Annotated in this window: 49 protein-coding genes (1 of these 49 running past the window's edge); 9 read left to right on the forward strand and 40 right to left on the reverse strand. The window is 39.5% G+C overall.

The genetic code is table 11. The annotated features are described in order from the left end of the window. Window positions 1-167 precede the first annotated feature (167 nt). From V7121_RS01620 to V7121_RS01655, 8 genes are all read right to left on the reverse strand, one after another. Window positions 168-401, reverse strand: a complete 234-nt coding sequence (locus tag V7121_RS01620) for a hypothetical protein (protein WP_335545483.1) — start codon at window positions 399-401, stop codon at window positions 168-170. Window positions 402-438: 37 nt separating this feature from the next. Next, complete coding sequence (locus tag V7121_RS01625) at window positions 439-654, reverse strand: hypothetical protein (RefSeq protein ID WP_335500742.1); 216 nt, start codon at window positions 652-654, stop codon at window positions 439-441. A gap of 43 nt (window positions 655-697) precedes the next feature. Further along, a complete protein-coding gene (locus V7121_RS01630; RefSeq protein ID WP_335500740.1) occupies window positions 698-2,170 on the reverse strand; it encodes an NCS1 family transporter in 1,473 nt (490 codons plus the stop codon). A gap of 175 nt (window positions 2,171-2,345) precedes the next feature. Further along, complete coding sequence (gene hydA, locus V7121_RS01635; RefSeq protein WP_335500737.1) at window positions 2,346-3,764, reverse strand: dihydropyrimidinase; 1,419 nt, start codon at window positions 3,762-3,764, stop codon at window positions 2,346-2,348. A gap of 16 nt (window positions 3,765-3,780) precedes the next feature. Further along, window positions 3,781-5,067, reverse strand: coding sequence for an NAD-dependent dihydropyrimidine dehydrogenase subunit PreA (preA, locus tag V7121_RS01640; RefSeq protein WP_335500735.1), 1,287 nt, complete (start codon window positions 5,065-5,067; stop codon window positions 3,781-3,783). 33 nt (window positions 5,068-5,100) lie between these two features. After that, entirely contained in the window at window positions 5,101-6,456 is a 1,356-nt protein-coding gene (locus tag V7121_RS01645; RefSeq protein ID WP_335500802.1) for an NAD(P)-dependent oxidoreductase, read from the reverse strand. A 641-nt stretch (window positions 6,457-7,097) separates the two neighbouring features. Further along, window positions 7,098-7,904 (reverse strand): uroporphyrinogen-III synthase, encoded by an 807-nt coding sequence (locus V7121_RS01650; protein WP_335500733.1) that lies wholly within the window; start codon window positions 7,902-7,904, stop codon window positions 7,098-7,100. Between the two features lie 15 nt (window positions 7,905-7,919). Continuing rightward, window positions 7,920-8,597 (reverse strand): oxidoreductase, encoded by a 678-nt coding sequence (locus tag V7121_RS01655; protein WP_335500731.1) that lies wholly within the window; start codon window positions 8,595-8,597, stop codon window positions 7,920-7,922. A gap of 180 nt (window positions 8,598-8,777) precedes the next feature. Between V7121_RS01655 and V7121_RS01660 the strand changes: the two genes are divergently transcribed. Next, window positions 8,778-9,344, forward strand: coding sequence for a CBO0543 family protein (locus V7121_RS01660; protein WP_335500729.1), 567 nt, complete (start codon window positions 8,778-8,780; stop codon window positions 9,342-9,344). Between the two features lie 108 nt (window positions 9,345-9,452). Next, window positions 9,453-9,752: a hypothetical protein gene (locus tag V7121_RS01665; RefSeq protein ID WP_335500727.1), complete on the forward strand. Its 300-nt coding sequence runs from the start codon at window positions 9,453-9,455 to the stop codon at window positions 9,750-9,752. Between the two features lie 86 nt (window positions 9,753-9,838). Here the strand turns inward: V7121_RS01665 and V7121_RS01670 are convergent, their stop codons facing one another. Beyond that, a complete protein-coding gene (locus tag V7121_RS01670; RefSeq protein ID WP_335545485.1) occupies window positions 9,839-10,441 on the reverse strand; it encodes a branched-chain amino acid aminotransferase in 603 nt (200 codons plus the stop codon). Between the two features lie 131 nt (window positions 10,442-10,572). Then, complete coding sequence (locus tag V7121_RS01675) at window positions 10,573-12,114, reverse strand: DHA2 family efflux MFS transporter permease subunit (protein WP_335500723.1); 1,542 nt, start codon at window positions 12,112-12,114, stop codon at window positions 10,573-10,575. A gap of 184 nt (window positions 12,115-12,298) precedes the next feature. Between V7121_RS01675 and V7121_RS01680 the strand changes: the two genes are divergently transcribed. After that, the gene (locus V7121_RS01680; RefSeq protein WP_335500721.1) at window positions 12,299-13,210 is read left to right on the forward strand and encodes a TetR/AcrR family transcriptional regulator; all 912 of its coding nucleotides are present in this window, start codon (window positions 12,299-12,301) and stop codon (window positions 13,208-13,210) included. Between the two features lie 83 nt (window positions 13,211-13,293). Here the strand turns inward: V7121_RS01680 and V7121_RS01685 are convergent, their stop codons facing one another. Continuing rightward, complete coding sequence (locus V7121_RS01685; protein ID WP_335500719.1) at window positions 13,294-13,677, reverse strand: hypothetical protein; 384 nt, start codon at window positions 13,675-13,677, stop codon at window positions 13,294-13,296. 140 nt (window positions 13,678-13,817) lie between these two features. Next, window positions 13,818-14,300, reverse strand: coding sequence for a PaaI family thioesterase (locus tag V7121_RS01690; protein WP_335500718.1), 483 nt, complete (start codon window positions 14,298-14,300; stop codon window positions 13,818-13,820). A 199-nt stretch (window positions 14,301-14,499) separates the two neighbouring features. Here V7121_RS01690 and V7121_RS01695 point away from each other — a divergent pair, with 199 nt between their 5' ends. Further along, window positions 14,500-16,188 (forward strand): hypothetical protein, encoded by a 1,689-nt coding sequence (locus V7121_RS01695; RefSeq protein ID WP_335500716.1) that lies wholly within the window; start codon window positions 14,500-14,502, stop codon window positions 16,186-16,188. A gap of 48 nt (window positions 16,189-16,236) precedes the next feature. Here the strand turns inward: V7121_RS01695 and V7121_RS01700 are convergent, their stop codons facing one another. The 4 genes from V7121_RS01700 to V7121_RS01715 all read right to left on the reverse strand — a co-directional run bounded on the left by V7121_RS01700 (window position 16,237) and on the right by V7121_RS01715 (window position 22,746). Continuing rightward, complete coding sequence (locus V7121_RS01700) at window positions 16,237-17,994, reverse strand: bifunctional metallophosphatase/5'-nucleotidase (RefSeq protein ID WP_335500714.1); 1,758 nt, start codon at window positions 17,992-17,994, stop codon at window positions 16,237-16,239. 164 nt (window positions 17,995-18,158) lie between these two features. Next, a complete protein-coding gene (locus tag V7121_RS01705; RefSeq protein WP_335500712.1) occupies window positions 18,159-19,196 on the reverse strand; it encodes an alpha/beta hydrolase in 1,038 nt (345 codons plus the stop codon). 178 nt (window positions 19,197-19,374) lie between these two features. Next, a complete protein-coding gene (locus tag V7121_RS01710; RefSeq protein ID WP_335500710.1) occupies window positions 19,375-20,199 on the reverse strand; it encodes a formate/nitrite transporter family protein in 825 nt (274 codons plus the stop codon). A 348-nt stretch (window positions 20,200-20,547) separates the two neighbouring features. Next, window positions 20,548-22,746 (reverse strand): SpoIID/LytB domain-containing protein, encoded by a 2,199-nt coding sequence (locus V7121_RS01715; RefSeq protein ID WP_335501199.1) that lies wholly within the window; start codon window positions 22,744-22,746, stop codon window positions 20,548-20,550. A gap of 383 nt (window positions 22,747-23,129) precedes the next feature. Here V7121_RS01715 and V7121_RS01720 point away from each other — a divergent pair, with 383 nt between their 5' ends. Then, window positions 23,130-23,555 carry a hypothetical protein gene (locus tag V7121_RS01720; RefSeq protein WP_335501201.1) on the forward strand — a complete coding sequence of 142 codons (426 nt, stop codon included), beginning with the start codon at window positions 23,130-23,132 and terminating at the stop codon, window positions 23,553-23,555. A 106-nt stretch (window positions 23,556-23,661) separates the two neighbouring features. Here the strand turns inward: V7121_RS01720 and V7121_RS01725 are convergent, their stop codons facing one another. The 6 genes from V7121_RS01725 to V7121_RS01750 form a co-directional block, all read right to left on the reverse strand. After that, entirely contained in the window at window positions 23,662-24,849 is a 1,188-nt protein-coding gene (locus V7121_RS01725) for an NAD(P)/FAD-dependent oxidoreductase (protein ID WP_335501203.1), read from the reverse strand. A gap of 204 nt (window positions 24,850-25,053) precedes the next feature. Continuing rightward, entirely contained in the window at window positions 25,054-26,040 is a 987-nt protein-coding gene (locus tag V7121_RS01730; protein WP_335501205.1) for a proline dehydrogenase family protein, read from the reverse strand. Window positions 26,041-26,206: 166 nt separating this feature from the next. Next, a complete protein-coding gene (locus V7121_RS01735) occupies window positions 26,207-27,334 on the reverse strand; it encodes a glycerate kinase family protein (RefSeq protein WP_335501207.1) in 1,128 nt (375 codons plus the stop codon). Between the two features lie 85 nt (window positions 27,335-27,419). Continuing rightward, window positions 27,420-28,772: a glucarate dehydratase gene (gene gudD / locus V7121_RS01740; protein ID WP_335501209.1), complete on the reverse strand. Its 1,353-nt coding sequence runs from the start codon at window positions 28,770-28,772 to the stop codon at window positions 27,420-27,422. Between the two features lie 90 nt (window positions 28,773-28,862). Further along, complete coding sequence (gene garR, locus V7121_RS01745) at window positions 28,863-29,747, reverse strand: 2-hydroxy-3-oxopropionate reductase (RefSeq protein WP_335501211.1); 885 nt, start codon at window positions 29,745-29,747, stop codon at window positions 28,863-28,865. A gap of 78 nt (window positions 29,748-29,825) precedes the next feature. After that, window positions 29,826-31,151, reverse strand: coding sequence for a gluconate:H+ symporter (locus tag V7121_RS01750; RefSeq protein WP_335501213.1), 1,326 nt, complete (start codon window positions 31,149-31,151; stop codon window positions 29,826-29,828). Between the two features lie 664 nt (window positions 31,152-31,815). On the opposite strand from V7121_RS01750, the gene V7121_RS01755 reads away from it, so the two are divergent. After that, window positions 31,816-32,865 carry a CdaR family transcriptional regulator gene (locus V7121_RS01755; protein WP_335501215.1) on the forward strand — a complete coding sequence of 350 codons (1,050 nt, stop codon included), beginning with the start codon at window positions 31,816-31,818 and terminating at the stop codon, window positions 32,863-32,865. A gap of 91 nt (window positions 32,866-32,956) precedes the next feature. On the opposite strand, the gene V7121_RS01760 is transcribed toward V7121_RS01755, so the two are convergent. Next, window positions 32,957-34,288, reverse strand: coding sequence for a hypothetical protein (locus tag V7121_RS01760; protein ID WP_335501217.1), 1,332 nt, complete (start codon window positions 34,286-34,288; stop codon window positions 32,957-32,959). Between the two features lie 482 nt (window positions 34,289-34,770). Between V7121_RS01760 and V7121_RS01765 the strand changes: the two genes are divergently transcribed. After that, window positions 34,771-34,980: a hypothetical protein gene (locus V7121_RS01765; protein WP_335501219.1), complete on the forward strand. Its 210-nt coding sequence runs from the start codon at window positions 34,771-34,773 to the stop codon at window positions 34,978-34,980. Window positions 34,981-35,180: 200 nt separating this feature from the next. On the opposite strand, the gene narI is transcribed toward V7121_RS01765, so the two are convergent. From narI to V7121_RS01800, 7 genes are all read right to left on the reverse strand, one after another. Continuing rightward, window positions 35,181-35,870 (reverse strand): respiratory nitrate reductase subunit gamma, encoded by a 690-nt coding sequence (gene narI / locus V7121_RS01770; RefSeq protein ID WP_335501221.1) that lies wholly within the window; start codon window positions 35,868-35,870, stop codon window positions 35,181-35,183. 87 nt (window positions 35,871-35,957) lie between these two features. After that, window positions 35,958-36,563: a nitrate reductase molybdenum cofactor assembly chaperone gene (gene narJ / locus V7121_RS01775; protein ID WP_335501223.1), complete on the reverse strand. Its 606-nt coding sequence runs from the start codon at window positions 36,561-36,563 to the stop codon at window positions 35,958-35,960. After that, window positions 36,560-38,062, reverse strand: a complete 1,503-nt coding sequence (gene narH, locus V7121_RS01780; RefSeq protein WP_335501224.1) for a nitrate reductase subunit beta — start codon at window positions 38,060-38,062, stop codon at window positions 36,560-36,562. Before narH ends, narJ begins: the two co-directional genes overlap by 4 nt. After that, the gene (locus tag V7121_RS01785; protein WP_335501225.1) at window positions 38,052-41,732 is read right to left on the reverse strand and encodes a nitrate reductase subunit alpha; all 3,681 of its coding nucleotides are present in this window, start codon (window positions 41,730-41,732) and stop codon (window positions 38,052-38,054) included. The genes narH and V7121_RS01785 overlap by 11 nt, the downstream gene beginning before the upstream one ends. Further along, window positions 41,722-42,009, reverse strand: coding sequence for a hypothetical protein (locus tag V7121_RS01790; protein WP_335501227.1), 288 nt, complete (start codon window positions 42,007-42,009; stop codon window positions 41,722-41,724). The genes V7121_RS01785 and V7121_RS01790 overlap by 11 nt, the downstream gene beginning before the upstream one ends. An 18-nt stretch (window positions 42,010-42,027) precedes the next feature. Next, on the reverse strand, window positions 42,028-42,339 hold the full coding sequence (locus V7121_RS01795) for a hypothetical protein (protein WP_335501229.1): 312 nt from the start codon (window positions 42,337-42,339) through the stop codon (window positions 42,028-42,030). 20 nt (window positions 42,340-42,359) lie between these two features. Then, a complete protein-coding gene (locus V7121_RS01800) occupies window positions 42,360-42,803 on the reverse strand; it encodes a hemerythrin domain-containing protein (protein ID WP_335501231.1) in 444 nt (147 codons plus the stop codon). Window positions 42,804-43,050: 247 nt separating this feature from the next. Here V7121_RS01800 and V7121_RS01805 point away from each other — a divergent pair, with 247 nt between their 5' ends. Continuing rightward, complete coding sequence (locus tag V7121_RS01805) at window positions 43,051-43,500, forward strand: S1 domain-containing RNA-binding protein (protein WP_335501233.1); 450 nt, start codon at window positions 43,051-43,053, stop codon at window positions 43,498-43,500. 146 nt (window positions 43,501-43,646) lie between these two features. Here V7121_RS01805 and cysI read toward each other — a convergent pair whose 3' ends face one another. The 10 genes from cysI to V7121_RS01855 all read right to left on the reverse strand — a co-directional run bounded on the left by cysI (window position 43,647) and on the right by V7121_RS01855 (window position 57,014). Beyond that, on the reverse strand, window positions 43,647-45,365 hold the full coding sequence (gene cysI / locus V7121_RS01810; RefSeq protein ID WP_335501235.1) for an assimilatory sulfite reductase (NADPH) hemoprotein subunit: 1,719 nt from the start codon (window positions 45,363-45,365) through the stop codon (window positions 43,647-43,649). Between the two features lie 24 nt (window positions 45,366-45,389). Then, complete coding sequence (locus V7121_RS01815) at window positions 45,390-47,210, reverse strand: assimilatory sulfite reductase (NADPH) flavoprotein subunit (protein WP_335501237.1); 1,821 nt, start codon at window positions 47,208-47,210, stop codon at window positions 45,390-45,392. 293 nt (window positions 47,211-47,503) lie between these two features. Then, entirely contained in the window at window positions 47,504-48,652 is a 1,149-nt protein-coding gene (gene ftsZ, locus V7121_RS01820; protein ID WP_335501240.1) for a cell division protein FtsZ, read from the reverse strand. A 416-nt stretch (window positions 48,653-49,068) separates the two neighbouring features. Then, window positions 49,069-49,515: a hypothetical protein gene (locus V7121_RS01825; RefSeq protein ID WP_335545487.1), complete on the reverse strand. Its 447-nt coding sequence runs from the start codon at window positions 49,513-49,515 to the stop codon at window positions 49,069-49,071. A 173-nt stretch (window positions 49,516-49,688) separates the two neighbouring features. Continuing rightward, complete coding sequence (locus V7121_RS01830; protein WP_335501244.1) at window positions 49,689-50,192, reverse strand: DinB family protein; 504 nt, start codon at window positions 50,190-50,192, stop codon at window positions 49,689-49,691. 98 nt (window positions 50,193-50,290) lie between these two features. Then, complete coding sequence (gene hpt, locus V7121_RS01835) at window positions 50,291-50,818, reverse strand: hypoxanthine phosphoribosyltransferase (protein WP_335501246.1); 528 nt, start codon at window positions 50,816-50,818, stop codon at window positions 50,291-50,293. A gap of 89 nt (window positions 50,819-50,907) precedes the next feature. Next, window positions 50,908-53,511: a bifunctional acetaldehyde-CoA/alcohol dehydrogenase gene (gene adhE, locus V7121_RS01840; protein WP_335545489.1), complete on the reverse strand. Its 2,604-nt coding sequence runs from the start codon at window positions 53,509-53,511 to the stop codon at window positions 50,908-50,910. A gap of 156 nt (window positions 53,512-53,667) precedes the next feature. Further along, window positions 53,668-53,895: a hypothetical protein gene (locus V7121_RS01845; protein WP_335545491.1), complete on the reverse strand. Its 228-nt coding sequence runs from the start codon at window positions 53,893-53,895 to the stop codon at window positions 53,668-53,670. Between the two features lie 359 nt (window positions 53,896-54,254). After that, entirely contained in the window at window positions 54,255-55,802 is a 1,548-nt protein-coding gene (locus V7121_RS01850) for an NAD(P)H-hydrate dehydratase (RefSeq protein WP_335545493.1), read from the reverse strand. Window positions 55,803-55,823: 21 nt separating this feature from the next. Beyond that, a complete protein-coding gene (locus tag V7121_RS01855) occupies window positions 55,824-57,014 on the reverse strand; it encodes a MalY/PatB family protein (RefSeq protein WP_335501694.1) in 1,191 nt (396 codons plus the stop codon). 202 nt (window positions 57,015-57,216) lie between these two features. Between V7121_RS01855 and V7121_RS01860 the strand changes: the two genes are divergently transcribed. Then, window positions 57,217-57,671: the start of a 2-hydroxyacid dehydrogenase gene (locus tag V7121_RS01860; protein WP_335501696.1), read on the forward strand. The gene runs 520 nt beyond the window's last position; only the first 455 of its 975 coding nucleotides appear in the window; it begins with the start codon at window positions 57,217-57,219; the stop codon falls past the right edge of the window.

The raw sequence follows: 57,671 nt of genomic DNA on the forward strand, positions 1-57,671 counted from the left end.
AAGGAAACACGAAGAGCCGGAGGCGATTCGATGTTGACTTATCGTAGGGCGGAGAGCGAAGGACACTAGCCGCTAGGGCGCTGGAGCTAGACAGTAAACTAAGTTTAAAAACTTATACTTATCTTTTAAAAAAGGATTGGCCCTGCAACCAATCCTTTCATTTATCTCTAGTGAATAATTGGGAAGTAAACTTTAATTTCACGAATCATGGACTCAAATTCCTCACGATCGAGAAAATCAGCAGAGTGCCAATTTTCCATAATCCAAGCCACCAATTCTTTCGCAGAATTAAAGTATTCCCCACTGGAATCAGATTTTCTTATCGTATAACGGCCATTATCCTCATCAATTGTGACTTCACAAGGATAGGTATTATCTTTTGACCTTAAATAAAATTCCATACCGTCCACCCTTTTTGCCCTTTTTTTCAACCATGTTCTAACTATTGTGGTTTTGCTTTAATAGAAGACTCGCAAAATATTTACGGGCATTCGCCGTTCCAATCTTTAGGATTTCAGTTACATTCCCTTTTGGATGTGCAAATTCAACCGTTGCTCCATTTAGATGTTCATTCACACCCGTAATCCGGTATCCTTTTTGAATGAGAAAATCAATTTTGTCTCTTTCATCTAAAAATTGCTGATAATCTGACATCCAATTCCCCCCTATATAATTACTCTTTTAGAAACCTAAGGTATTAATATAAATCTACATTATCCGGGATTTCCTCCAGGACTGTTTCATAGACCCTTTCTTCGATTACCCAATCACGTCCTACAGAAATACCTAAATATTTTTCATCACTAGGATCTTCAATTTCTGCCTGTGGATATTTTTTAAACCACCAGTGTTTGGCAAGAACATAGTACACCCCAGCACCAATAATAAATCCTACTAAAAACCCATAATTTGGCACAAAATAGGAGGCAGTTGCCCCAATAATCCAGGCAATAAAACCAGCTAGATTTACTCCGCCCATATATTTATATTGGCCATGATTTTCATATAATTCTGTGACATTGACACGTCTTTTACGCAATAAATAATAATCCGCAAATAAGATGCCGACGATAGCAGCCAAAATGCCCCCAACAAATAAGAGAACTTGGATAATAATATCAAACAACTGCCACGGTTGTACGATGGTACCGACAATGCCTGCTGTGATCACTCCACCCCAAAACGGAAACTTCGGACCACCGACATTTGAGAAAATAGTTGCTGCAGGAACAACATTAGCAGCCGTATTGGTGGACCATTGGGCTAAAACGATCATTAACAATAAAATGGCTAGGATAAACCCAGTGGCTGCTTTTTGCAGAGCGACGACAGGGTCAGCATTTAAAACAGCAATATAGGAGACTGCACCGATAATAATCATGAAGGTTTGTGTGAGCGGCATAGCAATCAAGTTCCCAATCAGAGATGCTTTATTTCGCTTAAACCAATTCTTTTCATTCTTAGGTGCCTTCATAAAACGTGAGATGGAAGGAATGTCTGCGCTTAACGTCGCCCAAAAACCCATATTGCTAAAAATAACCACTAAAAAGGCTGAAAATGCCGCTCCACCTGTAACCGGTGATTCTACCCAACTCCAAACATCTCTCCCAGCAGTGGCTGCCTGATCAGATAACGATACATACATCCAAAGTGAAATAAGAAGAATGATTGGTGCGGCTAAATCCGCAAAACGCTCGATTGATTTGATACCAAGTGCCGTATTTATTAGTTGAACAGCCGCGAAGATTAGAAAACAAACAAACCAATTATCAAAGCCAAATAAAATATTTAAGATACCATTCATAGCCGTCGAGCCGAAGTAAGTATTCACCCCAAACCACATCGATGCGGTTATTCCACGGGTAATAGAAGGAATATGAGTTCCTATCGTTCCGAACGGGGCCCTCATATAAACAGGAAAGGACAATCCGTGTTCTATTCCGATGTCTGCGATTAGTGATATGAAAAAGCCAATCGCCAGACTTCCAATAATTGTTGCGAGAATGACCCAAGGTAAGGACAGACTAACGACTCCAGCTCCACCAATCGCAAAGGTGGCGAGGACGACTACCATACCAACCCACATAAACGAATAGCCTAATTTCGTAATTTTCCTGTCTTTATGGTGAATCGGTAATAAATCAGGCGATTTTAAATGGTTTGTTTTCATGTGAACACTCCTTGTTATTGGTTTGTTTTTTTAGAATTCGAGACTCAAAATCTAAACAACCAGTCAACATCATTTTTAAGGGCCATTGCTCAGCCAAGCCGAGCAATGACAGGAGTAGTTCGAATCCAGATTCAGAAGTGCCAGCCGGCACTGTAGCAGGATATTTTTCTAATGACTAGATTGACAAGGTTTCATTTTGATTGACGAGGGCATTCTTATTATATTTTGCCCGCTTCAAATACTGGCCAGATCCTGGTTTTCCTACAAATTGCTTGTCACGAACCACAAATTCCCCACGAGATAACACGGAAACAGGTTCCCCAGTTATCTTCATTCCTTCAAACGCATTGTAATCGACTGCCATATGGTGCGTTTCTGCAGAAATCACCCGTTCAATATTTGGATCAAAGATCACAAGGTCAGCATCTGCACCAATCGCGATTGTCCCTTTTTTCGGGAATAAACCAAACAGCTTCGCGCTCCGTGTTGAAGTAATATCAACAAATTGATTAAGACTAATCCGTCCTTTCTTCACCCCCTCAGAGAATAAAACCGACAAACGATCCTCAATCATTGGGCCGCCGTTCGGTATTTTGGTAAAATCATCCCTGCCTAAATCCTTCTGCCCTTTAAAATCAAAGGAGCATTGATCGGATCCGATTGTTTGCAGTTGACCACTCTTCAAAGCATTCCAGAGAACCTCTTGATTCCACTTTTCTCGTAATGGCGGGGACCAAACGTATTTTGCTCCTTCAAAATTAGGTTTTTCTAAATAGGTTTTGTCGAGGACTAAATATTGCGGACAGGTTTCACCCCAAACATCAAAGCCCTTACTGCGTGCTTTAGCAATTTGTTCCACAGCATCCGCACAAGAAACATGGACCACATATAGTTGCGAATTGGCAAGACCAGTGAAATTCGCCGCCCGTCCTGTCGCTTCACCCTCTAATTCCTGCGGCCTAGTTAGGGCATGGTAAATGGGGTCTGTATTACCTTCGGCGAGGGCTTTCTTTGTTAAGAAATCAATTACATCGCCATTTTCGGCATGAACCATCACCAAGGCTCCGTGTTCTTTTGCGGAGATCAATGTTTTAAACAAGGTTTCGTCGTCCGCCTGGAACACATTTTTATAGGCCATAAATACCTTAAAGGAGGTAATCCCTTCCTCTGAAATAACCTGAGGAAGCTCGCCCAGGACATCTTCATTGATTTCTGAGATCATTAAGTGGAAACTATAATCGATGACTGCTTTTTCTCTTGATTTATCATGCCAAGTTTGTATGGAATTCTTCAGAGGCTCACCCTTGTTGGTTAAGCAAAAATCAATCACCGTTGTTGTTCCGCCAAAGGCAGCAGCGATGGTTCCTGATTCAAAATCATCCTTCGTTACTGTCCCGCCAAAAGGCATATCAAGGTGGGTGTGTGGATCAATTCCTCCCGGAAAAACAAAACAACCTTTGGCGTCGATGACTTCCGCACCGATTGTTGAAAGATTCGTACCAATTTGTGTAATCTTCCCATCCTCAATTAAAATTTCCCCTTGATACGTATCTGCAGCAGTAACGATCGTGCCATTTTTAATAATTTTTTTCATCCATATTCCCCTCCATTTACTTCGTTACATCAGCTTTACATTCGACAATTCCACTTAAGGCAGCCTGGCGCTCATTCCAAGTCATTGGCGCCAATTCACTTGTGACTTCTACCATGTCAATAGCCCCGTCGACCGGACAAACTATTGAACATAAGTTACAGCCGACACAATCCTCTTCCCTTACTTTCAGGATGCTCTTTCCATTTACGTCTTTTAACATATCAATACATTGGTGCGAGGTATCTTCACAAGCGATGTGACACTTATTACAATTTATACAGACTTCCGGATTGATTTTAGCAACGATATTGTAGTTCAAATCCAAATTGCCCCAATCCGAATATTTTGGGACCGATTTCCCGATGATTTCAGAAACCGAGGCAATCCCCTTACTATCAAGATAATTACTTAGTCCTTCAATCATGTCCTCGACTATTCGGAACCCATGGTGCATGGCAGCCGTGCATACTTGAACGCCGGTAGCACCCATCAACATAAATTCAACAGCATCCTTCCAGTTGGAGATTCCTCCAATTCCCGATATAGGCACGTTAATATGGGAATGTCTAGCACATTCCGCGACCATATTTAACGCAATCGGCTTTACGGCAGGTCCGCAATAACCACCGTGGGCTCCTTTTCCGGCAACATGGGGTATTGTATTCCATGAATCAAGGTCGACACCCATGAGGCTGTTTATCGTATTTATCATACTAATCGCATCCGCTCCGCCATTGCAGGCCGCTTCGGCCGTGGCGGTAATATCAGTTATATTTGGTGTTAATTTTACAATGACAGGAGTCTTGGCCACTTCCTTTACCCAATAGGTCTGGCGTTCAACTAGTGCAGGGACCTGTCCTGAGGCTGAGCCCATGCCACGCTCGGCCATTCCATGCGGGCAGCCGAAATTGAGTTCCAATCCATCCACCCCGACAGACTCGACGCGTTTTACAATCTCATGCCATGCCTCCTGCTTTGGTTCCACCATCAGTGAAGCAATGATGGCATGATTAGGAAACCGTTTTTTCGTTTCATAAATTTCCTTTAAATTAACATCTAAGGGCCGGTCGGTAATGAGTTCGATATTATTAAATCCTGCCACTCTTTGACCGTTAAAACTGACAGCGGCAAATCGTGAGGACACATTCAAAATTGGATCACCCAGCGTTTTCCAAACTGCTCCACCCCAGCCTGCTTCAAATGCTCTTTGCACTTGATAGCCAGAGTTGGTAGGTGGTGCAGACGCGAGCCAGAACGGATTAGGAGATTTGATCCCTGCAAGATTGATACGTAAATCAGCCATCTATTTTTCTCCCCTTTATATCAAAATTAGAAGTTAGTTTACCGTTCCAACAACGGAAAACTGCTTATGAATCGCATGTGCAACCTCTTTTCCCTGTTGTGCTGCCGTTACGACCATTGCATCCCCATTCCCCTTACCAAACACGACATCACCACAGGCAAACACTTTTGGATTAGAGGTTTGGAACGTGTCCAGGTCTACCTTGACAACGCCGCCATTATGTTCTAGTCCGAACTCTTCAATCAATTGTAAGTGTCTGGTCTGCCCTATTGCTTTTACCACCGCATCAACTGGCAGCACGTACTCGGAGCCTTCAATCGCGACAGGTCGACGCCGTCCATCTTTTTCAGGTTCCCCTAGCTGCATTTTGATACATTCAATTCCACTTACCCTTCCAGTTTCATCACCTATAATTCGTTTAGGGGCCGTTAACCACCGAAACTCGACACCATCCTGTTTGGCAAACTCATATTCAAAGTCATAGGCGGTCATTTCTTCTTCTGTTCTTCGATATAAGATTTTGACATTTTCTGCACCTAAGCGGACAGAACAGGTTGCACCATCAATTGCGGTATTCCCAGCACCAATGACCACAACCCGCTTTCCAACAAAGTCACTGGTTACCTGTCCGGTTTTGGTAGCTTTAACAAATTCAATCGCATCATAGACACCCTTGAGGTTTTCACCTTCGACGCCAAGATTTGGTACATGAGCCATCCCAACTGCCAATATTATATAATCAAAATTTTCAGTAATTTCTTCCACTGAAATATCCTTGCCGACAAACGTGTTTGTTCTAATTGTTACATTCAATTTCTCAACCTGCTCGACTTCCCAGTAAGAAATCTGTTGCGGTAATCGAAATGAAACGATGCCATACGTATTTAAGCCGCCCGCCTTCTCAGCTCCTTCAAAAATCGTAACCTCATAACCTAATCGAGCCAGTTCCCTTGCTGCTGATAACCCTGCCGGACCACCGCCAACGACAGCCACTGTCCTTCCATTTGCTTGACCTGGTTGAAAAAGTGTCTTGCCATTGGTCATAGCCCAATCTGTTGCATATCTTTGTAAATTCCCAATCATGATCGGCTTAGTTGAATGATTGAGGACGCAAGCCCCCTCACAAAGTTCATCCGTTGGACAAACCCTTGAACAACTGGCACCAACAGGATTCGATGACATAATTGTTTTCGCCGATCCTAATAAGTTTCCTGAGGCTATTTTTTTAATAAAAGTTGGTATATCAATACCTGTAGGACAAGCCTTTATACACGGGGCATCATAGCAATATAGGCAACGATTGGATTCTTCAATTGCCTCCTGATTTGTTAGTCCCTGTTCCACCTCTAGAAAGTTCTGTTCCAGATTGGATAAGGAAATGCGCTGCATTTTTTCATTCGCCAAAGAGTAACCCTCCTTCTTATCGAATTGGTATATTTCCAATAATAATTAAAGTTGTCCGGTTTACTTTTAAAATGTAAGCGCTTTAATTAAGTGATATGACCAAAAATTGACCAGCTCCTTTTGTCTATTTATGTATTTCGCAGAAAATTCTGCATCTTATTATAATTTTACCGACTGTAAATAGGCATTTCACCATACAATCTGTAAAATGATGCATGCAATTAATTAACCATTATGTAAAGATGAGTGGTTTCATATGAAGTGAATCCTAGTGGCTGCATGATGATAGATGTTATTGGAATTGATTAGGAATGGAATACACTACTACAGAGGGCTAGCTTTTCTTGTACACTTTTCTAAATTCTTTTTCAATTTAACATAATGATACCAAAAATAATGTAATAATATAGCGAATTGTCAATTAATCTTACATACTTTATTTGTTCAGGACAATAGGTTTAAACTGCTTGGGAACTACTAGTCTAATAGGCTTTTTACACACGTATAAACACCTATCGCAAATTGAAATAATTGAAAAAAGTTCTCGACATTTTCTTCGAAAATACCTTTACGGCTGAATTCGATAAAAAAGTGTATCAACCGTAAAGTAGGTACACATAAAACTGTTAAATTTGATAATATTTTGCTAATTCTATAACCATTGCACCCATTCTTTCATTTGTTGGAACGACAATCCTTTCAATCCCTTCATCCTTTAAAGCCGCTTCGGTCACTTTTCCAACCGCTGCAGCAATGACCTTTTCCTTAAAAGAATCAATAATTTCTGTGACAATGGCTCTTTCTCTTGCATAGGTAAATAGGGAATGTACCTGGGTTGCTGTGGTAAAGCAAACTGCTTCACAGCCATTGAACATTAATTCATTACATAACCTTTCTAAAATCTCATCTTCAGGTGCTATATGCTGATAAGGAAGGATTTTTTGAACGGTTGCGCCGCGGCTTTCTAGGAATTTTATTAAAGCAGGTGCCGTTTCACCATGAAGTTGAACCATAACCCTCTTTCTAGTGAAATCTACATTAGCAAGTGCTCGTGCTAATCCTTTCGTTGTACCGTCCTCATCGACCACGTCGGGCTTTAACTGGTATTTTTTCAGAGCAGTAAGTGTCTTGTATCCCCGCGAGGCAATCGTTGCTTCACGAATAATTTCTAAAAATAAATCTTCTAAACCTAGTTTAGCAGCCAAATCAACAAGTGTTTCAAAGCCAATCCCTGTAGTAAAAATCACCCAATCAGCCCTATTTTCCACGAATTCACGTAAATCTGGTTCCACTTCTTTCTCAGCTAAAAATACAGTCCCTTGAAGGGTGCGAATTAGTGGAACACCTCCCTGCTTTTCAATAATCGAACTTATTTCTTCTATTTTACGAGAACCACAAATTACGACTCGCTTCCCTGTTAAACCCTTTTCCATTATGAAAACCTCTCTTTATGAATAATCCACTGCTATCCGTTTAATCGTATGGGAGGGATAAATATTCACCCCTCTTTTACTAGATTCAGCTACTATGGCCATTGCCGCAGCAACGTCTCTCGCTTCTATTGCTTGATAAGGACGTAATGGGCCAACCATGAGCACATTTAGGAATGCACTGGCTTTTGCTGCGATTTTTTCACCGAAACGAAACTCTGATCTTTCCCCTAACAAAAGTGATGGTCTAAATATATGAACAGAAGGTAAGCTTAAACTCCCCAGAGATTCTTCCACTTCACCCTTTACTTGATTATAAAAAATCCGTGATTTTGCATTTGAGCCCATCGCGGTAATAATTAAAAATTTCTCTACCCCACTCGCCTTTGCTATTTTGGCTGCCTCAACGGGATATTCAAAGTCCACTTTTCGAAACGCTTCTTTGCTTTTCGCCTTTTTAATGGTGGTTCCTAAACAACAAAAGACATCAGTAACCTGAAATAATTCGCGGTATGTATGAAGTTGCTCAAAATCAACAACATGGGCTTCATAAGTGGGATCCTTGCTTGCAATTGGTCTTCGCACTAACAAATGAATCTTTTCATAACGCTTATGTTGGATAAGGAATCTTACTAATTCATTACCTACTAGTCCAGTCGCACCTAAAATGAGTGCTGTTTTATTTCTGTTTTTCACATCTTGTCCCCTTTCGATCCAACGATTAAATTCAATCACTAGCAAAAAAAGTAATCAATCTGTTTGATTAAGATTATTGCACAAACCTCAGGAATAATGAAGAATATTAATCCTTAGAAGTATAATTCTTCTTATATGTATTAACCTAATGAAGGATGATATAAAAAAGATGAGGTAAATATGGAAAATAACGATAAAGTTATCAAAATAATAGATAAAAACGTCGATAAAATTGAAAATTTAATTGACCTCAAAATTAAACTTTGGAGAGAACATGTCCTCTTTTCAGGATTATGGTGGATGGGAATTTTCCTTTCTATTTTGCCCTGGGTGATCTGGTTCGTGATCAGAAAAAAGCAAAGTACAGACCTTCTTTTGTATGTTGGTTTTTATGTGATGTCTATTTCCGTAATGCTTGACATTATCGGGGACCAAATTGGTTTGTGGCATTACCGATACCACGTAATCCCCGTACTGCCGACCTATTTTCCTTGGGACATGACGCTAATGCCCTTAACAATCATGGTATTGTTACAGTTTCGTCCCAATAGTAACCCATGGCTTAAAGCCATTTTCTTCGCCCTCATGAGTTCCTATCTAGCGGAACCATTTTTCACATGGTTAACAGTTTACAATCCAATCCATTGGCGATTCACCTATTCTGTACCTATCCAAATTGCAATATATATGAGTGCGTATTGGTTAAGTTTGAGAACCAAATTTTCACCTTTAAACAAAGAACACTAAGTGTTGTAAACCTTGGATAATTTTTGAAATTAAACTCTTTTTTATGTTCAATTATTTTCTTGTTGGACATACTGAAGGATGTGAAATTTTTATACAGGAGGAACCTGGATGCCTAACGACTTTGAATTTAGTAACTTCATTAATGAGGTTTCGCTACAAGCGAAAATGGAAAATGTCTGGAGCTATACTTGTGGTTTATGGCAAAATTGCAATGAGGAAACCATCCAAGCGTTTTTAGCTCAGTGCCTCGATTATAATATCGACCCACAATACTGTATGAGTTGGGTCGAACAACATAAGGAAGAAATACCAAATTGGTCGAGTGTGTCGGAAACCTCACTTGGATGGGTAAACCAGCACACCTCATCAGGCTCACCGATTTCGATATTAGAACAGGATTTAAGTTAAGCTCCAGGGAGAGGTCCTAAACCTCCCCTATTTAGCTTACAATAAAACGCATGGATCGATAACTACCCATGCGCCTTATACCAATTCTATTTGCGGTCCTCTTCGACAGCCTCCACCAATTGAAACAAAAATCGATAAATGAGCTGGAATGCCTCACCAATAGTTATATCCTCGTGAAAACCTTGCACATAATTTAAGGCAAAGTTCAAATTCCATAACCCATCTTCTAGGCTGAACATTAAATCAAATTTCGCCTGATCTCCAGATAGAAGGCTATCTAAGTTTTCTTTTAGCGATTTTTCAAATTTCTTTTGCAATTTTAATCCTAACATAACATCATAGGTTCCGAACACATCATCTGCTTCTAAAGAAATCGCCTCGATACTAATAAGGTCAAACCAATTGGACTCTATATAGATAAATTCATTTTTATGCTTTTTTAAATAATCCAAACGCTCATTAAGAAATGCTGATGTTTCATTCTTCAGCATGTTTTCTGATTCTTTATCACAACGCTCAATGTAGGCATCAGCGAAGCGTACACTTGCATCCATCTCAGAAAGTTGCAGATGATCTGCTAGCTGGTTTCTCTCCACATACTCTTTTTCTTCTTTAAAGATCGTTATACCATTTTCGTTACGATGATTTAATTGTTCAGTTATGTATTGTTTGATTTGATCTTTTAACACCAGAATATCCTCCTAATGGTTCAATTATCTGCTTATTATTGTGATAGTTAATGAGAAAAAAAGCAAATGTCATCTTCTTTTTTTTGCAAAAAAAAGAGGCGACTCTGTGAAGTCACCTCCTATACTACCATTTAATTCTCTGCTAATTTCGCTTTTACTTTTTGAGTGGATGGTTTTAAATCACCAGGATCTTCTGCTTGCTTTGCTCGTTTAATAAATAGAGCAAGAACCAAAGCCAAACCGGCGATAAACACCGTTACAAAGAAAGCGTCATTTATTCCTTCTAACATAGCTTTCATTTGGATATCATGCTGCATTTTTAATTGCATTGCTTCTGTTATTTTTACTGACGGATTTGCTGGTATAGCCTTTTTTGCAGCTGCAATCAATTCTGTAGCATGAGTTTTAGCCCGGTTAGTCATGACGGTTACTAACAATGCTGTCCCAATCGCACCAGAAACCTGGGACATGGTATTGTTCATCGCTGTACCATGTGGATAAAAACGTGCTGGTAACTGATTTAAACCATTCGTTGTTACTGGCATATTCACCATCGACATCCCGAACATACGGATTGTGTATATAATGATTAAATGAGTATAAGTTGTTTCAATGGTTAATTTACTAAACATGTAACTCGTTACCACGGTAACTGTTAAACCAATAATCGCTAAAATCCGACCGCCAAATTTATCAAATAATTTCCCTGTTATTGGCATCATGATGGCCATGACAATCGCACCTGGTAGCAGCAATAAGCCTGCATCTAAAGGTGAAATTCCACGAATGGTTTGCACATAAATAGGCAGCAGGATCATCCCTGAAAACATTGCCATGGTAACAACCATGGAAATAGCTGATGATAATGCAAACATTGGATATTTGTAAATCCGGAAGTTAAGAAGCGGTTTTTCTTGACTTAATTGACGCAGGATAAATATTACCAAGCAAATTACGCCAATAGCAAGCGTACCATATACTTCTGGGCTATCCCAGCCCTTTGTACCTGCTTTACTAAACCCATAAAGGATGCCGCCAAATCCGACACTTGATAGCACCACTGCTAGGAAATCAAGTTTGATATTCACTTTCTCTTTTTTATCTTTAAGTAAGAAAAAGCCGATTAAAACAACGATAATCGCAATTGGTGTAACAAAATGGAAGAGCATTCTCCAGTCATAATGTTCAATAATCCAACCCGATAATGTTGGCCCAATCGCTGGAGCGAACATTAACACTAATCCGAAAACTCCCATAGCGACGCCTCGTTTTTCAACTGGGAAACTGGTTAACATAACGTTCATTAACAACGGCATCATAATAGCTGAACCTGAAGCCTGAATCATCCGGCCCGTTAATAATAACGGGAAGGCATGAGCAAACCCAGCAGCTATTGTTCCTATGGTAAATAAAATCATTGCTGCTAGAAATAATTGCCGAACTGAAAATTTTTGAATTAAATAAGCCGATAAGGGAATTAGAATTCCGTTAACTAACATAAATCCTGTTGTCAGCCATTGAACTGTCGAAGCTTCAATGTTTAGATCCTTCATTATGGAAGGTAATGCGATATTAAGCAAAGTGTTATTTAAAAAAGCTATAAAAGCACCAATCATCAGAACGGCTAAAATTCCGTACGGTGGACGATTTGGCTTTTTTATGGTTTGATCCATTTAATTTCCCCCTATAATATATGTTCATTTTTTTATACCCCGGTTTCACACTTACATAATAATATACTCTTAGTTCAGTTTTTGCAATTAAAAAGTTCTACAAAAATATGGGTTTGTAAAGAAACTTGAAATAAGGTAGTATAAATTTATACTGTAAGTACAAATTCAGATTTAAGGTGATGCTATGTACAACCGGAAACAAAATGTAATTAAGATGGCCCACCAATTATTTGTCGAAAAAGGCTTCCAAGCTACCTCCATACAGGACATTTTAGATTATAGCGGGATATCGAAGGGAACATTTTATAATTATTTTTCATCAAAGAACGAATTATTAATCGGTATTTATAAAACAATTTATAAGACGCTTGAAAAGGAACGAAATGATCTACTTCTTGGCCAAGATCCTGCAAATATTGAGATATTTATCAAACAACTTGAATTACAAATGATTTCTAATCGAAAAAACAAGCTAATTACCCTCTATGAGGAAGTATTGGCCTCGAATGATGCTGACCTTAAACAATTTATCCAGCACTTACGATTGAAATCGCTTCGCTGGTATTTCAGTCGGTTCATCGATTTATTCGGAGAGGACAAGAAGCCTTTCTTATTGGATTGTGCAATTATGTTTCAGGGGCTACTCCAACACAACCTGCAATATAACCGCATAACCCATGAGTCTGGTGAAAAAATAAGTCATGTCGTCCGTTTTAGTGTGACACGTTTGGTAAAAATGGTCGAAGAAATTTCTGAATCAGGCAATCAATTGCATGACCCTGCCCTATTAGAAAAATGGCTGCCTGGTTGTAATAAACATAATAATGACTTTAAAAACCAACTACTTCACCTATCTGGTGCTTTGAGGAAAGCGATCACGAAGAATTTACATGGGGAAGTTGAACAAGAGAAAAATCTTGAACTTTTAGACTTTATCCAGGAAGAACTTCTGCATACAAGTAAACCAAGAAAATTTCTCATTGAATGCGCCCTCGTAACCTTGAAAGGAAGTTCTGTTTGGAAAAAAGAAAATCAAGAGTTGGAAAAACTGATAGAAAATTATTTCAAAGAGTTAGACGAAATCGAGACCAATTAAAATGAACCCCTAACTGATTGTAGTTTAGGGGTTTTTACTCATGAAAAGGATTTGTATATCTTTTCTTATGTATGTTTGGATACTTAAAAAATGCTTTTTGCTTTCTGAATCTCCCAAATGAAGTAATGGCTCGTATATTGTCTAATTTCAACCACTGCATCCTTCCCGTTTTTTGAAAATATCAATCCTGATCCCATTTGCTCTTGGAACATCCATCCATTGGAATTCATATATTTCTTAACTATATCAAAACGACTGCGTTTGGTATTTTTTGATAAATACCGACTGCGATTGTCAGTTTTGGCAAACTGTACATATTCACTATCGGAAAGTTTTAACTTCAAGGCCGAAAAAATGAGAGGGATGGGATTCTCTTCCTGCAAAAGGGCAGTACCCAATTTACTAACACTAATACAAGAACCACCAATGATTATAATCATTAAGCTAATAAGTACTCTTTCCCTCATTTCCATCTGGCCTCCTCCGATAATTTCATTCCACCCTTAGTTAGACGATCAAAGTTGGATTTTGTTTCAAAAATTAATATTTCAGTTTGATTACAAAAAATCCACTCTGCCAAACAAGCAAAATGGATCTGTTTGAAATATTAACTCTTTATAAAAGTACTTGGCATGACTACAGCAACAACCTCCCCACGTGCACAAAGAAGATCATTTGCATAGACCTCTGTTTCTACCTTAAATTTTTTCGGATGAATCTCATGTACCGTTCCAATGGCTTTTAATGGAACCCCGTGTGGTGTTGGTTTAATAAAATTTACATTTAATGATGCCGTGACAAATCGCGGAGGCTCCATCCCCTCGCCCGCCTCATGACCATTCTTACGATGCAGTGCCAATGATGCTGAACCTGTTCCATGACAATCTATTAATGAAGCTACCATTCCGCCATAAACAAAACCTGGTAATGCCAGATGGTTTTTATCAGGTGTAAAGATTGTTACTGTTTGCTCTCCCATCCAGCCAGTTCGAAAATGATGACCTTCTTCATTTAATCGACCACAGCCATAACACCAGGCGAAATCATCTGGATACTCATCCTGAATGGCATGTATTACCTTATCTTCCATAAAAAACTCCCCCTCAGTAGAAAACGCTTTCATAAACATGATATCATTGAAAAAATTCACAGGTCAATTAATTGACTAAATATTTGAAATATGAACTTTTTTCACATGGTACCTGACACCCAAAATAATGAAACCAATTAGCCAAGTATCCGTATATTAATTATGATTTAGAGCACAAAAATGAAAAGGGGCAAAATGGATGGGGAATATATTTCTTTTTACTTTAATAATTGGCATTATATCAGCACTAGTTTTAATACCCATTTTTGATCATGGTAATGGAAAGAAGAAAAAGGAGAGCAATAAGCTAAATATAGGAGTTTTCATTGTAGTAGTTATCATTCTCTCGATTGTTGTCTATTTATTTTATTATTTAAGTAATTTTGATAGGAACCTCTCTTCTATATGGCCATTAGGTATTATTCTGACAGCTGGCGGTGCATTTTTTGCTAGGGGTACTGAAAGAATCGTCAAGGGTCTTCTTTTCCTTGTCTGTCTTGGACTTGGAATTTATTTCTTAACAGCCTTTATTTTCAATGCGGATGAAAAATATAAAGTGGCAAAAATGGATGAAAAAGTAGAAATCCAAACCTTTGATGAAAAGGAAACACCTGCAAGTGTCCCGCCGCAATTTGCCCGTAATAAAATGAAAAAGGCGTTTGGACAAGTCCCAAATACCAGCTACTACGAGCTGGGGAATCTTCAAATTCAAAAACTTAACGGTGATTATGTCTATATTGCTCCCGTCGAATTCTCTGGATTTTTTAAATGGTCGAAGGGTGAAAGTACACCCGGTTATTTTATCCTAAGTGCAACCGATTCTACTGCTAATCCGAAATTCATTAAATCTAAGATGGTTTATACCCCCTCCTCTTATTTTAATAAAAACATCGAACGACATATACGGATGCAATATCCGAAAAAGATTTTCTATGGTGATGTTCAATTGGAAATAGACGAAAATGGTAAACCATATTATATCCGGACCTATGGGGACTTTATTTCTGCCCGCAATGGATTTACTACTAAAGGGCTCATCGTCGTAGATTCTCAGACAGGAGCTATGAAAGAATACAGGTTAGCGAGTGTACCAAAATTTATCGATGGTGCTGTCTCTCCTGAAGCGGTTAGTTTACAAAACAGCTATTACGGGAACCTCGTTCATGGCTTTTGGAATAGTGTTTTTGGAAAGTCTGATGTGAAACTTCCCTCCGATGAAGGAACGGAAGCAAATGTTAGCCCAATTTTTGATGAAAATGGAACGATGTATTATTTTACAGACTTTACCAGTCCGAAAGAAGGTGTCGATTCCATGCTTGGTTACTCCTTAACTAACTCAAGAACGGGAAAAGCCACTTTCTATACAGGGAACCCAGAACAATCTTATATGGATTCCCAAGGTACCCTGCAGATTATTGAAAAGAAATTTATCGAAAAGAAATGGCACGGACAAATGCCGATTCTCTACAATTTTTATGGGGAAGCAAGTTGGTTAACATCTGTCTTGGATTCAAATGGTTTTCTGCAAAATTACTTTATTGTATCGGCAGCCAATCCAGAAATATCTGCCTATGGGAACACTCCAAATGAAGCACTAAGACTTTATAAAACAGCCTTACAAAGAGGAAAAGGCACCGTAGACGGCAGTTCTAAAGCAGAAGAAAAGCAAATCAGCGGAACGGTAGTGAGAGTATATAAGGAGAAAACAGGAGATTTTACCGTTGTTTCCTTTCTATTAAACAACCACCAAAACTTTATGATTTCTTCCGAAAAAGAACCTCTGGCCATCTATTTAAAAGAAGGAGATAAAGTAAACATACGTTACTCAGATACTGGTGAAGAATTCTTGCCAGTAAAAGAACTCACAATAGAAGCTTTATTACATTAAACGATAAGGGTGTCAGGTACTATTTTTTAGTACCTGACACCCTTATGTTCACTGAATTCTTTGTATCCTATTTTGAATACTATAATTGAACGGTTTAGGCTGACCAGATATGTAATTGACGAGGGCATCTAAATCAACTATTCCTATCTCTTTATTTTGCGCTTGTGTAAAGACGGTGAAGCCATCTCCCCCACCAGAAAGGAAGATATTTGCCGTAACGGAATAGGTTTTTGTTTGACCCAGTTCCGTTCCATCTGGAAGTTTGATGCTGCCCACCTTTTGACCGTTGGGTTTATTCGGATCCCAAGAGTAGGTTAAACCTGAGATTTGCAGCATGTTTGTCTTCAAGGCACCCCATTGCTGATTTAGCAACGCACGTATCTGCTCTCCCGTCATCATCATTTTGACAAGGTCATTATTAAAAGGCTGAACAGTATAAATTTCCCCCCAGCTAATTTCTCCAGAGTTAATATCAGCTCGGATACCACCAGGATTCATAAAGGCAAGATCAGTCTTCAGCGCAGCTCTTTGGGCATCAGCAATGAAATCACCGAGCACGGACTCCCCGTTTTCATTTTGTTTTGCTATCAATGGATTCGAGGTGGAACCAACTTTACGGTTCACAATCGGTTCAACCTTTGCCTCATAACCTTCAATCATTTTTCTTATTTCAGGGTCAGGTTTTATGCCTTCTTGGAAGGTAGTCACAATCTCTGCCCTCTTCGTGACAATATCCTTTGTTTTCGGATCAATTTCGATATCCACATCAGAGAAAGCAGTCCCGTATGAATAGGATTGAACAACTAATTTATTATTTATCGTTGCATTCATATGGGCGTGATTATGCCCCCCAAAGATAATGTCCACTTCATCGTCGACTCGATTGGCGATATCGACGAGTTGACCGGTTGGGTTTTCACCATTTGGACCTGAGGTGCCAGGGTTATGGGCTAAGACGACAATCGATTTGACACCTTGTTTTTTCAATTCGGCGGCATTACGATTGATTGCTTCCACTTCATCGGTAAACCTTAAACCTGCAACCCCGCTTGGTAGAACAATGGCTGGCGTTTCAGTTGTGACGACACCGATAAACCCAATCGGCATCCCATTTATTTTTAAAATTTGATATGGAGGCAGGATAGTTTTACCTGTTTGTTTATTAACCACATTCGCGACGACCCAAGGAAACTTGGATCCCGTAAAATTTCCTGTTTTCGGATGCGTCCCTCCATGAATAAGGCGGAGCAGCTCGGTTACCCCCTCATCAAACTCATGATTACCGACGGTTCCAATATCAAAACCTAGAGTGTTCAAAATTTCAATAGTTGGTTCATCTTGCAAAAGAGCGGACACTGGGGGACTAGCGCCAACCATGTCTCCAGCTTGGACAAGCAGTGTATTTTTATTTTCAGCAGCACGCTGTTTTAAATATGCAGCTAAATAATCTACTCTTCCAGCAGGTTTTCCGCCTACATTACGGGTTACATTTAATTGACCGTGTAAGTCATTTATTCCCAATAGTTGAATCTGAATGAAGCTTTTATTCGATGCAGGTGGTTTAACTTTTTTCGGATTTTGTGTTTCAGGACGGTTGGATTTATGTCCATGGTAATTTTCAGATAACCCCTGATCCCCTTTATTAGCTGGTTTTTGCCTGGCCACTTCTACAGTTTCAGATTGAGAATATTTTTGAAGCGGCTGTTGCTTTCCTTCTGGCTCAAGAGCTGTAGCGTTTCTAGTCACCATCACCCCTGACAAGACAAAGAGAATCATGGAAAGAAATACGCAATGAAACAATTTCATGGAATACCTCCTACGTTTTTTAAGAGAACGAACGTATTTTTCGCTTTGTAGTGTGGTAATATACAATATTTACAAATTACCCAAACAAAAATAACCCACGAAAATTCTTCAACTTCACCGTTGAAAAATTATTTGTGGGTCGTCCCAATTATTAAAGCTACATGTTATACTACTAGCAATTCCGAATGCTTTTTCGCATAATCGATGATAAATTCTTCAATCTTTTTCGAATCATCTGGATGAAACATATGGCCAGACTTTTCATACCATACTAATTCTTTTCCAAATGGGGCCTCAAGTTCATTAAAGAATTGTTCAACAGGTTTGCCATCAACATGAACATCTTTCAACCCATGTAAAAAGGCAAGTGATGTCTCTATTTTTTCCACTGTTTTAAAATTAATTTCTGCAAAATCTTCAATTAGTTCTTGGGTGTATGTAAGATTGTAGGAACTGTATAGGGTGTGGAAGATATCCTTAATGGTGTATTCTCTGCTATTTAAAAAGAGCTTTAAGGCTCCAAGCATGCCTGGATGTTTCACGGTTTCACTTTCATACACCATTGAATTATATTTGATCAGGGGTCGACGAAAATCTGTCCATTGTTTCAATATAAGATAGGGAGGTCTACCTAGTTCCTCTAATTTCTTCAGCGTTTTCCGATCATTCGCTTTTTCTGCCTGATTCTTTAACCAGTTATAACAGATCAGATCATTTTCCTGCCAATTAATAATCTGCGAGATTCCAAAATACGCATGAAGCTTCTCAGGGTAGCGGCAGGCAATCGACAATCCAATAATTGTTCCCCAAGAATGGCCAGCTAAATAAACCTTTTCTTGCTTAAAACGACTCCTTAAGGTATCGATTAGATCATGGCAATCAGAAATGTATTGCTCGATTCGAAACGTCTTTTTTGGTGTATTTTTATCGAAGGTTTTCCCTGCTCCCCGTTGATCCCAAAACACCACAAGAAAATGTTTTACAAGCTCCTTTGTCGAAATCGATACTGCATAATCCTGTCCTCTAGAAACTACGCCTGGAACTGGCATACAAGGGCCGCCATGAACGAACAACAATATAGGCTTCGTTGTATCATCCGCCTGAATTAGGACAGACTGTTCGACTTCACCCAGCCTAAGCTTTTCAACCACATCGATCCCTTTGTCAGCAATATGAAACTCCCTCTTCGAAAATAACCCCATAGTCCTCCCCCCTCTTTCCTACTATTATACTAAACATGGTGTTCATTCTCCGATATTATTCTTAATTACAAGCCAATATGTTCGAAAAGTAAAAAATCTATGTAAAAAAGCTCCTTTTGATAAAGGAGCTTCCACACTAGTTATTCTATTTTTTAGAGAAGTTATGCATACAGTAAAACTATCTTACTCCACTTTTCATGATTGGCTGAACCACTTTGGGTTCACTATATGTCTGTTCTTTTTTCTTATATGCAGTCCAGTAGGCAAGCGCAATAAAGACTGATCCCCCAACAGCATTACCTAGAAAAACAGGGATAAAATTCTCAATATATGCTAACCAGGTAAAATGCCCTGCAAAGATTGCCGCAGGAATCACAAACATATTTGCTACAACGTGCTGAAAACCGATTGCAACAAAGGCCATCGTTGGAAACCAGATACCGGTAATTTTACCGACCATATCGTTTGCTCCATAGCAAAGCCAAACAGCGGCAGCAACTAGCCAGTTACAGCCAATTCCTGATATGAAGGCCTGCAGGAAAGTTGCTTCTAATTTATGGTCAGCGATACTAATCGTTCTTTCCAGAAATGGTCCTGTTTCAGTTAGTCCTACCAAATGTCCAAAAAAGTAAGCAACAAAAATAGCTCCGATAAAATTACTAACCGTAACTAGGAACCAGTTATAGAAAACTTGCCCCGAGCTAATTCTATTTGCAAATCGTGCTAACGGAACAGCCATCATATTTCCAGTCAATAATTCCCCACCGGCAAGCAGAGTCAGTACAAGGCCAATTGGAAAGACCGATGCACCAATCAAACTACCTAATCCTTCTAAATTTCCGGTTAGAGTTGCTGTTACACGGATGAAAAGTAAATATCCTAAGGCTATGAATGCACCTGCTTCAAAACCTAAGATTAAAGTTTGTAAAGGCAGATATTTTGTTTTTTTCACTCCATTTTCGACTGTGATTTCCATAATTGTTTCGGGTTTACTATATCCCATTAGAAGGACTCCTTTTTAAATGAACTGCACTCTTTTTTATGTGAAACATTTAACATACATCTATTTTATAACAAAATCGGCACCAATCCTGTGAATATTTCTTTAACGATTTTATAGCGCTTACATTCATCTGGGTAATTTTGCTTATCTAGTAAATTTACAAGAACAAAAGGCGCAAGNNTTGACTTATCGTAGGGCGGAGAGCGAAGGACACTAGCCGTTGGGCGCTGGAGCTGGATTCAGAGAGACTAAATCAATATATCCACAATTAATTATTTTATAATTTCCTATACAAAGAAAAAGGCTATCGAAAAAACTTTCGACAGCCTTAGACGAATAATTTCCGCCTTATTTTATATATTTACCAGAAACATAACCTGTTTTATTACCAAATTTAATTTTTTTCCATGACCCTGAGGTTGAGACAATTGTGACTTTTTGATTTTTCTTTACCGTTCCAATCACTTTTCCTTTTGTTGACGTAGTGGCACGGACATTGAGTCTTGAGGCAGTTACTTTTCCTATTTTCAACACTTTTTTGACTACGAAGGTCGTCGTTGCACTTGAACGGTTCTTACTCGTGTCAGTAGCTGACATCAGAACGGAATACTTCCCATTTCCTAAAGTGGTGGTACTATATCCTAGGTTGATCGTCCCCGCTTTCGTTAATACTTCTTTTTTCAAATATTTAATGATTTTACCAGAGCTATTTTTTATATAAACAGTTATTTTGGCTGTTTCGTTTGTTTTAAAAGATATCGCTGCATTATTTTTTGCGTTATCGATATTTGTCTTGACGCTTGTTAACTTGGGAGCTGTCTTATCTCTCTTTACTTCAAAGCCTGGCAATGTCGATGATTTATTATTGCTCATATCGACAGTGATAATCCCTGCATAATATTTACCGTTCGATAAAGAATAACTATTATACTCTTTCGTAATCGTACCTGCTCCGGTTACAGCATCCTTTAATAGGTAAGTTAAAATCTTGCCCTTACTGTCTTTAAGATAAATCGTCACTTTTGCTTTCTCATTCGTCTTAAAGGAAATGCGCACTTTATTTTTTATATTATCGACACTTATTTTCACATCACTAATTTTTGGAGCTACTTCGTCGATAATTGGACCAATTTCTCCTTTAGGCTCAAGGGGTCCTTGCACTGCTGGTTCTTGTTCAGTTGTCCCAGAGGTTGTTTGTTCGGTTGGCTCTGCAGTTGTTTGTTCAGTTGTCCCAGAAGTTGTTTGGTCGGTTGGTTCAGTAGTTTCTTGAACCGCCGGTTGTGGTCTTTCATCGTATTCTTTGACAATGGATGCCCCTTCATAATAGAAAGCAAGAATCTCATTGTATTTTTGATGTCCGATTTCGGCACGGTTCTGCGCACCCCATTGACTTAAACCAACGCCATGCCCATCACCAACTCCTGATATTGTAATGGTTCCGTTCGTATCCTCAATGTTTGAGACAAGGTAACTTTTCATGGTACGATTACCAACCATGGCACGAATCTGAGAAGCAGCCACGTTTTCATAAACTAACTTTTGCGGTATATAAGCGCCATCAGCATTAACTTTATCTTTTGTAAAAAAGTCAATCGTGATATTTCCTTTTGAAACACGTCCTCCTGATGTGGGGGTGTGTAAGCTTAAAACAGGAATAGCTGCTATTTTTATTTCTTTTCCAGTATAACCATGTGTGGACATCCAGGTCTTAATCGTACTAGTAATCGTTGCATCTTTTTCTTTCATTTGAGTCCATGACAAATTGGCTGGATCAAATTGTTGTTTACTTATCGTGAAGGTCCAAGCAGTTTTTGCATCAAATGCATCTTCTTTAATCGTTAGGTATGAAACTGGCGCGGAGCCCCAGACATTGGCATTAGATTCTGTTTTTCCACCATTGCTGGCAGAGAAAACGGCACTAATTAACCGGCCATTTACTTTTAAAACTTCACCTTTTGTTTCATCTACAGCCGCATTACTATTTGAATCCCAAACATATCCACCATAGACCTGATAATTAATCGTATCATCGATGATTACTGATTTATAGGATAATGCATAGGTTCGAGCAGCTATCGCTTGCGTTTTTAAGGCTTCGCGGTTCCAACTCGCATACATTTCAGATGGAACGACACCTTTTAAATAATCTTCCAAGTAGATTTCGTTAATAGGCCGAACATACTTTGAACTTTCAGGAACGAATTGAAAGGAACCTAAATATTTCCGATTATTAATAGATAAGTAGTCGGTATCTTTAGCTGAATCTAAATTAATTGTGTCTGCGGTATATAATGAAGTTGTTCCGTCTACTAGCGTAACTTTATTATTATCGTATTTTATGAGATAGGACTTCCCCGTTGTTAAGCGGACTGATGATTGGTCAACAGTATAATCACCTGTGGGTATAATCGTTAGCTCCGTTTTATTACCTAGATAATTTACTAGCTTCACTTTAATTTTTGGTTCAATCGTTTCTGCTGACACACCCGTAATAAGTATGTTAAATAGCAACAAAAAGGAAAGAAAACTTGCACTATATTTTTTCAATATCATTCTCCATTCCTATGAGGATGAGGTCCATATATAAAAATCATACTTTATGATTCTATTAATTAACAACAAGATAATAATGGAAAGTAAATCCACTGAAGAATTTACTTAGTGAACCTATTTAAGGACAACCCTTCTTGATTAATTATACTAGCATCAAAGACGCTTACACTTGTGTTCGCGATATTTACCGACAATTATCTACAAAAATCGAGTTTAGTCAGCAAGCAAAGTGAAAATATGTTATAATATAAATAACATACTGATTTTTCAGGGTGAGACCTTAGTGGAAAAACTTTTACTCCCACAATGAATGTAGAAATTCACCCTTACTGAACCGTAAAGACAATAAGAAACTATAATCTAGAAAGGGTGTTTACATGGAAAATTTTATCGAAACCGTTTATTTCTTAGAAAATCCTGAGAAGAAGATTACTAAATTTGCAACTGGCACCCAGCTGCGCTATGAAGATGTAATTAAAGAGGTATTTGGCGTGGCGTGTATTAATGATTTGCATATGATGCTCCAATACAATAAAAGTTTTCAAACAAGTATTTGTAACATTCATGGGATCAGTGAAAAGAAGCTCACTCTTGATAAAGTCCTTCGTGTTGCTTCAAAATTAGATATGCTTCTTCTTAAGAAACAATTAGTAGAAGAAACAAATAACAAACCGGATGAACAACCTCAAAATGCCGATTTAGCGATTTCTCGCCCATTTGATGCAACAATCAAATTGCAAGAAGGTATCTTTGAATGGGATGATAGTAACTTTTCCTATAATGCAGTTAAACCTGGTGCCTGACACCTTTGTAGTTAATAAATAACTTACAAAGGCTAGGTGCCTTTGTTTCCTCCGTAAGGTGTCAGGTACCATAACCGCAATTCATATCAAGTGGCATTTTCAGAACTCAGTCTTTCCAATGTTTGCGGACAAGAGACAGACCACCAAGCATAAAACAATAGCGCATCTCAATCACCCATTTCATCAAAGCAGCAAACTTTCCATTGATATGATGATCATAAACAATTCCTGTCGCATTCCCTTTTCCTAATGACATGACGGTACCCCGATAAATATAGTGAAATGGTTTAGCCGGTTGACCATATACCTTCATGGCAATGTTGTAGGCACAGTATTGTCCTTGTTGAATTGCAATTTGGGCCGTGGGCGGATATGGTTGGCCTTTTTCGTTAAAACTTACTGAAGCATCTCCGATTACATAGACATCGGAAACATCGGGGACTTCACAATACTCATCTACTTTCACTCGACCGTCCAATAATTCAAATCCATGACCCTCTAGGAGTGGATTCCCTGTAACTCCGCCTGCCCAGATAAATGTATCCGATTGAATCTCTGTTCCATCTTGTAAGAAAACCTTATCTCTCTCGACCTTCGTCACTTGCATGCCCACTTTATATTCAATACCCATCTTTCTAAGTGATCCCACTGCATCTGAAACAATCGATTCGGGGAAACCTTGGAGGATTTGTTGGTTTGGTTCAATAACAATAATGTTTACGTCATTGGGAACTACCTTATATTCCTTGCAAAGTAGTGGAATACTTTTCGTTAATTCATGGATAAACTCCATTCCGGTAAACCCAGTTCCGCCTATAACTAAATTCAACTTTCCTGTTGGTTTCTGACTAAATTCCTGAAACTTCTCTTCTATGTGTTTGCGAAGACGATTTGACCCTTCCCAATTAAACAAAAAGAAAGCATGCTCTTCTAATCCAGGAATATTGAAAGTTTTTGGTGTGCCGCCAATTCCTACAACCACGTAATCGTAGGTGATTATCTGGTTTTTACAGATGACTTTTTTCCTTTCAATATCCAATCCAGTCACTTCATCTTGAATAAACGTAACTCTTTTGGGGTCAATTAACTCTTGTATCGGCATTTTAATAGAATTTGGATTCACTGTCCCTGCGCCAGCCTCATGAACTTTGGTAGTAAAATAGTGGTAATCGTTCTTATTGACCAAATAAATCTCAACTCGGGAAGGATGAACCCTCTTTTGTAATGTTACAGCTGTCATTAAACCACCATAACCACCGCCTAAAATCACCACTTTCTTTTTATCATATTCCATACTTTGCTCACTCCTTCACAATCTCTTTACCTTCATTATAGAAAATATTTACCAAATTGTGCAATAGGAATAGCGCAGAAAACAGTTAATACACAAAAGTTTCATAATTAAGAAAAGCGTAAGCGGCCTGTTCAGCGGCGTATAATACTTTCTTTTTCATATTAAAAAACCTCTCATCAGTGAGGATGAGAGGTTGATAGTCAATTATTTACGGCGTTTTTTAGGGTCCGTTTTCGTCAATCTTCCTAATAAGAATGCCCCTGCAGCGACACCAATTACCGTGTTCGTTTTTTTGTTAAATACTTGCTTCGCTACAAGATTTAAATTTTGAGGTCTTTCAGCTAAACGCCTCATAAAATAACCGTACCAATCATTGCCGAATGGCACATACGTACAGAAATTGTAGCCTTCACTAGCAAGCTCAAGCTGCATCTCTTTTCTAAATCCATAGAGCATTTGAAATTCGAATTTCTCATTCGGGATATTGTGCTTCTTTACAAATTCCTTCACATGATTAATGATGCGATGGTCATGTGTAGCAATCGAGGTAAATCTCCCATTTAATAGATGCCATTCGGTAATCTTGATAAAGTTCGCATCAATATCCTTTTTATCTTGGTATGCGATTTCCGCTGACTCTTTATAAGCCCCCTTAACCAAACGAATGCGGAAATTTTGATATCTTTCAAGATACTCTTGTGCTTTGTGGAAATAAGACTGAATAACAGTACCTACATTAGTATACTCCATCGAAAGGTCGTCCAATAATTGAAAAGTTGGTTCTAAGTGTTTGAAGTCCTCCATATCAATATTGACAAAAATATCATATCGATGGGCTTGATCAACGATTTCTCGTACATTATTTAAACAAAATTGATAATCGATATCCAATCCTACTTGCGTTGGTTTTAATGAGATATGCGCATTAACTTTATTGTCATGAATGGCTTCGATTACTTTAAGAATTTGGTTTTTCGCAGCAGTAGCCTCTTCTTCTTTAAAAACGAATTCTCCTAAGTTATCGACAGTACATGATATTCCATGTGCATTCAGTTCTTTAATACTTTGGATGACTTCCGGGATATTAGTACCAGCTACGACACTTTGTGCACCTAATTTTAAACCGTATTTTTTAGCTGTACTATTTAAAAATTGATTTTGTGATAAGCTGATAAAAATGTCTTTCAACATCGCGATTACCCCTTGCTGTTGTTTTTAACTTCATTATAGCATACGCTTTCAATAATATTTATTTTGCGAATTTTCCAACATAATGACGCTTACATAAATAAAATCGACTACAATTTAGATGAAAATAGCTGTCGAAATTTTCGACAGCTGCTTTTTTTAATAATGATTATAATTTCAAAACCCGACAGACATTTTCAGTGGCAAAAGCTAAATTTGCTTCACCATTTTCCAAAGCTTCCGCTAATGTGGTTACGCCTGATAATATTCCTATAATTGCATTAAATCCATGATCATATAATGGCTCTACACCTTTACCAATTTTCCCTGCAAACGCAATAACAGGAATTGAATACTTTTGTGCAATCGTTGCTACCCCATATGGTGTTTTTCCAAAAAGCGTTTGCCCATCAATACTGCCTTCGCCCGTGAATACATAATCTGCACCTTTTACTCGTTCTTCAAGGCCTGTGTATTCAATCACAAGCTCGACACCTTTTTTTAATTGAGCATTCAGAAAAGCAACAAGCCCAGCTCCTAGCCCTCCTGCTGCACCTGCCCCTTCCATACCCGCAATATCCTTACCGATTTCTTGTTTGATTAAGTTAGCAAACAGGGTTAAATTACGATCAAGAACTTCTACCATTTCAGGTGTTGCGCCTTTTTGCGGTCCAAAAATCGCCGATGCACCGCTCGCCCCGATTAGTGGATTTGTAACATCACATGCTACATCAATTTTGACCGCAGATAATCTTTTATCCAATCCACTTAAATCTATTTTCTGTAATTGACCTAGAGGACCGCCGCCAAAATCTAATTCTTCACCATTTTCATCTTTTAAAGAAACTCCAAGAGCTTGGAGCATACCTGCCCCGCCATCATTGGTTGCACTTCCGCCAATCCCAATCAAGATGCGGCTAACCCCTTTATCGAGGGCATGTTTTATTAATTGGCCTGTCCCATAAGTAGTAGTTAATAATGGATTACGATCTTCTGGACGGATTAATTCCAATCCACTAGCTGTTGCCATTTCAATAACAGCCGTTTGCCCTTCACCTAAAAGACCATATTCGGCAATTCGTTTCTCCCCTAATGGACCAAGAACTTCAGTTTTAATAATCTCGCCATTTGTCATACTAACTAAAGACTCGACTGTTCCTTCCCCTCCGTCAGCCATAGGCACAATCACGCATTCGGCATCAGGGAAGACCTTCAGGATTCCTTTTTCCATTGCAAGGGCAGCATTTTTCGCCGACATACTTTCCTTAAACGAATCGGGCGCTAACACAAACTTCATAACCATCTGTCCTTTACATTTAAAGTAGTAAAAATTTTAAATAGAGTAGCAGCTAAGGGTGACCAACCAGTCACCCTGCTAATTTTTAACGTACTAAACAAGGACGCTTATTATCAAATTTCCAGCCAGGAATTAAGAATTGCATACCTACAGCATCGTCACGTGAACCTAGACCCATATTGTTATACAATTCATTTGCTTTCATAATTTGATCCATGTCAACTTCCACACCTAGACCCGGTTTGTTCGGAATCGTTAGATTGCCATCAACAATTTGGAACGGCTCTTTCGTTAAGCGCTCTGTCCCTTCTTGCCAAATCCAGTGGGTATCAATCGCTGTAATTTCACCAGGTGCTGCCGCAGCAACATGAGTAAACATAGCAAGGGAGATATCAAAGTGATTGTTAGAATGAGATCCCCATGTTAAACCCCATTCATTACACATTTGTGCCACACGTACTGATCCTTGCATCGTCCAGAAATGCGGATCAGCAAGTGGAATATCAACGGATTGTAAGGAGATCGTATGACCCATTTGTCTCCAATCAGTAGAAATCATATTCGTTGCCGTTGGAAGACCTGTTTGTCTTCTAAATTCAGCCATAATTTCGCGACCTGAATAGCCATCTTCTGCTCCACATGGATCTTCAGCATATGCTAGAATTCCATGCATATCTTTACAAAGCTCAACTGCCTCTTTTAATGACCATGCCCCGTTTGGATCAAGTGTGATTCTAGCATCTGGGAAACGTTCTTTTAATGCTTTAATCGCTTTGATTTCTTCTTTTCCTTCAAGCACGCCGCCTTTAAGTTTAAAATCTTTAAAGCCATATCGTTTTTGCGAAGCTTCTGCTAGACGAACTACCGCTTCAGGTGTTAGTGCTTCTTCATGACGAATCCGGTGCCATTCATCTTCTGCATCTGGATTACTATAATAAGGTAAATCTGTTTTATTCCGGTCACCAATGTAGAACAAGTATCCTAGTGTTTTTACTTTATCACGCTGTTGGCCTTCACCTAATAAGGCAGCAACAGGAACATTTAAATGTTTGCCAAGAAGATCTAATAGTGCCGCTTCAATCGCTGTAACCGCATGAATGGTGATTCGTAAATCAAAGGTTTGTAAGCCGCGTCCGCTCGCATCACGACCAGCAAACGTTTTTCTTACATTATTTAAGATATTATTGTAGTTTCCGATAGATGAACCGACAACCAATTGCTTGGCATCTTCTAGAGTTTTACGAATCCCCTCACCACCAGGTACTTCACCAACACCAACGTTTCCATTGCTGTCTTTTAAAATAACAATATTTCTTGTAAAATAAGCGCCATGTGCACCACTTAAGTTTAATAGCATACTATCATGGCCAGCTACGGCATAAACCGACATTTCAGTGACAACTGGAGTAACATTAACTAAATTCTGTACAGTATTCATCGGGATGTCTCCAATCTTAAATTTTATAGTTAATTTTATGGGGTAAGAGAAGGTTGTAGCGATCTTTCCTTCCCTTACCCTAAATAAAAACTAGCGACTTACTTCCACATTAGCTAACTTTTCATAAAACTTCACAAGGCTGCTGTGATCCTCAAACTCATGTCCATCCACTTTAAGTGCGTACATCATTTCAAGTACTGACGAGGTTAATGGCAGTGGAACACCAAACTCATGTGACGCTTCAAGCGCATTGGTAAGGTCTTTAATATGAAGATTAATTCTAAAACCTGGGTCAAAATTACGATCTAACATCATAGGGCCTTTGGCATCAAGCACTGTACTACCCGCTAATCCTCCGCGAATTGCTTCATAGACTGCAGCTGGTTCTACACCCGCTTTTTGTGCTAACACGAAAGCCTCAGAAACCGCTGCAATATTTAAGGCAACAATCACTTGGTTAGCTAATTTGGTAATATTACCTGCTCCAATTTCGCCAACTAAGACAACTGAACCTGCCATCGCATCCAAAATATCTTTACATTTTTCAAATACTTCTACTTTACCGCCCACCATGACTGACATCGTTCCATCAATAGCTTTCGGTTCTCCACCGCTTACTGGTGCATCTAGCATATCCACACCTTTTTCAGCTAAGGCATTATACACTTCACGTGAAACACCAGGCGCAATCGAACTCATATCAATGTAGACTAATCCTTCATGAGCCCCTTCAATTAATCCATTTTCTCCTAAGGCTACTTGTTTAACATTTGGAGAATTTGGCAGCATGGTGATGACAACATCTGATTTTTCAGCGATTTCTTTCGGGTTAGAACCGATTTCAGCTCCTAATCCTTCTAGTTCTTTAACAACCTCTTTATTAAAATCACTAACGATTAATTGATATCCTGCCTTGATTAAATTTTTACTCATCGGTTTACCCATTATTCCAAGACCAATAAAGCCAACTTTCATTATTTATTCCTCCAGTTAAATGATTTAACAGGAAGTAAAAAATGAAATTTTTACTTCCTGCTTAGTTTTTCCTAAATATTAACCTACAAACATATTAAGAATTAAGACACCTGCTAAACCAAGGATGGCAAGTGCGGTTGTATAAGTAGTTCTTGTTTTAATCGCATCTCCAACAGATAAGTTAAGGTATTCTTTATACATCCAGAAGCCAGGGTCTGTTACGTGTGAGAACGCGACGCTGCCACATGTTACGGCAAGAGTCATTAGTTCTAAACTAATACCTGAAGATTGTGCAATTGGAAGAACAACACCTGCTGCAGTCATAACAGCTACAGTTGCTGAACCAAGGGCAATACGTAAGATAGCAGCGATTAACCAAGCAAGAATGATTGGTGAAATATCCCAGCCACTTGTTAAGTCTTTAATATAGTCAGCAATCCCACTATCAACTAATACTTGTTTAAACGCACCGCCAGCGCCGATTACGAGGATGATCATTGCCATTGGTTTTACACTATTAGAGCATGATTGCATCACGTCTTTTAATGTACGGCCTACTCTTGTTCCTAAAAGATAGAATGAGAGTAATAGTGAAATCATTAATGCGATTGTAGCTGAACCAAAGAACTCCATGAAGTGTCTAAAGCTATTTCCTTCTGGTAACATTACTTCACAGAATGCAGATATTCCTATTAATACAACTGGTACAAGCGCAGCCGTAATACTCGCTAAGAAGCTAGGCATTTCTTCTTCTTTAAAAATTTTCGAACTTCCAAGTCCTTCTGGAATGCTTGGATTGATCTTTTTAACAAATGGTAGTCTTGGCCAAAGCAATGCAATGAAAGAACCTACAGGAATGGCAATGATAAGACCGTATACTAAAGTTAAGCCCATGCTTGCTCCAAAAACACCTACTACTGCAGCTGGTCCTGGATGTGGAGGTAAGAAACTATGTGTTGTAGATAATCCAACAGCCATTGGAATTGCAACCCACAAAAGGTTTAACTTTGTTTGACGAGCAACTGTGAAAACTAAAGGAATCAATAATACGAATGCTACTTCGAAGAACATTGTGATACCTAGGATATAAGCAGTAATCAGCATTGCAATTTGAACACGTTTAATACCCATTTTATCAATCAACGTGTTAGCAATTCGTTGAGCGGCACCAGCATCAGCCATGACAGTTCCTAACATAGCACCAAAACCTAAAATTGGAATCAAATCATCGAGTTGTCCGCCAATTCCTCCATAAAGAGATTCCATCAATTTGTCAATCGGCATACCTTGAAGTAGACCTACGAATAAAGCGGCAATAATTAAGGCAATAAATCCATTCATTTTTAGTGGAATCATCAAAATAAGTATGAGGGCAACTGCTAATGCAACATATACTAATGGCATAGTCTGTACTTCCTTCCGTTAGGAATTAATGTGTTGTTTTAATTCAAAATCTTTCAGTACACTTTCTAATAATTGCTTTCTTTAAAGAATCCACTCTACATCTGTCACTAAAGTATCTTCCTCCTCCAATCATTTCTAATTCATAAACGGGATTCATCTTTTTGTAAATATGACTAATTTGTGAATAAATTCACAAAACCACTTTTCATAAAAGGTTATTATTTTTTACAAAAGATTCAAAACATAGTAATCTAATAATAACCTTTTTATTTAAGTGATTATTTAATTAAAACAAAGGAATTCGAACGGCTTTCTCGTTTCTAAGTTAATTATCATATTTACTTTTGAAACTCTTTACCCTTTTATCATAAACGGTTTCAATTAAAATATACAATCGTTCAAGCTGATGAAAATCCCTCTTGTTTTTTTGTCATTTGAACAAAAATGATATTAAATTCCCTCTTATGATGTGAAGTAAAGGTAATCAAGTGACTGTTTTGTTACAATGAACAATGCAGATAAAAGAATTTTTCTTTTCTTCATTTCAAGTAACCGTTTACATCCTTATTGTATCTTTGTCTTACCACTAAATCATCATTCAAACAAATGATATTTTAGATTTTTTTTTGTGCAAATAACCAATGAATCATTCTGGAGGTACATAATGAAAATTAACGAACAGCTGGCTCAGGAGATTGCAAATAAGGTAATGAAGGTTATCCCCTATAATGTGAATATTATGGATGAGGTCGGCTTAATTATTGGCAGTGGTGATCCAAATCGGATTGGGACTTATCATCACGGTGCAATGGCTGCCATCGAACAAGGAAAACTCGTGTCAATTTATAATTCAGATGGAGCAGCGAAACCAGGAGTAAACATTCCTATCAAGTTTAGGAACATGACAATTGGAGTTATTGGTCTTAGTGGCGAACCGACAATTGTGGAGCCATTTGCTGAATTGGTTCGTGTAACCGCTGAGCTCTTAATAAACCAAGAATTCTTATATAAAGAGCGAAGGATTAAAGAGCAAATAAAAGAGGAATTTATGTATCATTGGATTTTCCGAACGGAAGAATATGATCAGGCTTTTATTAATAGCGGGGAGGCTGTCGGGATTAATCTAGAAATGGATCGAATAGCAGTTGTTGTTAAAGGAAGTTCCCTTAAAGAACCGTTTCTACTTGACCAAGAATTTAGCTTCCGGTTAAGTCAAAATACCATGTTATTTATTGTCCCCAACAGCAGTGATATCTTAAAAAGACTAGAAGATTTTATTTCAAGAACGGATACGAGAATTGGAATTGGTACAAGCCACGCTCAAATCGGCAAATCTGTCCACGAAGCAAAAAAAGCGCTTGAGATTGCTGAAAAACTTAGATTAACTGAATATCACTGTTATTACCATGACTTAAAATTTATCGATTACTTGACTAATAAAGAAATTGAATTTGAGGAAATCAGCGGCATCTATCATGAACTAGAAACAAGTCCTAAAGGAATAGAACTGATTGAAACGTTAATAAGCTATATTGAAAATAGCGGCGATATGAATGCGATTGCTACTGAACTTCATATTCATCGCAATAGTCTCGCCTATCGATTACAAAAAATTGAAACCTTAACGAACAAAAATCCGAAAAAATTTATTGAATTATTCCAGCTCTTTACGGGATATGTTCTCTATAAGATGAACTATACTCCGATTGAATAATTCATAAGTATTCGTAAGTTCCAGCAATTTGATAATCTATTAAAAAAACAGCCTTCACACAATCGGAAAGGCTGTTTTCTATCTTTCTAGCTTAGCCAATAAAAGAGATAATCGCGATTCCAATTAAGGCGACAACTGTTAAGTGAATCCCGTTGGAGCGAAGTCCTACTTGTACCCCAGAAATTCCTGCAAAGCGGCTGACCATTAAATTCAATCCTGAGAATGGGCTTAACGCCGTTGAAATTGACCATGTTAATAAAAGAAGCAGGGCCAGCCCGAGATTGCTCATTCCTAATTCCGCTGGATTTAATTGCATCGCTAATGCCCCTACTGCGGCAATTTGGTGGATACCAATATAGGTAATTCCAAGAACAATTACCATTACAGCTAGTGCAAACAAGAAAAAGGATTGATGTGATAAACCCACGAGAAAATCACTCACTCCATTTGCGGCAGTCGTCCCTTTCATCGCAAAAGCTAACATACCTGCACTCATAAAAAGCATAATTTCATTGTTCATCATCGGTACCGAGCGATCGCGAAAATCAACCAATGGTGTGATTAATCGTTTCTTGTCTTTTGATAGGATTCCATAAAATAGCGGGGCAATAATGGATACGAGACAAACAATTACAATCATAGACCAATTTGTCATCGCTTCGATAAATAAGCATAATCCCATTAACAGGACCACAAATAAGACTAATTTAATAAACTGATTACGATGTGCTTTTTGTAAAGGTGCCTTAGCAGGAAGTACTTTTGTTATTGAATGACGCTTCTCCCAGACGGCAAACAAAATATTCCCAACTAACAAGGCTAAAAGTGATAATCCAAGGCCATACAGAATATAGGCTTTGAATGGGACATTGAGATAATGGAGCACTAAAGAGACCGATGCAAAATAAGGTGACCACATCACTGCCGTTGAAAATCCAACAAGATAACTTTTTGCCGACATGGCCGAAGGAAGCTTTAAATCCTCCAAAAATTCATTAATGATTCGGACCGAACCTAAATTTAAAATTGGGCCCAGAATAAACAGTGTCCCAGTGATGCCCGCATATAACTTTTTCGGTTGATGTAATAAATTGCGTAAAACTAAAGCAATTGAATCAAAATATCCTGACAGCTTTAATGGAATCGAAAGCAACGGAGCAAGAGTTAACAAGCAAATCAAGGGAAGAATTAAGAAAATTCCATCACTAATCCCGTTCACACCGGTTCCTTTTTTCCATTCAATAATAATACCTGCAGTCATCATGACAATACCAAGCCAGCGCGGGAAGCGGTCAGCTTTTAGAGCACTGCCCAAAAAGGCAAGTAATGATAGTCCAACAACCACAAGCTGCAGCCATTGCAACTCGACAAAGTATTGAATTAAGTATAAAGCGCACATCCCCAGAATAAGATAACTTCTCATCGACAACCTCTCCCTAGTGTCAAGGCGAAAAGAGGTCTCCCCCCATCCACGAATTCCTTGTTGTTTTTAATCATTATCCTAATCCTATAAAAAAATTTTTACAATAACTTTTTTCATCCCCTGTATAGATTAATGATTAGTAGTACCTGACACCACAGCCAATTCCCCTTCCTAGACAAAAGAAAAAAACAGCCATCAACAATTTGTAACGGGTTCCCTTCAGGGGGAGTTTTACCTAAAACAGTAGTTCAAATCGCAGACCATTTCGCATATATGGAGTGGTCTATTTTCATTGATATAAAGCCATTTTAATTAAATATAAATCAAAAATCGCACTCATTTCAGCACAAGTATAGTTGTGTACAATGATTTATGTTCACGCTGATTTTAGTGCGATTTTATTGCCTATAATATGTACTAAAATGTATGTGATTTTTCAGTGAAAAGGAGTCCTTCAAATCAGTGGGTTAATCGTATTTTTAATGGGTCTGGCTTCTTTTATAGCCCTATCGGTGTATATTTACAAAGAATTTAAGTCAGATGATTCTAAAACATCAAAAAAAGTGCTTTTTGTATTTTTAGGAATACTTGATACCTTTTTTGGTTCTGGTGGGGAATTTTTAGGCTTTGCTTTAATAATATCACTTGCAGCTATCCTTATTGGTCTTGCGATGATGGGAGCATTTCATTAATATGTTGATGAAAAATGTTAAAAGAGCATCTATTAGATGCTCTTTTTTAATCTGTTTTACTGCTATTTTGTTTGCTGATTGTACTTCTGAAATCAATGTGAATGTTTGAGCTTTTTTCGCAAAACTCCCCATCAAGAGAACCCGTTAAACAATTTGCGGCTGTTTTTTCTTTTGTTTATTGTGGTGTCAGGTACCAGTGATTACCGTTTATCATACCCGTTACGCGATCGGTATTGCTGTGGTGCACGTGACGGATAGCGTATTGGAAAACTAAACATATGGACTAGCTGCGTAAACGGAATCGATGCAAATAATAAGAAGGATAAAACAACATGGACCTTAAAGATAGTTGGGATACCTAACATTAGTTCAGATAAAGGCCTGAACGTGAATAAACTTCGAAACCAAGGACCAATTGTTAAGCGATACTCATACGCTACCACCGTGTAGCTATAAATCAGTGTCATATAGGTGCCAATAGCAGCGACTATAAGTAACAATACAATCGTGAAATAATCACCAAAGGTAGTATGGACTCGAACCTTCGGAAAGGAAAATTTCCGAATCAGCATGACCACCAAGCCAACTACCACCATGAGTCCGGCGATACCACCGCCCGCAATCGCACCGAAATGGTACAGATGCTCATGAATCCCTATTGCTTCATATACTTCGATTGGAATCAAAATACCCATGATATGTCCAATAAAGGCAAAGATGATACCATAATGAAAAATGACTGAACCGAACCGGAGCCACTTTTTTTCAAAAATTTCTGTCGACGGGGCAAACCAGCTTTTCCCTCGAAAAATAAAGCGGTAAAACGTCCCAACGATAAGAATGGCACCGCATATATAAGGAAAAATGGTCCACCAAAAACTGTATTCCATTGCCAACCTCCTTTGCAGACTCGCTTTGAAGTTACTGAATTTTCCCTAACCTGTACATCCTCTAGGTCCCAAATCCAGTAAAAGTTTCTACCGATACATGACTGGATAAGGAAGTTCATCTAAATCAGCTTCTTCACGTTCATTTTCCAATAGGTCAAGTTCCTCTTTTCCAGGAGCCTCAAAAACAAACATCATTAATAGGTCAATGGCTTTATGATAGGGATTTTCGTTAGGCAGGTTGTTCAATAAACGCTGTAATGCAAAAGCTAGACGTCTTGAAAGTCTAACGAAATTCTCTTCTGCTGGTACCACTGCCAAAAGCTCTAATAGCATGGGGATATAATCGGCCAGTTCCTTCCCCTCGTATTCAAAGCCGCCCTCACAAATGAGCTTTTGTAATTTTATTAAAGCAGCCCCCCGCTTGCGGCTGTCACCGAGCTCATGGGCAGTTAAATACAGACTTGTTCTTTCCTTATAATCAAAGGTTTCTACATATAATTCTTGCAGTTCCTTTTGATCCATGTTAAACAAAGGAACAATCCTCGCTTCGACTTCCTTGCGAATAACTTCTGAAGAGATATGTTCGTTGTAAAATTCCTCAATCACGGTCCGACTTTGAAAAAATTCCTCATTTGGATAATCCAATATTCGGGACATGATGATTAAAAGCGCTGGGGCATCATTCGTCGTCATTGACTTTCACTTCTTTCAAATGGATAAGAAACCATCCCTTCGGCTGGCGCGAGGTCTTCGATGCTGCAGGATCCCTGCTTATAATGTAAATCCTCATCCATTTCACGACGTCCAGTAGGGATTACAAACCGCTCATTATACTTTGCAACAGCAAGCAAGCGAGCCATGTCCTCGAGCTCCTCGGCTGTGGTTTTCGCTTCCTCCAAAAGCTTGCTGACTTTCAATTCATCTATACCACCAACGGTTTTTGCCCGCATATAGACACGCATCGCAGCCATTTTTAATAGCACTCTTCGGATGACATCAGTATCATCTGCTGTTAATAAGGAGGCTAAATATTCCATTGGAATGCGCATTTGGTCAACTGCAGGGATATATCCCTCTGCACTTAACTCATTTTCATTGGTGATGTGATTCATAATTGGGCTAAGCGGCGGCACATACCAAACCATCGGCAGCGTCCGATACTCTGGATGAAGCGGCAAAGCGATTTTCCACTTCATTGCCATCTTATATACAGGAGATGCCTGAGCACTTTCAATCCAGCTATGGTTGATTCCCTGTTTTTCCGCTTCCGTAATTACCTCAGGATCAAATGGATCTAGAAATACGGAAAGCTGTGCTTCATATAATGCCTTCGGGTCTTCGACAGACGCTGCTTCCTTTACCCTGTCCGCATCGTATAAAACAACTCCGATATAACGAATCCGCCCCACACAGGTTTCCGAACAGATAGTCGGAAGACCGGCTTCCGTTCTTGGATAGCAAAAATTACATTTCTCAGCTTTATGGGTATTCCAATTGTAATACACCTTATGATAGGGGCAGCCATTCATACAAAACCGCCAGCCACGGCAGGCATCCTGATCGACCAGTACTATTCCATCTTCATCCCTTTTATATAAAGCCCCCGAAGGACACGAAGCCACACAGGATGGATTGAGGCAATGCTCACAAATCCGCGGCAAATACATCATAAACGTCTTTTCATATTCCATGGCAATATGTTCCTGAAGCTTTTGGACATTGGGGTCCCTCGGCACCACTTCACTGCCGCCCGCTAGATCATCATCCCAGTTGGGGCCCCATTCTGGTTTATCAATATATTCTCCAGTAATCATTGACTTCGGTCTGGCAACAGGTAAATTTTCTTTCTTCGGACTATTATGGAGATGCTGAAAATCATACGTCCAAGGCTCGTAAAAATCGTCTATTTCAGCCATATTGGGATTGTAAAAAATATTGGCCAGCTTCGAAATCGGGCCGCCTGCCTTTAAATGCAATCTGCCATTTCGAAGAACCCAGCCCCCCTTGAAGCGATCCGTATTTTCCCATTCTTTTGGATACCCTGTCCCTGGGCGGGTCTCGACATTGTTATACCAGACGTACTCCATCCCTGGACGGTTGGTCCAGACGTTCTTACACGTAACAGAACAAGTATGACAGCCAATACATTTATCAAGGTGCATGACCATGGCCACTTGTGCTTTAATTCTCAAGCCAATCGACCTCCTTTAATGGTCGGACAATCGTCAATGTATCTCGCTGACTGCCTGTTGGTCCATAATAATTAAACCCGTAGCTTAGTTGAGAATATCCGCCAATCATATGGGTCGCTTTCGGGTAAATCCTCGTGACACTATTATGCGTCCCGCCTCGAGTTTGATTAATCGTATTTCCAGGTACACCCATCGTACGGTCCTGTGCATGATGCATATAGACTGCACCGCGCGGCATCCGGTACGTTAAGACTGCTCTTGCTACAACGACCCCATTTCGATTGTAGAGCTCAATCCAATCATTATCCTTAATCCCAATTTCTGCCCCGTCCTCTTCATTCATCCAGACTACCTGCCAGCCGCGGAACAGCTGAATCATATTCGTCGTATCGGTGAACATGGTATGAATGCCCCACTTTTGATGCGGCGTCATATAACGGAGCGTTATGGATTTCCCTTGATTCTCCACTTCCTGCTCCCCCTTAATAAATGGCCCTTTGGAAATTGGCGGGATGTATAACGGAAGCCCCTCACCATAATCCAGCATGACCTCGTGATCAAGGTAAAAGCTCTGCCGACCAGTTAGGGTATGCCATGGAATATGGTATTCCTTATTGACAGTGAACGGCGAATAGCGCCGGTTATCATTCTCAAGGCCACTCCAAACTGGGGTTGAGATCGCCTGACGGGGTTGGATGGTTAAGGCATCCAGCGTATAATCCTCTTCCTCCCGCCCCTCTGAGATGTGAGCCAGCTTCTTACCCGTCTTTTCCTCCATTGACTTCCAGCCTTCAACGGCACGATTCCCGTTGGTCGCACCAGACATTAAAAGAATCGCATTGATTGCTTTCTTGTCAGTAAATAGATCAGGGTAGCCTTTCCCAATCCCTTCATGCTTCGATGGTCCTAGTCGGTCCATTAATTGCTGATAAACTTTATCTCCAGGAATGCGGACACCCTTCGTTCCATAGCCATTTTTAATATTTGGTCCAACCGTAATCCACATATCATACACATGAGGATAATCCCGTTTCAAAATCGTAAAATTAGGCATTGTTTTTCCGGGAATGGCATCTACCTCGCCTTTCCGCCAGTCCTTTACTTTACCGAACGGCTGGGCAATTTCATTAATCGTGTCATGGGTCAACGGAGAAATAATCAAGTCCTCTTGGGCAGGAAGATGTTCCTTGGCCAATTCAGAAAAGGCCTTGGCTATTTCTCTAAACGCATCCCAATCGCTTCTCGTTTCCCATGGCGGGCTAATGGCCGCATTGAAAGGGTGCACAAACGGATGCAAATCCGTACTGCTGATATCATGTTTTTCGTACCAGGTTGCAGCCGGCAGAATAATATCTGAGAAAAGTCCAGAACTTGTCATGCGGAAGTCCATACTCACAAACAAATCTGTTTTACCTTCGGGAGGAATATCCGTTATCTTTACATCTTTTGGCTGCCAAGAGTTTTCGACATCTGTTAGGACAGAATCCTTAGCGCCAATTAAATGTTTCACAAAGTATTCGTGGCCCTTTCCGCTGTCGCCCAGTAAATTGGAGCGCCAGTTAAAAAATACACGTGGAAAATTGCGCGGATCATTAGGATTTTCTATCGCAAAGTCGAGTTTTCCTTCCTTCAGTTGTTTCGTCACATCCTCAATCAAGGCAAAATCGTTAACCGTGCGTGACCTCGCCTCCTTCATCACTTCCAAGGAATTTTGCGACAGCTGTGGAAAACTTGGCAGCCAGCCTAACCGGGCGGACATTGCATTAAAATCAGCGGGGTGCATTTTGGCATACTGACTTCCCCAGTCTGTCTGAGAATCATTAAAATCATATTCATAGCGAAATTGTTCTGTTGCAAAGTAAAAGAAGGAAGTCCCGTTCATGAAACGCGGCGATTTCACCCAATCATTCGCAAAGGCAATTTGCCCAAAGCCTTCCAATGGGCGGACCTTTTCTTGGCCAACATAATGAGCCCACCCACCGCCATTGACACCCTGTGAACCTGTTAATAACACAAGGTTTAGTATTGAACGATAGATTTGATCGCTATGAAACCAGTGGTTTGTTCCACCTCCCATAGCAATCATAGATTTACCCTTCGTACGTGCTGCGTTATCAGCAAATTCTCTGGCCACTTGAATCACATGGGACTTTTTCACACCTGTAATACTCTCTTGCCAAGCAGGAGTATACGGCTTATCCGCATCGTTATAATCGGCAGGATAATTCCCTGGAAGACCACGGTTTATTCCCGTGTGTGCAAGCATAAGGTCATAGACTGTCGTAACCAGCAGTTCATTTCCAGATTGGTCCTTGACACGCTTAACCGGTACACCGCGTTCCTCCCTTCCGCCCTCTTTTACAGCAAAATAAGGGAACTCGACCATCACAACCTCGTCTTTTTCATCAAGAAAACTAAGCTTTGGATGGATTTTCATCCCATCCCCCGTGTTCATATCCAAATTCCATTTGTTTCCTTCATCCCAGCGAAACCCTTGACTGCCATTGGGAATCGAAAAATCCTTCCGTTTCTCATCCCAAACAACGGTTTTCCATTCACCCAACGTATCATTCTTTGAAATATCAGAGGCCCTCAGGAAACGGTCCGAGCGGTAACCGCCGACTTTCTTTGTCAAAACGACGAGAAATGGCAGGTCTGTGTATTTTTTTGCATAATCGATAAAATAAGGCGTTTGTTTGTCAACATAAAATTCTTTCAAAATGACATGGGTCATCGCCATGGCAAGAGCTCCATCTGTCCCCGCCTTAGCAGGCAGCCACATATCGGCAAACTTTTCATATTCCGCATAGTCTGGACTAACACCGACAACCTTTGTTCCGTTATAGCGGGATTCAACCATAAAGTGGGCATCAGGTGTTCTCGTTTGTGGGATATTTGTTCCCCAAATGATAAAGTATTTGGTGTTATACCAGTCTCCACTTTCAGGAACATCCGTCTGGTCCCCCCATACCTGAGGCGAAGCAGGTGGGAGATCCGCATACCAATCATAAAAGCTTAAAATCGTCCCGCCTATTAACGATAAAAATCTGGTCCCGCCAGAATAACTAACCATTGACATTGCAGGAATCGGACTAAAACCAACAATTCGGTCTGGTCCGTATTTTTTGATCGTATAAATCGTCGAAGCAGCAATCATTAAACATACGTCTTTCCATGACCCTCTGACAAAGCCGCCTTTGCCGCGCGCCTTCACATATTGTTCGCGCTTTTTCGGGTCTGTGACAATATTCTCCCATGCTTCAACAGGGTTACTAGCTCTTTTGAGTTCGTCTTGCCATAAGGCATAAAGGTCTCCGCGAACATAGGGGAACTTTACGCGGGTAGGGCTATATGTATACCATGAGAAACTGGCACCACGCGGACAGCCTCTTGGTTCATACTCTGGAAAATCATCACCGGTTGATGGATAATCCGTTTGCTGCGTTTCCCATGCAATAATGCCGTCCTTCACATGAATTTTCCAGCTGCAAGAACCTGTACAGTTGACGCCATGTGTTGACCGAACCACCTTATCATGCTGCCAGCGCCTTCTGTAGACCTCTTCCCAATCCCGTGGCCGAGGATTCTCCTCGGTCCATCCGTCATTAATTCGGTCACCGCGCACTAAATGTTTGAGCGAATGGAACAAATTATTTTTTTTAGACTGCATCGTTTTCACCTCTTCCCTTAAGGATATCGGCTAATGGATTAAATTCTTCACCTAAAAGTCGGAATGAGTCCTTCCCACTTTGAAGTTCTTCTATAAAAATCTGCCAATTGGGTGCATTGGCTGCAGCAAGAATCAGCCGCTGCAAGGTATTCATTTCATCAATTTCATAAATTGCTTGGATTAATTCTCCAGATATCACACCAAACCGTATCCTGAGTACGGCAATTAAGTCCTCTCGATCTTCGACAAGCAATGGATCATTTTCAAATGAAAACAAGTGTCTATTCAGCTCCCTTTATAGTTTAATCATTTTATAATAATCTGAAATTAACAGTGCTTTACATTTCTCAGCAGATTCTTGAAAAAAATGAATCACTTCTTCATCTGGGTTCATGGCTTGTTCAAAGCTAACCTGTGTTTTCATAGATTGTGAAAATGATTGCGAGAATCGAATGGTGACATCATAGCCTGTTTTATTTTTAATGACAGTTCCATGAATATCGTAAGGATGGATATTATAACTGAAAAATGTTTCAGCCAATTGTTTATATAATTCTGGTAAGTCAAATCGTAATAACTTTTCCTCTAAGGGCGGTTTATTACTCATTTTCATCCTCTTTTCCATTATTACACTAATTTTCCTGTATATTTTTCGTTATCACCTAGAAGTTTATTCATCTCATCTTCATTGTGGATTTCATCAATGATGACCAGACAATCTAATAGAGTAATCATTTTTTGGTCGGGTTCATGGGTCTGCAACCTTAATTTCATGTTTTCAACAATCCTCCGCATAAGATCGTGATCACGAGTTAATTGGATCACTGTTGTGACCAAATCTGGATTCTCCATTGTCATCTCCTTATATAATCCTTCCTCCTCTGCCTCTGCATGTTTCAATGTACGTGTTTCCCAATGTTCAATCGCAACCTCTAATACTTGCAATGCCTTTTCTATTTCTCGATTTTCAAGACATTTCTGATATAACTCTCGCAGCTCCTTTACCTCATTCAGTGCTGCTTCATGTATAGACGAATGTGCATCCTTTTTCCTCAAACTCGGTCCTGACAAGTCAATTCACTCCTTTTAGTCTTTATTACAAATCTTTTTTTGTAAAAATATAGATATTTTCATTCAGGCTTTATTTACCTTAAAGTGGAAATCGTTATAGTCTTTTCCATATGGCTCATCTATAAACTCGCGAAATTTATTCGATTACAAAAAAAGGTGGAAGGTACTTGATGAAAGAATTGATATTATCCCTACGTATTTGTTATAATAAGGTGGTTGTAACATTATTGAGGAGGAACATTTTTTTATGTCAATCGAGGTAGGTACTAAAGTTCAAGGTAAAGTAACAGGCATCACTAGTTTTGGGGCATTTGTAGAATTGCCTGGTGGAACAACAGGGCTAGTTCATATCAGTGAGGTAGCGGACAGCTATGTTAAAGACGTTAATGATCATCTTAAAGTTGGCGACCTAATTGAAGTTAAGGTAATTAGCGAGAAGGACGGTAAGACTGCCTTGTCCATCAAAAAAGCTATTGATAAGCCGGTTGAACAAACCTCGTCTTATTCCCAACGTCCACCACGTCAGGGAAGAGTAGATAATCGTTCAAAAGATTTCCGTTCAAAGAGTAACTTTAAACCAAAGGAAAATTTCGAAGATAAAATTGCGAAATTCTTAAAAGCTAGTGAAGAGAACTTATCTACCTTAAAACGCAGCACTGAAACTAAACGGGGCGGCAGAGGCGGAAGACGCGGATAACGCATCGTTTTTAAAATACTACGAAATTACTAAAGGCAAACATGTCACAGCATGTTTGCCTTTTTTATAGCCTCTTCTAAATTGAGGCATCTATTTTTTTCAAAGGAAAAGACAGGAATGGCTCCCTGTCTTTTTGTTAGTCATTATTAATCATGAAAATTAGTACCATCCGTTGTAGCTTTTATGATTTCAGCGCGAATCACAAAATCTCCGAAGTGCTCGCCCTCTTCTCTTTCTTTGGCATAGCGAGAGAGTAAAACACGCAGTTCATTTAATATTTCTACTTCACCGATGTTTTCACGGTACATCTTGCTTAAACGGCTTCCATCATGTGCGGCACCAAGGTACATGTTATATTTGCCTGGCGCTTTCCCAATAAAGCCAATTTCTCCAAGGGCATGACGGGCACAGCCATTCGGGCAGCCAGTCATACGAATGGTAATTTCTTTATCGGTTAATCCATTTTCATCAACGATGGTTTCAATTTTATTTATTAAAGATGGTAAGTATCGCTCTGCCTCAGCCATCGCTAATCCGCAGGTTGGAAGAGCCACACAAGCCATTGAACTGCGGCGGAGCGCAGAATAATGCCTGCCATCTGTCAATCCATATTGTTCAATCAATTCGTTGATTTTTTTCTTTTTCTGAGTAGAAACATTGGCAATAATGACGTTTTGATTACCTGTCAGATGGAAATCGCCAGTATGAATCTTTGCAATTTCGCGCAAGCCCGTCTTAAGCTTGTAATCATCAAAATCTGCAACACGGCCACCTTCAATAAATAGCGTGAAATGCCATTTACCTTTGACACCCTTTACCCATCCATAACGATCGCCATTATGATCAAAATGGAAAGGCTTTGCCTCATCTAATTTCCAACCAAGACGATGTTCTAATTCAGCTTTTACTGTTTCCAAGCCGAGTCTATCTACAGTGTATTTAAAACGTGCATTTTTACGTACAGAACGGTTTCCATAGTCCCGTTGAATCGTAATCGTTTTTTCTGCAATCTCATATAATTGATGAGGCTTACAAAAACCAATTACCTTAGCAAGCTGCGGATAAGTGGCGTTGTCACCGTGTGACATCCCCATCCCGCCGCCAATGGCCACGTTAAAACCGACCAGCTTATTATCTTCGACAATAGCGATAAAGCCAAGGTCTTGTGAAAAGATATCGATATCATTTCCAGGAGGAACGGCAATTCCAATTTTAAACTTCCGCGGCAAATAAAGCGGTCCATACATTGGTTCTACTTCATCGATTTCAGGTGTACCGGCTACTTTCTCTTCATCAAGCCAAATTTCATGATACGCCCTCGTACGTGGCAATAAGTCATTACTTAATTTTTTTGACCATTCGTATACCTCGGAATGAAGCTCAGATTGATCTGGATTTGAAGAACACATCACGTTACGGTTCACGTCACCGCAAGCAGCAATTGTATCCATTAAGGCATTATGGATACTCTGAATCGTACTTTTCATATTCCATTTTAAGATCCCGTGCATTTGGAATGTTTCACGAGTCGTCAGTTTTAAGGTCCCATTTCCATATTTATCTGCTAACTCATCCATCACAAGCCATTGTTCAGGTGAAGCTACACCCCCAGGCAAGCGGACACGGAGCATAAACTGATATGCAGGTTCTAGTTTCTGCTTAGCGCGCTCATTTCGGAGGTCCCTGTCATCCTGCAAGTAACTGCCGTGGTGTTTCATCAGGCGATTATCATCTTCAGGTATGCCGGCGCTAATCCGATCAAGCATTACTTCTTTAAGTGTACCGCGTAAATAATTACTTCTTTCTTTGATTCCTTCAACATCACTCGGCGGTCCTTCTGGTGCTTTTAATATTTGATTTACCATGTTGAAACTCCCTTCCATCCCAGGTCAGTATACGTCACGTTGATAACGTTTTTGCTGCTGCATCTCGGCTAAGTATTCCTCCGCTTGCTCACGGCTCAAACCGCCTTCTTTTTCAATAATCTTAATTAACGTATGATGAACATCATGAGCCATGTGTTTTTCATCTCCGCAAATATATAGATGTGCACCTGCTTGAAGCCACTCAAATAACTCTTTACTTTGTTCGATCATGCGGTGTTGTACATACACCTTTTCTGCCGTGTCACGTGAAAAGGCAACATCCATTTTCGTCAACACACCATTATTCAGCCACTTTTGCCATTCTGTTTGATAGAGGAAATCTGTAACAAAATGCTGGTCTCCAAAGAACATCCATGTTTTACCCTTTGCGCAGGTTTCTTCACGCTCTTGCATAAAGGAACGGAAAGGTGCTGCGCCCGTTCCAGGACCCACCATGATAATAGGAGTTTCTGGATTATTTGGCAGTTTAAAGTTATCGTTATGCTGAATGTAAATGGAGACTGTATCACCAGGCTGAAGACGTTCCGCCGCCTGGATGGAACAAACACCTTTTCGTTCGCGTCCGTGTGCATTGAAGCGGACCGCACCAATCGTCAAATGGACTTCGTCAGGATTAGCCGTTAAGCTGCTTGAGATTGAGTATAGCCGGGATGGCATCTTCCTTAGAATAGAGACAATCTCTTGCACTGACCCAATCCAAGGTGTGAAATCACGTAATAAATCAAGCAAATCACGTCCATCCAGATATCCTTTTAATTGGTCTTCATTGCCTGCAGAAACTAGTTCCTGTAATTTTTCACTCCCAGAAAGCAGTGCAGCCTTCTCAAGAAGCGGTTTGGTTAAAGTAGTAATTTCATAGTGTGAGACGAGTGCGTCTTTAAGCGGAAGAACATCTCCCTTTTTATTCACAGTCACGATTTGTTCAGGATCCCAGTTCATTTCGTCCAATAGTAATTGGACAAGGGCAGGATCATTTTCAGGATAAATTCCTAGACTATCCCCAGGTTCAAAGGTAAGTCCAGAACCTTCAAGCGACAACTCAAGGTGGCGGGTTTCTTTATTTGAGCCACGGCCATTTAGATTTATATTTTCCAGGACCTCAGCTTTAAATGGATTGGTTCTGGAGTATACCGCATCACCAATCTGTGAAGATGGTGCCTCCTCAGATACATGGGTGCCTCCACCGGCCTCATTTAAGCTGCTAAGGACACCTGAAAGCCATTCGGATGCTGGCTCATCATAATCAAGGTCACAGTCAAAACGCGGATAAAGACGTGTTCCTCCAAGCTCTCCAAGCCTTGTATCCAAATCCTTACCTGTTTGACAGAAAAACTCATATGAACTGTCTCCAAGTGCTAAAACGGAAAAACGAAGTTCATCAAGCTTTGGAGCACGTTTCCCATGTAGATATTCATGAAATGATAGGGCATTATCCGGAGGCGTGCCTTCTCCATGGGTACTGGTTACAATCAGAAGGTTATGAATCTTTTTTAAATTATTAGGTTTAAAATCACTCATAGACTGGATTGTTACTTGAAAACCATTTTCCTCGAGTTTCTTGGCTGCTGTCTTAGCAAGACCCTGAGCGTTACCCGTCTGTGATCCAAAAAGAATAGTCACATCCTTTGAAATGGCCTGGGCTGTATTCCCGCTTGGGAGTTCAGCTGTTTGTACATTTCCCGGCCCCGAAACCGAAGAAAATTGGGCTGCAGCCAAAAAACCGCTCAACCAGACTTTTTGTGATTCTGTCAAGGTAGGCAGAATGCGGTTGAGGAGCTCTGCCTGCTCCTGATTAAAAGGACTGTTTAATACTTGAAGTTGCACCAATATCCACCTCACAAAGGATTATTAACTTATCTTGATCATTTATTTATCATGACTTGTTTAAAGAATTCTAAGATTACAAATTTTTCAGTCAAAAAATGATTAATATAATAATAGTTTTACTATTCCTATAAGTCAAGTCGGTTTTAACGATTTAAACCATTAAAATCTGAAAACATCTAACAAAATATAGAATAAAGGCGCAATGTAGAGCGGAGGCCCAGATATTCTCCAATGAATGGTGGCAAAGGCCGCCGCCCCGTCTTCCTAATTGCACCTTATTTTAGGATATGCTATCTATTTCTTCGGTTCCGATTACGCAAGAAGGTCGGGATGTCGAGAGAATCTTCTCCTTCCTGACTATAACCTTCGGAATTTCTTACGGGCTCCTCTAGACTCTCTTGTTCCTGTTTTGGTTGAGATTGAAACGATAAACGCGATGGCCCTTCCTTTTGAATAGGAGAAGAAGGTTTTGTTGGACGTGCCTGTTTATCAACAAAGCCTGTAGCAATAACGGTAATCATGATTTCATTTTTAAAATTTTCGTTAATGATTGAACCAAAAATCATATTTAACTCTTTATCTGCAGCAGAGGCAACGAGGTCGGCTGCCTCTTGCACTTCATAAAGACTCAAGTCTTTTCCACCCGTTATATTCATGAGTATTCCTTGGGCTCCATCAATAGAGGTTTCTAATAAAGGACTGGAAATAGCTTTTTTGGCTGCCTCGACCGCGCGGCCTTCCCCTTTTGCCACCCCAATACCCATTAAAGCGGTCCCTTGGTTACTCATAATCGTCTTCACGTCAGCAAAATCCAGATTAATTAATCCTGGGACTGCAATTAAGTCTGAAATCCCTTGAACACCTTGGCGAAGGACATTATCCGCTTCCCTGAATGCCTCAATCATCGGTGTTCTTTTATCTACAATTTGCAGCAAGCGATCATTAGGTACAATGATTAACGTATCTACTGCTTGACTCATTAACTCAATTCCATTCGCTGCATTTGAAGCACGTTTCCGGCCCTCAAACCCAAACGGACGTGTTACCACCCCGATTGTTAACGCGCCGAGTGCGCGGGAAATTTCTGCAATCGCCGGTGCAGCACCGGTTCCAGTCCCGCCGCCCATTCCGGCTGTCACGAAGACCATGTCTGCTCCTTTTAAAACATCCTCCAGCTGTCTTCTGCTTTCTTCCACGGCTTTTCTGCCAACCTCTGGGTTAGCACCCGCACCTAGTCCGCGTGTTAACTGGGCGCCTATTTGCATTTTAATTTCTGCTTTCGATAGGTTTAACGCTTGTGCATCTGTATTGACCGCAATAAATTCGACACCTTGAACCCCGCCCTCAATCATTCGATTGACAGCATTATTACCGCCGCCGCCAACACCAATGACTTTTATTCTAGCAACTTGATCTATATCCATGTCGAAATCCCACATAATATTCCTCCTGCTCATTCGTTTATAATTTGCATCATTATTAACAATAGATTGTTGAAAGCTTATCTCACAACTAATCGTTAAGTGGTATGTATATTTTTCTACTTATACGTATTTTACCAAAATAGTGAAGGATTTAATATAGTAAGCTAACACTCTATTCAGATAAATTTGTTGAATTTTGTAGAAATTTTTGACATAAGTGTTAAATTTATTAAAACATGTTACTAGAGTAGTTCTTTGGAAATACAACCTATGATAGATGCTTAGCAGTTGATAGAATCGTGCAACATTTAGCTATCGATTAGCTAGCACTTAGATGGGTTAATCTAGCTTCCTTTATATTAAAAAAATACCTTTAGCGCAGCCGATAAAATTGCTGCAATAAAGGTATTTGAATTATGAAGATATAGCATTTAATGTGCGTGTGAATCACGGTGACTGCCGAATCTACCCCATTTATCATGGAATGGTGCTTCTAGGAAAAAACCAATCAGTAATTCAACTAACCCCACTGCAAGAAAAGCGGGTTGGAGCCAACTTTCCCAGCCAATCCAATAGACTTGTGCGGAAATCCAAATAAACATTACTACTCCTAATACCATAACAGAGATTCCAGCATACCGATAGTTAATAAATAATAATAGTGCAGCAATAATACTTAGAATTCCATTTGCTGCCATCAAAAAAAGCCCAGGAATGAAGAAATCACTAAATGGACTTTCTTTTAATAAATCTACCGTCATACCTAAATTGCTTCCATCAGGCTTTAGAATGAACATAATTCCAACGGCAATTGCACCAGCACCAATAATTAATAAAAAATCACCCGTTACAAGAGACAAAGCCCTTCTTTTGTTCATTTTCCCCATCTTCTTTCGATTAGATTTGGAAAATCGTCGTCGAAACAATCGGAGTAAATCTATCCGTTTATATTATACCTCTCCTATCAAAAAAAGGAAAATAATAACAGGAAAACCTTTACAAAAATAAAAGCACACTAAGTAAGTGTGCTCAATTGGGAAACGTATGTATTTTATAACGCTGGAGCTTCCATTCCCATTTGGATCCATTCATTCCTTGATGGGCCATATACCCCTGGAACATTCAAGCCAGCCTGGCGCATTAAAACGGTCATTTGGCCGCGGTGATGAATAATGTGTTTTATCAAAAGAGAGAGCGTCACACCTTTTGGCAAATCCATTCCAAATACATTTTTCAATTCTTTTAAAGAAGCATCCGTCCATTGTTCCTGAACAGCAGTGACTGTGTTAGCGCTTACCTTTTGGAAAGTGTCAGCAATGGTTTTTGCTGAGCTTGGAACCTCAGCTTCATTTTTCACATTTTCAACAGTAATTCCAAACTCAGTTAGCATCCCAGGTGTACTTGCTACCACATGCCACGCGATTCTCCCAAGTGTCCGGTCTTCGGGAGAAACCTCTTGTTGAAGAGATTGATCAGTCAATGCATCTAAAACCTTCTGCGTAGATGATGCTTCTTGATTCCATTCCATTACAAATTCAGATATAGAAGTATACATAATATTTCCCTCCATCTTTCAACAGGTTTTACTGTAAAAGTATAACATTTATGATAAAGGTCGCAAAATCTACCATAAAAAACTTGAACAGGGGATCGCTAGCCCTCTTCAACCGTAGAGATATGAGGTAGATTTCTATACTTTTGTGCATAGTCAATTCCGTAACCGACAATGAATTCATCTGGAATAACAAAGCCGACATAATCCACAGTAAGATCTACCTTCCTTCTTTCTGGCTTGTCTAACAACGTACAGATTCTTATTTGTTTCGGTTTATGTGCTTTCAAATGGCCGCGCAAGAAATGTAAGGTCAGGCCACTGTCAATAATATCCTCCACGACGAGGACATTCTGATTGGTAATATTCGCATCTAGGTCCTTCAGTAGCCTGACTTTACCCGTTGTTTCTGTTTCATCACCATAGCTAGAAACGGAGATGAAATCAATTTTTATATTCCCTTTCATCTCCCGGATCAAATCAGCCGCAAAAACAAACGATCCTTTTAGAACAACAATCATTACAATGTCTTCATTATTAAAATCATTCTCAATTTGCTCAGCTAACTTCTTCACTCTGTCTCTAATTTCTTGCTCGGATATCATCACATCTTTAATTTTGTACCCCAAAACCTCACCGTCTTCCTAAAATTTTAAAAAACACAAAAAAGCCAATACGAAAAACCAATTAGTTTGATTTTTCGTATTGGCGAGGATTATTATACCCCTTTATAAGCTAGGCGGTAAATTTCAGCTAATTCGGTGACTAATGGGAGCTTAGGATTTGCTGTGGTACATTGGTCTTCGAAGGCCCGATCTGCTAAATAATTAACCTTACTTTCGAATTCAACTTTATTTATATTATTGGCTTCAAGACTCATCGGCACTTCAAGTTCTTTTGCTAGTTTTATAATTGCTTGAACAAGACTTTCTACGCCTTCCTCCGTGGTACTAGCAGGTAATCCTAATATTTTAGCGATTTCAGCATAACGTTTGTCAGCTTTGAAATGATTATATTTTGGAAAAGCGGTGAATTTCTTTGGCTTTGTTGCATTGTAGCGAATAACATGCGGCATAAGGACTGCATTCGCCCGTCCGTGTGCAATATGGAACTCGGCTCCAAGCTTATGGGCAAGACTATGGTTAATTCCTAGAAATGCGTTCGCAAAAGCCATACCGGCAATGGTTGAAGCGTTATGAACCTTTTCGCGTGCTTCTTCATCATAACCGTTTTTGTAAGCTCGTGGCAGATACTCAAAGACGAGTTGGATCGCTTTTATGGCAAGACCATCTGTAAAATCATTGGCCATACAAGAAACATATGCTTCAATCGCATGGGTCAATACATCCAAACCTGTATCAGCGGTAATATGCTTTGGCACTGTCATCACAAACTGCGGATCGATTATAGCAACGTCTGGAGTCAACTCATAATCAGCGAGCGGATATTTTATATTTGCCTCTTTATCCGTAATAACGGAGAAGGAAGTAACCTCCGACCCTGTTCCAGATGTAGTTGGAATGGCAACAAACTGCGCCCTTTGGCCGAGATTCGGATATTTAACAATTCGTTTTCGGATATCTAAGAATTTTTGTTTCAAGCCAAAGAATTCTGTATCTGGATGTTCATAGAACAACCACATTCCTTTGGCTGCATCCATTGCGGAACCACCGCCGAGAGCAATGATTACATCTGGCTGGAAGGCGGCCATCATTTCAGCACCCTTCATGACCGTTTCAATGGATGGGTCTGGTTCCACCTCTGAGAAAATTTCGCAATGGACATAATCTTGACGTTTTCTTAAATAGTAGAGGACCTTATCGACATACCCTAATTTCACCATTCCAGGGTCTGTGACAATAAATGCTCTTGATATCTTCGGCATTTTTGCAAGATATTGAGTTGAGTTTTTCTCAAAATATATTTTAGAAGGAACTTTAAACCATTGCATATTAATATTCCTTTTCGCTACTTTTTTGATGTTCATTAAATGAATAGTACCCACGTTCGTAGAAACAGAGTTTCCGCCATAGGTGCCGCAACCGAGGGTTAATGACGGCATATAAGCATTATAAATATCACCAATGGCTCCTTGTGAGGATGGGGCATTGACAATAATCCGGCCAGCTCTCATCCGTAAGCCAAACAGCTTCATCACCGTTTCATCTGTCGTATGAATAACTGCTGAGTGACCTAATCCGCCAAATTCAAGCATTTCTTCAGCCCTCTTTAAGCCTTCGTCCAGACTGCTTACCTTGTAGCAAGCAAGCACAGGGCTCAATTTCTCCCTTGAAAGCGGGAATGCTGCTCCGACACCTGTTAATTCAGCGACAAGAATCTTTGTACCGTCAGGAACCTGAACTCCTGCCATCTCAGCTATTTTTGAAGCAGCCATCCCAACAATTACTGGATTAACCGCACAAGAATGTTCATTAATAACTAACTTTTCAACCTTCACTTTTTCCTCTTCATTTAAAAAATAACAATTATTTGCGATCATTTCTTCTTTTACGCTATCGTAAATCTCTTTATCAATAATTACGGCTTGTTCGGAAGCACAAATCATTCCATTGTCAAACGTTTTAGATAAAATCAAGTCATTCACGGCTTGATGAAGATTGGCTGTTTTTTCAATATAACAAGGAACATTTCCTGGTCCTACTCCAAGGGCTGGCTTTCCTGAGCTGTATGCAGATTTAACCATTCCTGCACCGCCAGTGGCAAGAATTAACGAAATTCTTGAGTGGTTCATTAACGCTTGGGTGGCTTCAAGGGACGGTATTTCAATCCATTGAATGCAATTTTCAGGTGCTCCAGCTTTTATGGCAGCTTCACGAAGTACCCTTGCCGCCTCACTGCTGCATCTTTGTGCTGATGGATGGAAAGCAAAAATAATTGGGTTTCTGGTTTTTATCGATATGAGTGCTTTAAACATTGTGGTTGAGGTTGGATTGGTTACAGGCGTAACTCCAGCAATAACCCCAACTGGTTCTGCGATTTCAATCATCCCTTCATGTTCGTTTTCATTGATGATTCCAACCGTTTTATCGTATTTGATATTATGATAAACATATTCTGTAGCGAACATGTTTTTAATAATTTTATCTTCGTATACGCCTCTCCCTGTTTCTTCAACAGCCAACTTTGCGAGCGGCATATGCTGATCAAGACCCGCTAATGCCATTTCTTTAACAATTTCATTAATCTTATCTTGATCAAAGTTTCGGAACTCATCTAATGCTTTTAATCCATTTTCCACTAATTGATTAATCATCTTTGTAACATCATGTTTTTCTTTCACTGCTTTTTCTACTACTGCCATCGTAATACCTCCATTTGATATATTATTTGTGAAATATTTCACAAAGTTAATTAAAAAAATATAAACTATCGGCTGGTATTTTCTCTGGGTGTGAATTTGTGAAACTTTTCACATAATAAACTAAAAATAAAAGACTCTTCTAAATTTGTATACTTGTTATTCACAAACTGGATTGCGAGGAATCTTTTCAAATAAAATGTCGTTTAAAACCTTGGAATATCTTTTAACAATGACCACATAATTGATGGTCCAGATATAAGCGGGAACTTCTTCATTTTCTTTGAAGTACATTGCTTCAAATTCGTCCCCTACTGCTTCTTCGAATGTTTCTAGGGTATAAGTTTCAGAATCTGTAGAGAAGGTTTTCCATTCACATACCATCATGTCTTATCACTCCTTATTTCTTTTATGGATACATCATAACATGGATTTCGAATAATAGTTTGTGAAGTATTGAACAAAGTGTGAAATATGGTTTTTTTACCAATAACAGGACAATGGCTTTATAAATCAATGTTTAAAAATGATTCTATTTTCATATTTTTGCTGAGTACTCCTGTAATTGAAACCGTTTACAAACATTGTATTATTTTAATATAATATTAGATACTAGTATTTTATTGAATTTATACTTAATGACCGTACCCCGATTCTAAAAGGGGTACGGTCAAATAAAGTGGACTCTTTTATTCCGCAGCCGTTAACGGAACCAAATTGCAGGCATTTAAGAGCTCACTTTCATACTAAATCAGCCTTAATTGTTCTTTTACTCCATCAATTAAATCGAAAGGTCCGACACCGTAGTGGGATAATACCTTTGCCTTTTCCACACCGGCTCTAGCATGGAGATAGCTAGCTGCTATTAGTGCATCGACTGGCATTGCACCCTGTGCAAGGAAGGAAGTGATTAGACCGGTCAGCACATCACCACTTCCGCCCTTTCCAAGGGCATCATGTCCGAATGGATTGATGTATACTTCCCCAGTAGGAGTTGCAATAATGGAACGATGCCCCTTTAACAACAAATAAACGTTTTTTTCTTGGGCAAAAGTTACCGCCACTTCGAGTCGGTTCCCTTCTACTTCTTTTACAGTCTTATTAATGAGGCGAGCCATTTCACCGGGATGTGGAGTAAAAATCACCTTTCCTTGATACAAACGGACAACATCTAATTGCTCCTGAAGCAAATACAAGCCATCTGCATCAATAACAATCGGCTGTTTGCGCAAAGTAGTTAAAATCGATTTAATCCACTTCTCCCCGTCGGCGAAACGACTTAATCCAGGACCAATCGCGATACTATCAAATTCCTGTAGCAATGGTAAAAGCTGATCAAGAGATTTTTCAGCAAAATGTCCGTTCTCATCTAGGAGAGGTAAAAGTAACGACTCTGAATTTTGACCTGCAGCAATTGGATAAATACTTTCAGGAACAGCTAACGTCACCAAACCTGCCCCAGAGTAAAGGGCAGATTTAGCCGAGAAAATTGGTGCTCCGACATATTGACGGGACCCGCCTACTATCAGCGCATGACCAAATGTCCCTTTATGACCATTCTTCGGACGAATTGGAACAGAGGCATGTGCAAGCTTTTTGGTAATTATTTTTGGCAGGTTCAGTTCTAGTTCTACTGCGCATGAAGGTGGAACCGATATATCAACTGCCTTCCACTCCCCAACATAGTTCGGGCCGTCAGTTAAGAAAAAGCCCTTTTTCGGAAAAACAAAGGAAATTGTCTTAGCCGCTTTTATAGCGACACTCTCTACTTTGCCGGTGTCACTGCTAACTCCTGAGGGTATGTCGACGGAAATGACTAGTTTCGTCCCATTAAAATCATTCACAATCTCAATGACCTCACTAAAAGGTGACCTTGCCGGTCCATTTACCCCTGTTCCCAACATCGCATCTACAATAATATCCGCATGGTTGAGCTCATTTTGGAGTGCCATTACTGTTTGATTTTGTAAAAAAAGTATAGGTAACTCTCTGTTCCGATATACATCAAAATGAACCTTAGCATCCCCTTTAATGCGGTCAGGATTTACTAATAAACACAAAAGCGGCTCTAATCCTAAATCAAATAGTCGGCGGGCAATAACAAAACCATCCCCGCCATTATTTCCGCCGCCTGCGAGCACAATAACTCGAGGATTTTGACATGGGGAACTAGCGAGTATTTCCTCAACTACTCTTGCACCGGCATTTTCCATTAAAACCACACCGGGTAATCCTAACTTTTCAATCGTAAACTGATCCATTTGCTGCATTTCTTTTTGACCCGCTGCAAACAAATTTCACCCTCTCCTTTATATCTATCGGACGTCTTCAAATTCCCGTGCAATTCTTTCAAACGCTTCCTTAATCAGCGGCCTTGGCGACGGGATACAGATTCTTTGCCATTGCAATCCCTCTTCCCCAAACATCTTCCCATCTTCAAGTAGAACATTTGCTTTATTGTATATCCGTTCATGAATGTCCTCAGGAGAAAGTCCATAGGCACTAAAATCCATCCACATGATATAGGTTCCTTCTGGGATGCGTACCTTAACTTTTGGCATATGCTCTGCCAGAAACTGGACAGCCCAGTCCATGGTTCCATCGATATAATCCTTCAACTGCTCTAACCAATCCTCTCCTTCATTGTAAACAGCAATGAGCGCAGAAACGGTAAATGGGGAAGGTAGATGCATACCCATCACAGTATTGAAGGTTTTTCTAAGCTCTGGATTTGAAATAATCACATTCGTACAATGAAGTCCAGCCACATTGAATGTCTTATTGATTGCTGTAAAAGTAATAACCCGATCAGCGTGGTCAGTTGCTTTTGCGATTGGGATAAAGGTTTGATTTCGGCGGACCAAGTCTCCATGAATTTCATCCGCAACAATCAACACATCATATTTTGCACAGATATCTGCTAATTTCCTTAATTCCTCCTCGGTAAACACTCTTCCGGTTGGATTGTGAGGGTTGCATAGGATAAACATTTTCGTTGTTTCTTCTTTTGCCTTCGCTTCAAAGTCATCAAAATCTATTTGAAAATATCCCTCACTATTGGCTTGAAGAGGATTATTGACAACCTTTCGGCCATTGGTTTCAATCGCCGAAGTAAACGGCGGATAGACCGGCCGCTGAATGATGATGCCATCACCTGGGTTGGTTAATGCTTTGACCGCCACATTTAAAGCATGCACCGTCCCTGGGCTAAAACTGATATCTTCCTGCGGTATGTCCCAATCGTGCCGCTTTTTAAACCAATGCTGAATCGCTTCAAAGTACTCTTTTGGAAAAATCGTATAACCAAAGATACGGTGATCAACTGTCTTATGTAAAGCATCGATTAAGGGCTGGGGAACAGGTAAATCCATATCCGCAGTAAACAAAGGAATGGTTTCTTCATCGTATCGATCAGTCAAACCAATTTGTTTAATTAACTCTCCGCCATCCCACTTGATTGAATAAGTTCCTCTACGATTAACCATTTCATCAAAGTTATATTTCATTTACATCCACCTTTCAAATCTTCTATTTCAAAAACTTCCTTTATTCATTTAATTATAGCGATAAACAGAGGTGATTAAAAATTTAGGAAACAAAATTTTTTTAAGGAATTAATCATTGATTAAGTTATTGACTCTGTAAAATTCTTATGTCACTTTAGATGTATATACATATGATTTGAAAAGGAAAAGAGACGATAAATTTATGAAAAGAAAAATCCTTGCCTACAACTTTGAATTCTCTGAAACCCTTGATCAGTTAAGAGATCGTTTTGACGTTGAAATATTTAAAGCAATCAATCCTAAAACTGACCCTCACTTTTTACAAGCTCTCAAACAAGCGGAAGGAATAGTTGGACTCGCTCTGCCTGTGGACAAGGAATTACTAGATTCTGCTCCCAATTTAAAAATAGTTTCTAACAATTCGACTGGTTTTAATAATCTTTCCATTGATGAGATGACTAAGCGCGGTGTGATGGGAACCAACACTCCGGGTGTACTCGAGGATACCACAGCTGATGCCATTTTTGGGATTCTTTTAGCGGCAGCAAGACGGATTCCTGAATTGGACCAATTCGTTAAGTCGGGAAATTGGAAGCATTATTTAACTAGAAAAGAATACGCAATTGATGTTCATCATAAGACACTAGGAATTATTGG

The organism is Neobacillus drentensis (assembly GCF_036962125.1).
Classification (GTDB): Bacteria; Bacillota; Bacilli; order Bacillales; family Cytobacillaceae; genus Neobacillus; species Neobacillus drentensis_B.

Excerpts from the sequence above, each read along its gene's own strand:
- V7121_RS01620 (WP_335545483.1), bottom strand. The coding sequence starts at position 401 with ATGGAATTTTATTTAAGGTCAAAAGATAATACCTATCCTTGTGAAGTC.
- V7121_RS01625 (WP_335500742.1), bottom strand. The coding sequence starts at position 654 with ATGTCAGATTATCAGCAATTTTTAGATGAAAGAGACAAAATTGATTTT.
- V7121_RS01630 (WP_335500740.1), bottom strand. The coding sequence starts at position 2,170 with ATGAAAACAAACCATTTAAAATCGCCTGATTTATTACCGATTCACCAT.
- hydA (WP_335500737.1), bottom strand. The coding sequence starts at position 3,764 with ATGAAAAAAATTATTAAAAATGGCACGATCGTTACTGCTGCAGATACG.
- preA (WP_335500735.1), bottom strand. The coding sequence starts at position 5,067 with ATGGCTGATTTACGTATCAATCTTGCAGGGATCAAATCTCCTAATCCG.
- V7121_RS01645 (WP_335500802.1), bottom strand. The coding sequence starts at position 6,456 with ATGCAGCGCATTTCCTTATCCAATCTGGAACAGAACTTTCTAGAGGTG.
- V7121_RS01650 (WP_335500733.1), bottom strand. The coding sequence starts at position 7,904 with ATGGAAAAGGGTTTAACAGGGAAGCGAGTCGTAATTTGTGGTTCTCGT.
- V7121_RS01660 (WP_335500729.1), top strand. The coding sequence starts at position 8,778 with ATGGAAAATAACGATAAAGTTATCAAAATAATAGATAAAAACGTCGAT.
- V7121_RS01665 (WP_335500727.1), top strand. The coding sequence starts at position 9,453 with ATGCCTAACGACTTTGAATTTAGTAACTTCATTAATGAGGTTTCGCTA.
- V7121_RS01675 (WP_335500723.1), bottom strand. The coding sequence starts at position 12,114 with ATGGATCAAACCATAAAAAAGCCAAATCGTCCACCGTACGGAATTTTA.
- V7121_RS01680 (WP_335500721.1), top strand. The coding sequence starts at position 12,299 with ATGTACAACCGGAAACAAAATGTAATTAAGATGGCCCACCAATTATTT.
- V7121_RS01685 (WP_335500719.1), bottom strand. The coding sequence starts at position 13,677 with ATGAGGGAAAGAGTACTTATTAGCTTAATGATTATAATCATTGGTGGT.
- V7121_RS01690 (WP_335500718.1), bottom strand. The coding sequence starts at position 14,300 with ATGGAAGATAAGGTAATACATGCCATTCAGGATGAGTATCCAGATGAT.
- V7121_RS01695 (WP_335500716.1), top strand. The coding sequence starts at position 14,500 with ATGGGGAATATATTTCTTTTTACTTTAATAATTGGCATTATATCAGCA.
- V7121_RS01700 (WP_335500714.1), bottom strand. The coding sequence starts at position 17,994 with ATGAAATTGTTTCATTGCGTATTTCTTTCCATGATTCTCTTTGTCTTG.
- V7121_RS01705 (WP_335500712.1), bottom strand. The coding sequence starts at position 19,196 with ATGGGGTTATTTTCGAAGAGGGAGTTTCATATTGCTGACAAAGGGATC.
- V7121_RS01710 (WP_335500710.1), bottom strand. The coding sequence starts at position 20,199 with ATGGGATATAGTAAACCCGAAACAATTATGGAAATCACAGTCGAAAAT.
- V7121_RS01720 (WP_335501201.1), top strand. The coding sequence starts at position 23,130 with ATGGAAAATTTTATCGAAACCGTTTATTTCTTAGAAAATCCTGAGAAG.
- V7121_RS01725 (WP_335501203.1), bottom strand. The coding sequence starts at position 24,849 with ATGGAATATGATAAAAAGAAAGTGGTGATTTTAGGCGGTGGTTATGGT.
- V7121_RS01730 (WP_335501205.1), bottom strand. The coding sequence starts at position 26,040 with ATGTTGAAAGACATTTTTATCAGCTTATCACAAAATCAATTTTTAAAT.
- V7121_RS01735 (WP_335501207.1), bottom strand. The coding sequence starts at position 27,334 with ATGAAGTTTGTGTTAGCGCCCGATTCGTTTAAGGAAAGTATGTCGGCG.
- gudD (WP_335501209.1), bottom strand. The coding sequence starts at position 28,772 with ATGAATACTGTACAGAATTTAGTTAATGTTACTCCAGTTGTCACTGAA.
- garR (WP_335501211.1), bottom strand. The coding sequence starts at position 29,747 with ATGAAAGTTGGCTTTATTGGTCTTGGAATAATGGGTAAACCGATGAGT.
- V7121_RS01750 (WP_335501213.1), bottom strand. The coding sequence starts at position 31,151 with ATGCCATTAGTATATGTTGCATTAGCAGTTGCCCTCATACTTATTTTG.
- V7121_RS01755 (WP_335501215.1), top strand. The coding sequence starts at position 31,816 with ATGAAAATTAACGAACAGCTGGCTCAGGAGATTGCAAATAAGGTAATG.
- V7121_RS01760 (WP_335501217.1), bottom strand. The coding sequence starts at position 34,288 with ATGAGAAGTTATCTTATTCTGGGGATGTGCGCTTTATACTTAATTCAA.
- V7121_RS01765 (WP_335501219.1), top strand. The coding sequence starts at position 34,771 with ATGGGTCTGGCTTCTTTTATAGCCCTATCGGTGTATATTTACAAAGAA.
- narI (WP_335501221.1), bottom strand. The coding sequence starts at position 35,870 with ATGGAATACAGTTTTTGGTGGACCATTTTTCCTTATATATGCGGTGCC.
- narJ (WP_335501223.1), bottom strand. The coding sequence starts at position 36,563 with ATGACGACGAATGATGCCCCAGCGCTTTTAATCATCATGTCCCGAATA.
- V7121_RS01785 (WP_335501225.1), bottom strand. The coding sequence starts at position 41,732 with ATGCAGTCTAAAAAAAATAATTTGTTCCATTCGCTCAAACATTTAGTG.
- V7121_RS01795 (WP_335501229.1), bottom strand. The coding sequence starts at position 42,339 with ATGAGTAATAAACCGCCCTTAGAGGAAAAGTTATTACGATTTGACTTA.
- V7121_RS01805 (WP_335501233.1), top strand. The coding sequence starts at position 43,051 with ATGTCAATCGAGGTAGGTACTAAAGTTCAAGGTAAAGTAACAGGCATC.
- cysI (WP_335501235.1), bottom strand. The coding sequence starts at position 45,365 with ATGGTAAATCAAATATTAAAAGCACCAGAAGGACCGCCGAGTGATGTT.
- ftsZ (WP_335501240.1), bottom strand. The coding sequence starts at position 48,652 with ATGTGGGATTTCGACATGGATATAGATCAAGTTGCTAGAATAAAAGTC.
- V7121_RS01825 (WP_335545487.1), bottom strand. The coding sequence starts at position 49,515 with ATGAACAAAAGAAGGGCTTTGTCTCTTGTAACGGGTGATTTTTTATTA.
- V7121_RS01830 (WP_335501244.1), bottom strand. The coding sequence starts at position 50,192 with ATGTATACTTCTATATCTGAATTTGTAATGGAATGGAATCAAGAAGCA.
- adhE (WP_335545489.1), bottom strand. The coding sequence starts at position 53,511 with ATGGCAGTAGTAGAAAAAGCAGTGAAAGAAAAACATGATGTTACAAAG.
- V7121_RS01845 (WP_335545491.1), bottom strand. The coding sequence starts at position 53,895 with ATGATGGTATGTGAATGGAAAACCTTCTCTACAGATTCTGAAACTTAT.
- V7121_RS01855 (WP_335501694.1), bottom strand. The coding sequence starts at position 57,014 with ATGAAATATAACTTTGATGAAATGGTTAATCGTAGAGGAACTTATTCA.